Below are 56,149 nucleotides of genomic sequence, written 5' to 3' on the forward strand. Positions count from 1 at the left end.
TTGCTCGACTGGAGCGCCAATGGCGACCCCAAGGGGCTCGACGCACTGGCCGGCACGGTCGATGAGATCGTGCTGCAAATCTATCAGGGCCGCCGGGTCATCCCGGGCTATGCGACTTACCTCTCCCGGCTCGATCGCATGAAGACGCCATTCCGGATCGGCCTGCTGCAAGACGGCGAATGGCATCCGCCCGCCGGGTTGGACTCAAATCCGAACTTCCGGGGCTATGTCGTCTTCCTGCAAAACGGCGCGACCCAATGAGTCGCGCCGGCCGCAGGCGTTTCGAGGATCAGGCGCCGATCAGTTCGCGCCCGATCAGGAAGCGGCGGATTTCGTTGGTGCCGGCGCCGATATCATAGAGCTTGGCGTCGCGCAGGAAGCGTTCGACCGGCCATTCCTTGGTATAGCCCGCGCCGCCCAGTGCCTGAATTGCCTCTAGCGAGGTCTTCACGGCATTTTCGGAAGCGAGCAGGATCGCGCCGGCCGCGTCGAAGCGCGTCGTCTTGCCCGCATCGCAGGCGCGCGCGACGGCATAGACATAGGCGCGCGCCGAATTGAGCGCGACATACATGTCGGCGATCTTGGCCTGCATCAGCTGGAAGCTGCCGATCGGCGTGCCGAACTGCTTGCGCTCGCGCACATAGGGCAGCACCACGTCGAGGCACGCCTGCATGATGCCGATCGGCCCGGCGGCGAGCACCGCCCGCTCATAGTCAAGGCCCGACATCAGCACGCCGACGCCGCCATTGAGCGGGCCCATGATGTTCTCGGCCGGGACTTCGCAGTCCTCGAACACCAGCTCGGCGGTATCGGAACCGCGCATGCCCATCTTGTCGAGCTTCTTCGACACCGAGAAACCGGGCATGCCCTTTTCGATCAGGAAGGCAGTGATGCCGCGCGGGCCGGCCTCGCCATCGGTCTTCGCATAGACCACTAGCGTGTCGGCCTCGGTCGAATTGGTGATCCAGAATTTGGTGCCGTTGAGCAGATAGCGGTCATTGCCCTGCAAGACCGCCTTGAGCTTCATCGAGACGACGTCGGAGCCGGAAGCGGCCTCCGACATGGCCAGGCTGCCGACATGCTCGCCGGAGATCAGCTTGGGGAGATATTTCGCCTTTTGCTCATCATTGCCCCAGCGGCGGATCTGGTTGACGCACAGGTTGGAGTGCGCGCCATAGCTGAGCCCGATCGAGGCGGAAGCGCGGCTGACCTCCTCCATCGCGACGACATGTTCGAGATAGCCAAGGCCAAGGCCGCCCCATTCTTCCTCGACGGTGATGCCGTGCAGGCCGAGCTCGCCCATTTCCGGCCAGAGCGAGCGGTCGAACTTGTTGCTCTCGTCAATCTCGGCGGCGCGTGGCGCGATCCGGTCGGTGGCGAACCGCTCGGTCGTGTCGCGGATCATGTCGGCATTTTCGCCCAGGTTGAAATCCAGGGTCATGCTCATTGTCGCTCTCCAGAATTGGACTGGCCAGAACTTGCTTGGCCAGAACTCGGTTGAGGTTTCGTCCTACGCGCCGATCCGGCGATGCGCCACAGCGTCACTATGCCGATCAGCAGCCATAATATGTTCAACACGGTCGAGGGCAGCGCACCATGCGAGCCGCTGTTGACGATGAAACAGGCCGCACCGACCAGATTCATCCACTGGAATACGGCGGACTGGCCGCTGAACCGGCCCGCCGAGACCATCAAATAGGCGACGAGAATGAGGACGGCACCAGTCCATCCCACAATCTCGATCGCGATGATCAAGCCGCGAGGTTCCGCAGCACATATTGCAGGATGCCGCCGTGCAGGAAATATTCCAGCTCGTTGACGGTATCGATGCGGCAGCGCGTCAGGAAGGTTTCGACCGTGCCGTCGGCGCGGGTCAGGGTGACCTCGACGTCCTGGCGCGGGCGGATCTCGGCGACCTTCATGATGGTGAAGCTTTCCGAGCCGTCGAGCTTCAACGTCTGGCGCGTCACGCCTTCCGCGAACTGCAGCGGCAGCACGCCCATGCCGACCAGGTTGGAGCGATGGATGCGCTCGAAGCTTTCAGTGATGACCGCGCGGACGCCGAGCAGATTGGTGCCCTTGGCCGCCCAGTCGCGCGATGATCCGGTGCCATATTCCTTGCCGGCGATGACCACCAGCGGCACGCCGTCCGCCTTGAAGCGCATCGCGGCGTCATAGATCGGCATGACTTCGCCCTTGTAGGACGACATGCCACCCTCGATGCCGGGGACCATTTCGTTCTTGATGCGGATATTGGCGAAGGTGCCGCGCATCATCACTTCATGGTTGCCACGGCGCGCGCCATAGCTGTTGAAGTCGGCCTTGCTGACCTGATGCTCCTGCAAATAGGTGCCGGCGGGCGAATCCGCCTTGATGCTGCCGGCGGGCGAGATGTGGTCGGTGGTGATCGAATCGCCGAGAATGGCGAGCGGCCGTGCCTCGATGATGTCCTGCACCGGGGCGGGGGTCATCGTCATGCCGTCGAAATAGGGCGGGTTGGCGACATAGGTCGACCCGGCGCGCCACTGATAGGTGTCGGAGCCGGTCACGTCGATCGCCTGCCACTTTGCATCGCCAGTGAAGACATGGGCGTAGCGCGACTGGAACATGCTGCGGTCGATATTGGCGTCCATTACCGCGCGGACTTCGGCGTTCGAGGGCCAGATGTCCTTGAGATAGACGTCTGTGCCGTCGGTCGCCTGGCCGATCGGGGTGGTGGTGAAGTCCTCCGTCACCGTGCCCTTCAGCGCATAGGCGACGACCAAAGGCGGGGAGGCGAGGAAATTGGCGCGCACGTCTGGCGAGACGCGGCCTTCGAAGTTGCGGTTGCCCGACAGGACCGAGGCGGCGACGATGTCATTCTCGTTGATCGCAGCCGAGATCGGCGCGGCAAGCGGGCCGGAATTGCCGATGCAGGTGGTGCAGCCATAGCCGACCAGGTTGAAGCCGACCGCATTGAGATCAGTGGTCAGGCCGGCCTTGTCGAGATAGTCGGTTACGACCTGCGACCCTGGCGCGAGCGAGGTCTTAACCCAGGGCTTGGGCTTCAGGCCGAACGCATTGGCCTTGCGTGCGACCAGGCCGGCGGCGACCAGCACTGACGGGTTCGAGGTGTTGGTGCAGCTGGTGATCGCGGCGATCACCACGTCGCCATCGCCGATATCGTGATCGCGGCCTTCGACCGGAACGCGCTTGGCCGAGCCGTGATTATAGACCTTGGCGAGGTCGGCGTTGAACGTGTCGTCGACCTCGGTGAGGATGACCTTGTCCTGCGGGCGCTTCGGCCCGGCCAGCGACGGCACGACATTGGCCATGTCGAGTTCGAGCGTGTCGGTGAACACGGGGTCGGGCATGTCGGCGAGGCGCCACATGCCCTGGGCGCGGGCATAGGCCTCGGTCAGGGCGATCTGCTCGTCGCTGCGGCCGGTCAGGCGCATATAGTCGAGCGTTGCGTCATCGACCGGGAAGAAGCCGCAGGTCGCGCCATATTCCGGCGCCATATTGGCGATCGTCGCGCGGTCGGCGAGGCTGAGCGCGTTGAGGCCCGGGCCGAAGAATTCGACGAACCGTCCGACCACGCCCTTGGCGCGGAGCATCTGCGTGACGGTCAGCACCAGATCGGTGGCGGTAATGCCCTCGGCCAGTTCACCGATCAGCTTGAAGCCGACCACTTCCGGGATGAGCATCGACACCGGCTGGCCGAGCATCGCGGCTTCGGCCTCGATCCCGCCGACGCCCCAGCCGAGCACGCCCAGGCCATTGACCATGGTGGTGTGGCTGTCGGTGCCGACACAGGTGTCGGGATAAGCGATGTTGGTGCCGTCGATCGCGGTCGAGGACCAGATCGCCTGGGCGATATTCTCGAGATTGACCTGGTGGCAGATGCCGGTACCGGGGGGCACGACCTTGAAATTGTCGAGCGCCTTGGAGCCCCATTTGAGGAATTCATAGCGCTCATTGTTGCGCTGATATTCCAGCTCGACGTTATCCTCGAACGCCTGGGGGGTGCCGAATTCGTCGACCATCACCGAGTGATCGATGACCAGGTGTACCGGGACCAGCGGGTTGATCTTGGCTGCGTCGCCGCCAAGCTTGGTGATCGCGTCGCGCATCGCCGCCAGATCGACCACGCAGGGCACGCCAGTGAAATCCTGCATCAGCACGCGCGCGGGGCGATACTGGATCTCGCGGTCGGAGCGCCGCTCCTGCTGCCAGTCGATGATTGCCTGGACATCGTCGGTGGTGACGGTCTTGCCGTCCTCGAAGCGGAGCATGTTTTCGAGCAGCACCTTCATCGAGAAGGGGAGCCGCGAGATGTCGCCATATTTCTCCGCCGCGGTGGCGAGCGAATAATAGTCGTAGGACGTGCCGTTCACGTCGAGCGTGGTGCGGGCGGAGAGTGTGTCCTGGCCGATGGCGGTCATGTGGCGGAGTATCCTTCCATTAAGTGCGCGTACCGAGCGCGGCGGGGAGGCGGGAAACCCGCGCGGGCGCGCTAGCGGCATGTGCGGATGCCTAGAGTCGGGCGGGCTTTAGCAAGGGGGTGCGGGTTGGGGAAGGGCGCGCGGACGATGACGGCCATGGGCATGGACGCCATGGGCCGCCTGTCGGTAACGGCCGGATATTCTTGAGCGCGGGCAGTTAAGCGTGGGCGGGTACGAGAGGCAGTCCCGACCCGCCGCGTGCTTCAATCTTCGCCGCGTGTTTCAATCTTCATTGTCGCCAAATCTCGGCAGCAGCCGTGAGCGTTCTTCGCCTAGCACCGATTTGACCAGCTGGCCGAGCTCGGTGTTCCCGAGCAACCAGGAAAAATCCTCATTGGCTTCGGAAAAACGAGACGGCAGATTATCCCACGCCTCTTTGATGCGGTGATCGGATAGCGATTTGGCCGGGATGACAAGCACTGAGGATTCGTAGACGTTACGATCACTATTGACGCCGATCATGAATCCCATGAAAAATTGCGGGGCTCGCTGGATTTCTTCGCGCAGTACCAGAAGTTCCAACCCTTCATGCCCTTCTATTTGCATGGCGGCATATACATTGCGAATAGATCGCAAAACAAACCCATGAGATTTGGTAAATGCCTTTGATCGCTGTTGATGGCGGTGGGTTATGGATAGGTATGTAGTGAGGTCTTTTACATGCGATTTAACCGATAGCTCGGATTTCATAAATTCGTGACTGTTTATGGTCGATTTGCGAAGCACATAATGGTTCCCGACGAGCTTGTTCGACAATTCCCTCATGTCGCGGCCGGAGACGTTAAGCCAGCGCTGTGTCCCAATCGCGTAAGGGGCCAGTACCTCGTCGATTGTCGCCATATCCTCGTCGGCGAGGCGCTTCAGGTGTAACGCATCACGATTGGCAAGAAAGACCTTATGCACATCGGGGTGAAAGCGATGATAGTCGCCAACAATATAGTCGTACAGAGCCTCGAGTGTTGTGTTTGTCTTGTTGATCCTGTGAGCATTTGGTGTTTCGAGTCTGCTCACGGAATTGAGGAATTGGCGGATCGTGTCTGATCCTACAGTCATTCTGGTTACGACTTCGATTCGCCGCGAAAGCCAGACAAAAGTATGTTTCGGTCCATTCCCGCGTGGGCTGTCCAACTGGGCGCGAATAATGGCTCCGACAGCGAGTGCGACTTCCGTTACATCGGGAAGGGCGCGCATATTCATTTTGTAGAAGCTGGACATATCGGGTCTCCCGAAAAGCTCGCCGCCCATCGGGCGACGAGCTTCCTTGATCAGGCAATCACCCCGGAAAGGGCGGCTGCCAGGAAAGTAAACGAGAAGAATATGGCGGCTGTTGTCACCAATGTGGATTGAAGAATGCTCCAGCCAGGCTTGCGGTACATGACATCTCTCCTTTCGTTATCGGCACCGAGAGCCTGTTTGGCTTCTTCGGCAGAGCCTAATTGGTCTGCCAATTTCGGAAGAAGCGCAATGGGACAGCCGGGTATAAATCCGGTGCAAAACCGGATAGATTTCGCTGATATCGGACTAAATTACGCGCACATAATATCATTACGACAACGGCAGTTTTGACGCATCAATTGTACAATACGAAGGGAAATTATGGTAAAAACTGCGCAGGCTGAATCGGGGGTGCCTCAAAAACCATAAATTAGACCGGTTGAGAGAGAAAACACCGCAGATACATCCGGAAGTCGACCACGGTGCCCGGCGGTATGAGCCGAAAGAAACAGGGGTCGATCGGCGCAGCGTCTTTTCGGAGGAGGTGATCGGGCGGTCTCGGGGCGTCGAACTCGCGAGCCCGGAGTCAGGCGCACGGCATTTCGATCCTTGCAAGGGAACCCTTGCCCCTGGAAACGGTTCGCCCGATAGACAGCGGCCAATGCAATTTTCCCCATGCAATTTCATCGCGGCTGAGGCCACACGGAGACACGATATGCGGACGATTCTGATCGGTACGGCGGCGCTGGCGATGCTCGGGCTGGCCGGCTGCAACGAGAAAAAGATCGAAACCGGCACGCCGGTCGCGGGCGGTGCGCATGCGGTCGCGACGCTCAGGACCGCGGCGGGCGCCGAGGTCGGCCGGGTCACCGCAAGCGAGGTGGCAGGCGGCCTTCGCTTCACCATCGATGCGAAGGCGATGCCGCCCGGCACGCACGGCGCGCATGTCCATACCACCGGGCTGTGCGAAGGGCCTGACTTCACCAGTGCCGGCGGGCATTGGAACCCGACGGGCATGAAGCATGGGTCGATGAACCCGCAAGGGCCGCATGAGGGCGACCTGCCCAATCTGATCATCGGCACCGATGGCCGCGGCACGTTGGGCATCACGATCCCGGGCGCAACGATGGCCGGGCTGCTTGACGGCGACGGGTCGGCGCTGGTGGTCCATGCCGCCGCCGACGATCTGATGACCGATCCGTCGGGGAACAGCGGTGCGCGGATCGCGTGCGGGGTGTTCGGGGCGTCGTAACGGGTGCCGGCGGGCATGCCGGAATAAAAGTATTGCCGTTATTCGATAAGGATCATATCGTTTTTCGATAACGAATCGAGGAATGATATGGTCAAGTTCGTCCGTGGCCTGATCCCCGTGCTGCTCGTCCTCAATTGGATGTGTGCGGGGGGCTTTGCGCTCATCATCCTGGCCAGCATCGTCGCCGAACCCGCAGTCAGTGCGCATATCGTGCGGCGCTTCGGGGGCGAGCAGCTGGTGCTGGTGCTTTGTTCGATGCGGACGGTCCTGCTGCTCGGGATCGTCGTAGCCTGCGCCGCGCATGTTATCTTCCGCCGCCTCGCCGCGATCGTGGCGACGGTGGCAGCCGGCGATCCATTTGTCGCGGCCAATGCACGGCGCTTGCGTGATATTGCCTGGGCGTTGCTGGCGATCCAGTTTCTCGATCTGATTTACGGCCTGGTCGTCGTGCCGTTGAGCGCGGCGACGCATGAATATTTCGGCTGGAATTTTTCGCTGACCGGCTGGCTCGCGGTGCTGCTGCTGTTCATTCTGTCGCATGTGTTCGCACAAGGGGCGGCGATGCGCGACGACCTGCAGGGTATGGTCTGACGCGATGCCGATCCGCATCGATCTCGACGAGCTGCTGCACGCCCGGCGCATGACCCTGACCGAATTGGCCGACCGCGTCGACATCACGCTCGCCAACCTGTCGATCCTGAAGACCGGCAAGGCCAAGGCGATCCGCTTTTCCACGCTTGAGGCGCTGTGCCGCGAACTCGATTGCCTGCCGGGTGACCTGATCGGATACGATCCGGACCGGCGCGAGGAGTCCGATCATCAGGAAGGAGCCGAATGATGCTGCGCGCGATCCGCTATACCTATGGCCTGACCTGGCGTTTCATGAAGGCCGCACCGTTAATCGTGCTGGCGATCATTGCGGTCGAGGGCGCGCAGCATGTCGCGGAGTGGCTGACGGGAATGTACGCTTCGCCGGAAGCGGCGAAAGCCGCGCAATTTCACCCGGCGCGAATGGCGATCGGTACGGTCAAGACGATCCTGCTTGAATTCGTCATCTACTGGATCGCGCGCTTCGCGCTTGGTGGAGAGGATATCTCCCATGCCTTCGCATCCGACCGTGACGCGCTGCGCCGCTTTTCGATGGTCATTCTGTTCACGCTGGTGATCGGCGTGGCGATGCAGGGCATCCAGGCCCTGCCGATGGACGGGATGAGCCGGGCACTCGTTCTGATCGTCCTGATCAGCTTCATGCTGGGGTCATTGCTGCTACAGGTCGCGCTGACGCCGTGGATCGTCGGTGCCGCCGTCGGCGATCCAAAGGCAACGCCGATCTTCGCGCTGCGCCAGTCGATGGGACAATTGCTCCGGGGCTTTGCCTTCACGCTGGTGATCATGCTGCCGCCGATGATCGTCCATTATGTCCTTGGCGGCCTGGCGATTGTCAGGCCGGGCCGGCTCGGGATGATCTTGCTGGCGGCGGATTCGATCTTCGTCGCGTTCCTCGGGGTGCTGATCGCCGCATCGTCGGTGACCATTGCCTATCGCGTCGCCAGGCGCCGGGGCTATTCGATCGACGGCCTGGGCGGCGCGGCGCAGTCGATCCCGGCGCTTGACGGATCAGGTGCCAGAGCGGGCACCCCCGACCCTCAAAACAGCGGCCAGCGCGCGATCGAGTCATAGCGGGCGCCACCCTGGCCGAGGTGACTTTCGAACAGGATCACATGCTCAAGCCGGAACGGTTCGCTGGTCAGCGCGGCATGCGCTTCAAGCCAATGCCCGATCTCGGGAGCGGTTCCCGCCGCCCCGGTCATGCGGGCCAGCGTGATGTGCGGCAGATAGGCGCGCTCCTCGGCGGTGAAGCCGAAGCGGATCAGCGCCTGATCGATCTTGCGGTGAAGTGCTGCAAGGGGGTCCGCAGGCGTTACGCCGGCCCAAAGCGTGTGAGTGCGGCCCTTGCGATCGAACTGACCGACACCGGCCAGTTGCGCCTCGATCGCCGGGGCGTGGATCCGGCTCAGCGCATCGGCGACATCCTCGGCCGTGCGGCGATCCACTTCGCCGATATAGCGCAGTGTCAGATGGAGTTGCTCATCATCCTGCCAGCGCGCCTCCGGCACGCCGTCCATGATGTCGGCCAGGGTATCGCGGATCGCAAGTGGCGGGCGGAGTGCGACGAACAATCGATGCATCGCGCCGCTTTAGCCTGTGTCGCACGGCCAACGCCAATCGCTTTTACTTGAAAAACGGGGCCGGAACGGCGATATTCCGCCTATCCGGCATAAAGCCGGGCATAGGAGTTTATTCGACATGGCTAATTGGTCTGACCCACGGCCGAACGCCGCGCCCTTTGCGCCGGCGGGCGCGCGTACGGAAGCGTACGACGCGGGTCTCCGCGCCTATATGCTGTCCGTCTATAATTACATGACCTCGGGCATCCTGCTCACGGGCGTCGTCGCGATGCTGTTCGCAGCGACGGGCTATGCCGAGGCGGTGTTCATGAACCCCGGCATCCTGAAATATGTCATCATGTTCGCGCCGCTTGGCTTTGTCTTTGCGATGAGCTTCGGTCAGGGACGGATGTCGTTCGGTACGCTTCAGGCGATGTTCTGGGGCTTCGCGACCACCATGGGGTTGTCGCTTTCGACGATCTTCCTGCAATATACCGGAACGTCGATCGCCGGTGCGTTCTTCGCCACCGCAGCGGGCTTTGCCGCTCTCTCGCTCTACGGCTACACCACCAAGCGCGACCTGTCGGCGATCGCGACCTTCCTGATCATGGGACTTGTCGGGCTGATCGTGGCCAGCATCGTCAGCATATTCCTGGCGCCGGAAGCACAACGCACGATGACGCTCATCATCAGCGCGGTGGGTGTGCTGATCTTCGCGGGCCTCACCGCCTATGATACGCAGCGTACCAAGAGCCTGTACGCCCATGTCGCGGGAACCGCAGATGAAGGCCGTGTGGTCATCATGTCGGCGCTGTCGCTGTATCTCGACTTCATCAACATGTTCCTGTTCATCCTGCGTCTCTTCGGTTCCAGCCGGAACTAGGGCGCGGCCGAACGACAGAATTCGGGCCCGGCGGGGAAACCTGCCGGGCCTTTTTCGTTGCGCGGATGTCGAGCGAAGGCGTTTCGTTCAAGGTCCATCCACCCCATACGGGTGCGATTTTCCGTCACGGCCGGCGGCACGTGGTGGAATGAAAAAGCCCCCAAGAGATTTTAGGGCGCGATGTTGCTATGTGTGCGTCTCTATGAATGAGAGTATTAACTGGGGTAACGCGTGGCTGCCGAAGCTATATCCGATCTGGAAGCCCTCACCCGGAAGTTTCGGCCGGCACTGATTGCGTTTTTTTCCCGGCGAGCAGCAAGTCATGCCGAAGCGGAGGACATGACGCAGGAGGTATTTATCCGGCTTGCGCAATCCAGGGTCGAGACCGTCGATTCGACCGAAGCCTTCATCTTCCGCATTGCGACGAATTTGCTGCGCGACAGTTGGCGACGAGATCGGGTGCGCTCGTCTTATCGAATGTCGGTTACCGGGGAACACGGTGTTAACGTCGATGCGCTCGATCCGCATCGGATCGCGGCGGCACGGGAAACCATCAGAATTCTCTGGGCCGCCATCCAGGCATTGCCGGAGCCGACACAACAGATATTCATCCTTTATCGCGTTGAGAACATTCACAAACAGACCATCGCGGACAATTTCGGATTCAATGTGCGCACCGTTGAAAAACATATCACTCGCGCTCTCGTATTCCTCGCTCGCCGTGTGGGGGATCGGTCATGACCCCGATGGATGATGACGATACGCCGCTGGGATATGAAGAGCAGGCTGCCGAGTGGTGCTACCGGCTCGCCGACCGCCATCTCACCGAAGCGGAGCGGGAAGCCTATGATGTCTGGCTGAGGTCCGACCCGCGTCATCAGCAGGTGCTCGACGAGATGGTGGCGGTGTGGAAGAATATCGACGCCACCGCCGATATGCCGGAATTCCTGGCACTGCGCGCGAAAGCGCTGAATGCCATGGAGACGAACGCCCGCGAGCGCGATGACAGGTGGACGGGCTCGCGCCGCGCCAGCTGGTACCGCGGCCTGGCTGCTGCGGCGGCGGTGATGCTGATGATCGGGGGCAGTGTCTGGCATCTGGCAGGCGGGCCCGATGTCTACACCACCGGTGTCGGCGAGCGGCAGCTTGTGCGCCTTGAGGACGGGTCGAGTGTCTCGCTGGACGCGTCCAGCCAGGTCACGGTTGCCTATACTGACGGCAGACGGGCGATCGTGCTGGAACATGGCCGTGCGAAATTCGACGTGGCAAAGGATCCGCTGCGGCCATTCGCCGTGACGGCGGGCGACAAGACGGTTGTTGCGACCGGCACTGCCTTCAGTGTCGAACTGCTGCACAACCAGATGCGCGTCCTGCTGTATGAAGGGCAGGTCGCTGTGCTCGCGCAGCCGACCGCGAACATGGCATCGGCGCCTGCAGCCGCTATCGGTCATGTCGATCAGCTTCGGTCAGGCGAGGAACTGGTTGCCAGTCTTTCCTCTGGCTTGACCAAGGTTGTGCCCGCGGAAACGGAGCGATCGCTGTCGTGGGAAGCTGGCCGGCTCGACTTTGTGGATGAACCGCTGGTCAGCGCGGTTGAGCGCATCAATCGCTATACCGATACGCCGATCGTCGTCGGGGATGCCGCAGCAGCGCGCTATCGGGTGAATGGCGTATTCGACGCGGGCGACACGCAAAGCTTCGTCAGCGGCTTGACCTCGCTTTTCCCGATTTCTGTCAAACGCGAAGACGGAAAAATAACGCTTATCAGCGCCGCCAGGCCCCTCCCTGAAAAAAAACGGGCGCAAAAATGACAGTCCTGCGTCTCATTTCATAGGAGGGGCGACATCGACCTCTCATCATAGGGGAGGCTACATGACATCTCGGCTGCGCTTGTTTTCCGGAATCGCCAGCATTGCGATCGCTGTGTGTATCGCGCCGTCGCCCGCTTTTGCGCAGCAGCTGTATAATTTCGATATCCCGGCGCAGGATCTTGGTGGCGCGCTGCATGCCTTTGCCCGGACATCGGGGCTTCAGGTGATCTTCGATGGCGATGCGATTCGCGGCAAGCGCAGCGTCGGTTATCGCCAGCGTGCGGCGCCGGAGGCGGCATTGCGGACGCTGCTCCAGAATACCGGCATGAGCTATCGCCGCAACGGCAACATGTTTGTGGTTGCACCGGCGGAAAGCGCCGCCGCAAAGACCGTCACTGCCGCCCAGCCCGCTGCGAGCACGCTGCCTCCCCAGTCGAGCGAGCTGGTGCCGGCCGAGGACAATGGCCCGGACATCATCGTTACCGCGCAGAAGCGCGAGGAGCGCATCCAGGACGTTCCGATCGCGATGACCGCATTGTCAGCGGGCGCGCTGGACGACCGCAAGATCGAGGGCGGGTCGGAGTTGCTGCGGGCTGTTCCCAACGTGAACTTCTCCAAGGGCAATTTCAGCATGTATAATTTCTCGATCCGCGGGATCGGGACCAAGGCCGTATCGGCATCGAGCGACCCGGCGGTCGCAGTGAGTTTCAACAACACGCCGCTGGTGCGCAACCGGTTGTTCGAATCCGAATTCTTCGATCTGCAGCGGGTCGAGGTCCTGCGCGGTCCGCAGGGCACCCTCTATGGCCGCAACGCGACGGCGGGCGTGGTCAATGTGATCCCGGCGCTGCCGGGTCCCGATTTCGCCGGTGAACTGAAGGGCGAGGTCGGCAGTTTCAGCACCACGCGATTGAGCGGCATGCTCAACGTGCCGCTCGGCAATACGCTGGGCATCCGCGTTGCGGGCGCCTGGACCAAGCGCGACGGCTTCGATTACAACACATTCACGCAAAAGCGCGTCAACGGCCGCAATCTCTGGTCGACGCGGGGGACGTTGGAGTGGGAGCCGAGTGACCGGTTCAAGGCCAATGTCATCTGGCAGCATTTCCAGGAAGACGATAATCGCTCGCGCACGGGCAAACAGCTGTGCACCACCGATCCCGGACTGACGAAGGTCGGCAATGTCGCCGTGCCCGCGCTCCTGGCTGGCAGGACCAGCCAGGGCTGCTTGCCAGGCTCGCTCTATGACGACGCGGCGTTTGGCACGCCCAATGGCCGCAGCCTGGTTTATCTCGAGGTTCCTTCGACGATCGGCATCGGCTTTCAACGCAATCCAAATGGATCCAGGGGGCCGCAGGTCTTTGCCGTCACACCTGGCGTCGATCCTTTTGCCGGCGTGACCCAGTCGCGCAATCTGCGTGAGATTTCGACCAGCTACGATCCGGTGTTTCGCGCGAAAAACGATGTGATTCAGCTCAATCTGCAATTCGAGCCGTCGGATGGATTGCAGCTGGTGTCACAGACCGCCTATGCGCGCGATTATTTCTATTCGACGCAAGACTATAATCGTTTCGTCACCAATCCGATATTCAACAATTCGACGGCACCCGGGCTCCTTGATATCTTCGGCAAGCCGATCGACACGGCGAAATATCCCGGACCCACGCCGGGGGGAATCTTCTGCGACTCGCAGCTTGGTTGTTCCGATCGCATGGTGTCCGCGGATCTCAGTCGCTCGCGCAATCGTCAATGGTCGCAAGAGTTTCGCCTGCAATCCAGCTTTAGCGGCCCGATCAATTTCAACCTTGGCGTCAACTATCTCGATTTCAAATCGAAGGACGATTATTACGTCTTCAATAACATGTTCACCCTTATCGGTGACTGGTTTTATAACGCCGGCAATCTCGGCGGAGGTCCGCGTGTCCCTACGCAGCCCGCCTGCGATCTCGGCTATGAGGGGCGCGAATGCCCCTATGTCGATCGCAATCCGATCGATAGCCTGGACAATCAGGGCCATAATTATTTCCTCAGCCAGAATGGCGTTCGGATCAAAAGCCTGGGCCTGTTTGGCGAGCTTTACTGGAAAGTCGCTGACGATCTGAAACTGACGCTCGGTGCCCGCTATACGCGTGACAGAAAGATATCGACCCAGATTCCCAGCCAGTTGCTCTTGGCCGGGGGGACTGAACTGCCGCCGATTGCGGTGGGCGACACCAGCGGCGGTCGAGTCAATAGCGGCTATCCGGCGCTGCCCGATATCAAACAGACATGGAACGAGTTCACCGGGCGCGCGGTGCTCGACTGGAAACCGAATCTCGGTTTTACGGATGATACGCTGATCTACCTGTCGGCCTCGCGCGGCTACAAGGGTGGCGGCACCAACCCGCCGCGGGTCGATTTCAACCCGGCGATCGTCCAGTACCAGTTCCTGCCGCAGACCTTCCGGCCGGAATTTGTCAACGCCTTCGAAATCGGCATCAAGAACAGCTTCAATGGCGGGCGCCTCACATTCAATGCCAACGCGTTCTTCTACGATTACAAGGACTACCAGATCTCGCAGATCGTCGACCGCATTGCGTACAATGAAAATTTCGGTGCGACGAGCATGGGCCTGGAATTCGAAGCGGCCTGGCGCCCTTCGCGCGCCTTCCGGATCGATGGCAATCTCGGTTTCCTCAAGACGCGGCTGAAAGACGGTTCGCGATCGATTGACGTGATGAACCGGACACAGGGCGATCCGGACTGGGTGCTGCTGCGGCCCTGGCTTCAGGTTCCGTCCAACTGCATCGCGCCGCGCGTGTTGGTGGAAAAGGTCCTGGCATTTCGAGGGACGCCCAATGGAGCGGCGTTAGCCGGGCTTTGTCCCGGTGCGACCAGGGTTGGCAACTTCAATCCGGCAGTACCGGACAAGTTCAAATATTATAACAGATATGGCTTCACCTATGATTTTTTCGCACCGTATAATCCGGACACGGTCGGATTGAATATCGCTCAAGGCGGTAGCGGTGCCCCTAATGGCGGGCGCGGCTTCTTTGCCGACCTGTCCGGAAATGAACTGCCCAATGCGCCGAGGATGACAGCCAACATCGGTGCGCAATATACTTTCTTCCTCGACAATGATGATTGGGAACTGACGTTTCGCGGTGACTATTACCGTCAATCGAGCAGCTTCGCGCGCATATACAATACTGAATTTGATCGGCTGCGCGCCTGGGACAACGCCAATATAGCAATCACCTTCGCCCGCGCCGAACGTGACCTGGTTTTCCAGTTCTACATCAAGAACCTCTTCAACAGTTCGCCAATTACAGACACGTTCGTCAATAGTGACGACACCGGCTTGACGACCAACATATTCACGGTCGACCCCCGCATCATAGGCTTCAATGTCACAACAAAATTCTAGATTGCTAATATATGGATGAAAGGAGGTTGTCGCAGTAATTCGAATCACTTGACTCATAATACTCTGAGTATAAGATTTAATCGCGCAATATTGTTGGTTGCGTTAAAATACATAATAGCCATAGGAGATGATCATGAACAAGCTTTCAAAACTCATTATGTATTCGTCGCTTCTTGCCGGTTCTCAGTTTGTAAGCACTGCTGCGATGGCGCAGACGGCTCCAAACGGAGTTTTGACCGGAGCGGTTATCGCCACAAAGGGAATTACTGTTAATTGCGTTCTCACGCTCACCTTGGATTCTTCGCTCAATACGGGTGATATTGATATGGATCCGGGTGATGCGAACTGCGCTGCCCTGGTGTTTAACAACGAACCTTATACGACTACTTACACCCCCAACACGTCTACCGATCCTGTTACGGGCCTGCCTATCGGCACCCTGACGTTTCTTGGCGTTGACGTGACCACAATCACTCTTGGCGATTGCGCCGGGAGCATTAGCGGTCAATGGAATGGGTCGACCCTGAACGTAAGCGCCACCCTTCCTCCCAAGACGGGTGGGCCGGCTTGCACGGTTAATGGCTCCGCATCCTGAAGTAGAGGCGGCGCCTCGAACGTCTCACGCGTGAGACCAAGGCGTTGGGCGGGCGCACGGTATCGTGCGCCCGCTTCACCCTTGGCGAGGATAGCGGGCGCGCGGATCGAGCGGCGCTCATTCCATCGTTGAAAGACATTGTGTGCTTTGCGCGACTTATCACGAACGCCTTTGATGTGGCGCGGGTATCGGCCATTGCAAAAGCAGGACGTTATCGCGTGGAAGGTGAGTATAGATTGCGGAAAGCGCGCGCCCTGCGATGATCCTGGCCCGTCTCGCCGCGTTGCTTTCCATTGCCTTGCCTCTGGCGCCGTGGTCCGGCGCCGATGCGCAGACAGGTAAAGGGGGCGCCGGTGCGGCGGCAAGCTCGCAAGAGCCTGTCCCGCCCGGTGATCTTGTGCGGGAAGACGATATCATCGTCACCGCCAATCGCTATGGCGAGGCCAAGGTGGCCGCCGAAACCGAGTTCAGCGAAGAGGAGATCGCCGCCCAGGGTGTCGACAGCATCCAGGACCTGATCACCCGCCTGACGCCATTCATCGGTAACGGCGCGGAAGAGCCGATCCTTCTCATCAACGGCCGGCCGGCCGAAGGCGACCGGTCGGTCCTGTCTTATCCAGCTGAAGCGCTGAATCGTCTCGACGTGCTGAAGCCGGAGGCGGCGGCGCAATATGGCTACCGGTCCGGCAAGCGCGTCGTGAATCTGGTCCTGAAAAAAACCTTCACCAGCCTGAACGCCGATACCGGCGCGTCATGGGCGACCGCCGGGGGCCAATATGGTGGCAGCTTGTCCATTGGGCGGGTGGCGATCAACGGGCCGACGCGCTGGAACGTGCAGGCACGCATCGGACACCAGAGCGCGCTGTTCAAAAACGCCCGGAACATTCCGCCGCGCGCCGGCTCCTTCGACAGTGTCGGCTTTATCGCCGGGGTGGATGGTGCGGAAATCGATCCAGCACTCAGTCTCGCCGCCAGTGAAATCGTGACCGCCGCCGCGATCCCGCCCGGGGCGGTGACGGGCGCGCCGACGCTGGAGGATTTCGCGGCCACCGCGAACCGCGTGCACGCGGTCGATCCCAACGATTTCGAAACCTTGCAACCGTCCAGGCGCAATATGTCCTTCACCGCGGGGGTCACCCGTCCGCTGGGGGCGTTTTCGGCTTCGCTGAACGTCAATGCCAGCAGCAACGGCAGCAGCGGGCTGCGCGGGCTGCCGATGGCCGCGATCGTCATCCCCGCTGGCAGCCCCTGGTCGCCCTTTGGCAATGACGTCGCCCTGTCCCGTCCGTTCGCGGGCGCCCGGGCGCTTCGCAGCGACAATGACTCGAAATCGCTGGGCGCGGGGTTCACGCTGTCGGGGAGGATTGGCGACTGGCAGACCAGTTTCGCCGCCAATTACACGCGCAACTGGACAGACAATCTACTCGAAGGCGGCATAGATACAGGCCGGATGCAGGCACTGATCGATGCCGGCGATCCGGCGTTCAATCCCTATGGCCCGTTGGACGATCGTCTGTTGCAGGCCAGCCGCAATCGTTCGCGCGGCGAAAATATCAATGCCCGCGCCAATGTCAGCAAGATTATCGTCGATTTGCCGACGGGGCCGTTAACCTCGAATTTTTCCGTGGAGGCAAGCAGCATTCGATCCGAAAATCGGCGGAGCGACAACCTCAGCGATCTGATCGTGGTGGACAAGTGGAGCCGTGGGCAGATGAATGGACAGATGTCGTTCAGCGTGCCGCTGTCGCGAAGGGAGAAGGGAGAGACCCGTCCTTTGGGCGACCTTTCGGTTGACGTGTCGCTGAGCGGTCAGGCGATGTCGGGCAGCGGGCTGCAGAAGCGGTTTGGCGGCGGCGTGACCTGGTCGCCCTTTTCGATTCTGCAGCTTCGCGGGTCCCTCGAATATGCCGAGACAGCACCCTCGCCCGACCAGCTCGACGGGCCTCTTGTCACCACCATCAATCGGATCTTCGATTTTGCGCGCCAGGAAATGGCGGACATCGTCTGGATTACCGGAGGAAATTCGAACCTTGGGCGTGGCAGCCAGCGGATCCTTTCCTTGACCGGGAGGGTACAGCCTTTCGACAATCAGATACTGTCATTGAACATCGGCTATCGCGGACAGACCGCAAAAGGCGGCGTGGCGTCTTTCCCGGAATTGACGCCGGTTATCGAGGCGGTGTTTCCAGAGCGCGTGACGCGGGACGCTGAGGGGCGGCTTATTGCGATCGATGCTCGCCCCATCAACATCGCTCATGACACCGACGCCGAACTGACGTCCGGCATCGCGCTACGCTGGCCGGGGCAAGGCGGTGCGGGACGCAGCGCACGACCGCTCAAGCCAGGCGCCGGCCCCTTGCAATTTGCCGATCTGTGGCAATTTAGCCTCTCGCTCAATCATCGTTGGCGTCTGACGAGCGAATTGCTGACACGGGCCGGTGTTCCGGTGATCGATCGGCTTGGCGGTGACGGCGGCCAATCCCGCCATTTGCTTTCGTTGCAGATTACCGCCGGCAAGCGGGGAGTAGGAGCCAGTTTGAGCGGGAACTGGAGCAGCGCCACGCGCGTGCGAAACAATATGTCCGCCACCGCTGAAGGGGGTTTTCACGTCAAGCCCCCGGCGATCCTCAATTTCTCGTTTTTCGTCGAACCGGAGCGTATCTTTCCCGGCGCCGGCAAATCCTCATGGATGAAGAATGTGAAGCTTTCGCTCGACGTGCAAAACCTCTTTAACGGATATCGCCGGGTAACACTTGACGATGGCAGCGCTCCGGCCGGCTATAGCCGCGACGAGATCGACCCATTAGGCCGCACGATGCGGTTGACCGTGCGGAAAAGATTCTAGTCCATCCGCTCCGCTCCTGCTGAGCATGAATTGCCCGCCGATGTCATATCGGCAATGCTCAATCCCCTGGTGTTTAGATAAGTCTATGATATATAATTATATTATATGAACTTCCCGCTAAGGCGATGGCCCGAGATATGACACAACCGGTGTCCCATATCTCTCGCCGCCGGTCCCCGATCCTGCCGCCCCAGCCATGTCGTGAGCAGCGATTCAACCATCACCCTGGATCGGGCACATCATCAAAGCGGCCGTTTCTCGGAGGTTTTTCTGGAATGAGCGGTCGATTGCCCTACACCGCATCTGCCGCGCCGTTCGGCAGCGATCGCGATTTCTCAGGAACACCAATGCGCCTCTCGATCGACGTCATGCTGGATTATTTCGTCGATGACACCGCGGAGGTGCTGCTGCAGATCGAGGTGGCGGCGATGGGTGATCAGCGGCTCGAACAGCAGGATTTGCGGATCTATTGCGATAACCCGCTGCGCGCGATGGCGGGCGAGGAGGGGATCGGGCAGCGCACCTGGGCGCGCGCGTCGGGCTCGTTCCAGGCCGAATATCGCGCGATCGTGGCGATCGACCGCGCCTTTGTCGATCTGTCGGCCCTGCCGGCGACCGCCATGGGAGATCTGCCGGCGGAGGCGATCCCTTATCTCCTGCCCAGTCGTTATTGTGAATCCGATCATTTCGAGGGCTTTGTGCAGAGCGAATTCGCCGGGCTGGAGGGCGGGGCGCTGGCCATAGCGATCGGCGAGTGGGTGCGCGGCAATCTGACCTATGCGTCGGGGTCGAGCAGCGGCGTGACGACCGCGATGATGACCTTTGCCGACCGGCGCGGCGTGTGCCGTGACTATGCGCATCTGCTGGTCACGCTGGCCCGCGCCGGTGGCATTCCGGCGCGTTGCGTGTCGGCTTACGCACCCGGTGTCGATCCGCCTGACTTCCATGCGGTGGCCGAGTTGTGGTTGGCGGGCGGCTGGCACCTGATCGATGCGACCGGCATGGCGAAATGCGGCGAGATCGCGCGCGTGGCGGTGGGGCGCGACGCGACCGACATCGCCTTCATGACGGTGTTCGGTACCGCGACGATGTACAGGCAGGTCGTGAAAGTCACTCGGCTGGACGACACGTCACGGAACGGGGACGCCGACTGATCGTTCTACTCCCGGAACAGCCGAGAGAGGATTGGCCATGACCGAGGACAGCAAGACGATCGACCCGAAGGCGCTCGACAGCCTGTCGGTCGCCCCGCCTGACCCCAAATCGGAGTCGGACCCGCGCGAGAATGATCAGATTCATCACCCGCGCCAGAATGCCGGGCAGGACGAATCGATCATGAAACGGCTGGAAAAAGACCCGGAGAATGAGGACGCGCGACTCGACGCTGCGCTGGATGAATCGATGGATGCCTCCGACCCGCCGGCCTCGACTCAGCCGGTGCATAATGTCGCGCCGGCGGAGTCGTCCGGGTTCGATGCCGAGGCGGAAGAGAAGATCCAGGCGGACCGGAAATAATCTCCGCTGCACTGCCCAGGTTGGGGATAACCGGAAAAATGTTGCGTAACTGTCGCACTCGACAAGGTTTTTGATCGTCAGAGGCCGTTCGTCGCAACCTTTGTTGCGTTGCAACAAGAACTATGATTCCATGCTTAACGCCGGACGACAGGGCGTTAAGCATGGCGTTAACCATCTTGGCGCATAGTTCATCCGGTCCAACAATGCGGGCGGGGTGACGACATGGCTTCCAGGATGAAACCAGCCAACGGCGCAATGACATTGGCTGAGATGAAGGAATTTGCCGGGTTCAGCTCGGCGACGCAGCGCTATGTGCGCCGCGCGCTCGATATCGGGCTCGATCGCGACGATGCGATGGCGCGCTGGTCGCGCGATGTGGTCGAGGCGGCGAGCATCCGGGCGCAGGCGCGGCTCTACGAACGGCTTCCCGACATTCGCGCGATGGTGCCCGACGATAGCGGGCTCGACGCGGTCGAGCCGTTCCTCGCGCCGCTGATGACTGTCACAGCGTTCGACCTGGGGCAGGGGCGGCTGACGACCTTTTCGGCTTATCGTTTCCTGTATGAACGGTTGATCGGCGCCGATGTGCGGCCCTGGTTGCCGGCGGCATTCTGCTCGGCGGCGGCATTGCCCCACCTTCATCCCGACCTGCGGCGCAAATTGCTGCAGTCGATCAGCGAGGCCGCCGCAACCGCGTCGGGCTGGTCGAACCGGGCCCCGGCCTTCTTCCCCAATTGGGTCGAGAAGGTCGACATGGCAGCGTTGCCGCACTGATCATTCGGCGCTTGCCTGGGGTGAGCAAGCGTCAGGTGGCCGATAGTCCGGTTATCGGCACGTGCGCCAGCTCAGCGCGCCGCGCTGCGCCTCGTCGAAATGCAGATGATCGTGATGTGCCGCATTATAGTCCGGCGACAGCGTGGTGGAGAACAGCCGGCACGCGCCGTTGCGGACGCTGCGCAGGAATGTACCCCTGTCACCATTATCCGCCCAGTCGTGCAGCACGGTGATTTTCGTCCCGTCCTCCAGCGTGAAGCCGGCAATATCGATCGCGTTGGCGGTGGCGTGCTCGCTTAGCGGCCCGGTCGCGCGGCCATAGATGTTGCGGCAATTATAGCTGCCGAGATGGTGGATGCTCGCCACGCGCTGTCCGAAATAGCGTCGCGCGGCGGGCTGCACGACGGTCCATTCCCACACCGAGAGCGCGGCGGCGACCGGGCAGGAGGTGCCGGTGGTCGTCGGCCAATAATCGGTACGGCGTGAACCGCCGGGGGCGAAGCGGACGCCGTCGGTATAGCCGCATCGTCCCGCGCTGACCGATGGCATCTGCGTATAGCTGACCCCCGCCTTGTCGAGCAGTGCGCGGCATTTGGGGAAGTCCTGCCGTAGTCCGGCGAGCTTGCCTCCGGTGAACATGCCGACCGGCTGACCCAGATCGAGCGGCGTCCAGGGCAAATCCTGCGGCCGGCCGCGTAGCGCGGCGAACAGGGCAAGAAAGATCGCCAGCGCGATCGCCGCGGCGACACCCACGGCCGCAATACGGCGAAGGCCGGTCATCGGCGCGCCAGCTCAGTCATGTCGTCTTAGCCACGCATTGCGCTCGCGATCGCTTCCGACACGACCGGATAGCCGATGTCCGAAGGGATGCAGAGAAACTCCGCGCCATCGCGTTCTTCGACCCACGGTGTGACGGTCGCGACCGGATGTCGGATCGTATCGTCGACCGCATCGGCAAAGCTGCGATACTGCGCGAGCCGTTCGAGGTTGCGTCGCGTCGGAAAGATGATCCGCACCTCTCCCGCATCGGCATCGTCGAGCACCTGCTGTGCCGTCGCCCAGAGCAGCCGGACATTCTCGGTCGCATCGACCTGTGGCAGCGGCGCGTCGGCGGGCAGGCGCGCGAGATAGAAGCGCGTGTCGAAGATTCGCATATGCGCATGCCGCGGCAGCCAGCGCGCAAACGGGACGAGCGCAGATGGATCGAGCGACAGGCCGGCGTCGGCCAGCGCTTCGCCGAACGACCTGCCGCCGTGCAGCGCGGCGCGCAGTGCCGCGAGCGTTTCGGGGGTCGGCGTGGGGATCAGGCCGATCGGCATGGCGACCTCCTCGATCGTCTCGCGGATCGCCCCGACGCGCGCGGCCATATCGTCGGAATCGCCGCCAAGGATCGTTGCCAGCGAATGATCGCCCGGATCGATCCGGCCGCCCGGAAAGACCAGGGCGCCTGCCGCAAACACCATCGCCTTGGCGCGTTCGACCATCAGCAATTCGGGCGGGCTGTCCGGCCTGTCGCGGAACAGCACCAGCGTGGCGGCGGGGATCGCGTCGGGAAATTCTTCGGGAAACTCATCGGTCATGGGGGTCACCCTAATATCGCGCCGATCGCGGTGATAGTTCCTTGGCAGGCGCATCGGAATGCCGCTAGTCTTTCGTCCATGACCCATATCGCTCTTCGCGCGCTGCTTGGCGTTGCTCTTATCGCCCCCAGCTCAGTCCTTGTCCCTGCCACTGCTGATGCCAAGCTGTCCGCGACTGAAGCGCGCATGGCGAAGACGGTTGATGCCGAATATGAACGCTCGGTCGCTTTGCTGCAGAAGCTGGTCGATCAGAATAGCGGCACGATGAACTTTGCCGGAGTCGACCTGATCGGCAAGATGATGCGCGCCGAACTCGAACCGCTTGGCTTCACGGTTGAATGGAAACCGCAGGCAGCGGCCAACCGCGCCGGGCATCTGATCGCCACCAAGAAGGGCAAAGCGGGCGCGAAGAAGCTGCTGCTGATCGGTCATCTCGACACGGTGTTCGAAAAGGATTCGCCGTTCCAGAAATTCACCCGCAAGGGCCAGGAAGCCGAAGGCCCCGGCGCCGGCGACGACAAGGGCGGGATGGTCGTTATGCTTGCCGCGCTGCGCGCGATGCAGGCGGCCGGGACGCTCAAGGATGCTGAAATCGAGATTATGCTGTCGGGCGATGAGGAAGATGCCGGCGACCCGATCGAGGTTGCCCGTGCCGACCTGATCGCAGCGGGCAAGCGCGCCGATGTCGCGCTCGATTTTGAAGGGCTGTCGATCGAGGACGGCAAGGACATGGGGTCGATCGCGCGGCGCTCTTCCAATAGCTGGACGATCACCACCACCGGCAAGACCGGCCATTCCTCGCTGATCTTCTCGAACGAATATGGCGACGGCGCGATCAATGAAATGACGCGCATCCTGGCTGCATTCCGCAAGGAATTGCCCGAGCCCAATCTGACTTTCAACACCGGCATCATCGCCGGCGGATCGAGTGCCGCGCTTGATGCCGATGCGGTGCGCGCGACGGCGGCGGGCAAGGGCAACATCATTCCCCAGACCGCTGTCGCACGCGGTGATTTCCGCACCCTGTCGCCAGAACAAACCGACCGCGTTCGCGCCAAGATGCAGGCGATCGTCGCGGCGCATGCGCCGGGCACCGATGCGAAGATCAGCTTCGATCCGGGCAGTTATCCGGCGATGGCGCCGACGCCGGGCAACAAGGCGCTGCTCGATGCGCTGAACGTCGTGAACAAGGACATGGGGCTCGCGCCGATGGCCGCGCTCGATCCGCTGAAACGCGGCGCCGGCGACATCTCGTTCGTGGCGAGCGACGTCGATGGGCTGGTCGGCCTCGGCACCAGCAGCCGCGGCGACCATGCGCCGGGCGAGACGGTCGATCTCGACAGCATCCGGCGCCAGGCCAAGCGTGCCGCGATCCTGATGACCCGGCTCTCGGCGGCGAAATGACGCCTGAAATGAGCGCCGATTTGCCGCAGCATCATGCGGCAACCCAGAGCGAGAAGCTCGTCATCGCCGCATCGTCGCTCGGCACGGTGTTCGAATGGTACGATTTCTACCTCTACGGCCTGCTCGCGACCATCATTACCAGCCAGTTCTTCTCCGGCGTGAACGAGACGACCGGGTTCATCTTCGCACTGGCGGCATTCGCGGCCGGCTTTGCGGTCCGGCCATTCGGGGCATTGCTGTTCGGGCGGATCGGCGATCTGGTCGGGCGCAAGAATACCTTTCTCGTCACCATGGGCATCATGGGCCTGTCGACCTTCCTGGTCGGCTGGCTGCCGAGCTATGCCACGATCGGTATTGCGGCACCGATCATTCTGGTGCTGCTGCGGCTGTTGCAGGGTCTGGCGCTGGGCGGCGAATATGGCGGTGCGGCGACCTATGTCGCCGAACATGCGCCCAACCATCGCCGTGGGCTCTACACCAGCTTTATCCAGACGACTGCGACGCTCGGCCTGTTTGCCGCGCTGCTGGTGGTGATCGGGGTGCGCACCGCGATGGGTGAAGCGGCCTTCGCCGACTGGGGCTGGCGTGTGCCGTTCATTGTCTCGATCGTGCTGCTCGGCGTGTCGCTCTGGATCCGCATGCAGCTCGAAGAGAGCCCGGTGTTCCTCAAGATGAAAGCGGAAGGGAAGGGCTCCAAGGCGCCACTGACGGACGCGTTCGCGAAATGGGGTAATTTGCGCATCGTCATCATCGCGCTGGTCGGTGCGGTCGCGGGGCAGGCAGTGGTCTGGTATACCGGGCAATTCTACGCGCTGTTCTTCCTTGAAAAAATGCTCAAGGTCGACGGCGCGACTGTCAATATCCTGATCGCCATCGCACTCGCGCTGGGTACGCCCTTCTTCCTGATCTTCGGCTGGCTGTCGGATCGGATCGGGCGCAAGCCGATCATTCTTGCCGGTTGTGCGATTGCCGCGCTGACCTATTTTCCGCTGTTCCATGCGCTGACCAATGCCGCCAATCCGGCCCTGGCGGCGGCGCAGGCGACCGCACCGGTGACGGTCACATCCTATAACGATGCCTGCTCGTTTCAGTTCGATCCGATCGGCAAGAACCGCTTCGACGCATCGAGCTGCGATGTCGCCAAATCCTACCTCGCCAAGGCCGGCATTCCCTATGCCGCGATCAAGGGCGCCGACGCCGAGCTGCCAGGCGCGCCGACACTCGACCGCCAGACCGTGGTCGCAATCGGCGGTGCGACATTGGCGATGCCTGACCCCACGGCACTTGCCCCCGAGCCGCGCAAAACCGCGATCACTAAATTTCAGGGCGAGCTGCAGGAGAAGCTGACGGCCGCCGGCTATCCCGCCAAGGCCGATCCGGCGCGGATCGACAAGCCGCTGGTCGTCGCGATCCTGTTCATACTCGTGCTGCTGGTGACCGCCGTCTATGGTCCGATCGCCGCGTTGTTGGTCGAGCTGTTCCCGACCAATATCCGCTACACTTCGATGTCGCTGCCCTATCATATCGGCAATGGCTGGTTCGGCGGTTTCCTGCCGACCACGGCGTTCGCGATGGTCGCGGCGACGGGGGATATCTATTACGGCTTGTGGTATCCGATCGTGGTGGCAGCGTTGACCGTCGTGCTGGGACTATTCCTGCTGCCCGAGACTTTCCGCCACACCATCGATTAAAGGCTGCCCGGTCGCGATCCGCTTCGGTGTCGCTAGAACTAGTGACACGGCGATCTGCGGCATCTGATATGGGCCTGCGGACGTCGCAACCGCTGGGGGCATCGGGCAGAGCATGGATATCGCACTCATCGTCGTGCCTCCGATCGCGCTCGGTCTGGCCGGATTTTTCATCATGCGCCGCCGGATGCCGCGTAAAAAGCCATCGCGCTTCCTGTCATACACGTTCGAAAATAGCGGCGCCGCGAACGAGCCACGGCAGGCGGTCGAAGGTGCTGCTTTCCGGAAGTAGACGCGGTAACCCTGACGATCCTGGGCGACACGCTGGTCGCCTGACGGCGGGAGAAAATGATGCGACACATAGTCCGAACCGCGATCCTGGCGCTTGGTCTCGGGATCGCCGCCGTTGGCCAGACTCAGACCACGCCGACGCTGCCGGTCGGGCTGGTTGATGATCCGTGCATCGGCGCACCGCAGATCACCCCGGGACTGGAACGCTATCGGCAATCGCAGTTCGACCGCTCGCCTGGTGCGAAGATCATCCCGCCACCGGCTGCCGAGCTTGCGGCGTACAGGGCTGCCCAGGCCGAACAGGTCAAGCGCGACTGGGCTGCCCTGTGCCGCTACCGCGCCGATAATGCGCGCCTTGCCGGCCGTCCGGCTGCGGAGCACCGTATCGTCTTCATCGGAGATTCGATCACCGAAAACTGGTCGGTCGCGCATCCCGGTTTCTTCGCGAACGGCGTGATCAATCGCGGCATCAGCGGCCAGACTACACCGCAGATGCTGGTGCGGTTCGAGGCCGATGTTATCGCGTTGCAGCCAAAGGCGGTGCATATCATGGCGGGCACCAACGACCTTGCCGGCAATACCGGCCCGACGACGATGCTGGATATTCGCAACAACATCATCGCAATGGTCGCGCTCGCCAGGGCGAACGGCATCCGCGTCTTCCTCGCCTCGACGCCGCCGGCCGGGGCATTCTCCTGGCGACCGGGGCTCAAGCCGGCGGCGCAGATCATCCAGCTGAACGACTGGCTGCGCAGCTATGCGAAGCGGGTCGGCGCGACCTATCTCGACTATCATGCCGCGCTCGCCACCAGCGAGGGGGCGCTCAGGCGCGAACTGTCGCCCGATGGTGTGCATCCCAATAATGACGGTTATGCCGCGATGGAGCCAATCGCACGCCGCGCCATTTCTTCACTGCGCTAAGGTGAAGAATCGGCGGCGATTTCGATCCCTATCCCTGTTTCGCCGGACGGCAGAAGGGCACCAGCACCAGCGCCGCGATGAACAGCCAGGCCATGATGCGGAACACATCGTTGAACGCGAGCGTCAACGCTTCGCCGCCGACGACATGGCCAAGCGTGGCCTTGGCCATCAGGATCGCGCGGTCGGGATCCGGCGTGGTCTGGCTGAAGCGCGCGGCCAGCCGGGCGACCATCACTGCCGCGCTCTCGCCGATCGAGCCAAGCGTCTCCGACATGCGCAGCGCGTGCAGCCGCGCGCCGTCCTGCAGCCAGGTATTGACCAGCGCGATGCCTATGGCCCCGCCCAGATTGCGCATCAGGTTGAACAGGCCCGAGGCATAGCGCAGCTCCGGCCCGGCAAAGCCGGTCAGCGCCAGGTTCACGCTCGGCACGATGCACAGCATGATCGCGAAGCTGCGCACCGCCTGCGGCCAGAACAAGGCGGCGAAGCCCCATTCGGGCGTCATATAGGAGAATAGCCACAGCCCGAGGGCGAACAGGCTAAGGCCGAAGGTGATGACGATGCGCGGATCGACGCGCTGCGACAGGCCGGCGGCGATCGGCACGCCAAGCATCTGCACCACGCCGGCGATGAACACGGTTGTGCCGATCTCCGACGCGTTATACCCGCGCACCTGGCCGAGGAAGAGCGGCACGAGATAGGTCGCGGAATACAGGCCAAAGCCGATCACCAGGTTGAACACACAGGCGAAGATGAAGGTCGGGCGGCGGAACGGCGACAGGTTGACGATCGGGCTGGGCGAGCGGATCGACCGTTCGAGGAACAGCAGGAAAGCGACGAACGCGAACCATGCGCCGGTGGCGATCGCGCTGTCCTCGAACCAGTCGTTGCGCGGCCCTTCCTCCAGCACATATTCGAGCCCGCCAAGGAACACCGCCATCGCCGCGAGATGGACCCAGTCGATCCGTTTGAGCATCGAGGGATTGGCGCGATCGACCTTGATGAACGCGATCGCGAGCAGGCACACCAATGTGCCTGGAACGATGTTGATATAGAACACCCAGCGCCAGCCGAACGCATCGGTGATCCACCCGCCCAGCGTCGGCCCGAGCGTCGGCGCCAGCACCGAGACCATGCCGAGGATCGCCGGGATCATCGCGCGCTGCTTGCCCTCGAACATCGCAAAGCCGGTGGCGAACACCGTCGGCACCATCGCCCCGCCGACGAAGCCCTGCAGCGCGCGGAACGCGATCATCGATTCGATGCTCCAGGCCAGGCCACAGAGCGCGCTCGCCAGCGTGAACAGGCCGGCCGACAAGGCGAACAGCCAGCGCGTCGACATCGACTGGGCGAGGAAAGCGGCGAACGGAATCATCACCAGCTCCGCCATCAGATAGGCGGTCTGCACCCAGCTGATTTCGTCGGCGCTGGCGGACAGGCCGGCGCGCACTTCGTTCAGCGACGAGGCGACGATCTGGATATCGATCAGCGCCATGAACTGGCCGAACGCCATCACGCCGAAGATCAGGAACTTGATCCGGTCGGGCAGCGCCATCGGGTTGATCGCGGGCGGGGCGGGGGAGGCGGCGGCGTTGGACATGGGCTCTCTTGCGGGACCCCTTGCACGCCGGGGCATCATTATATTATATGCATCATATAAACGGAGACGACAAGATGCGCTACGACAGCGATCACAAGAGCGAGACGCGCAAACGCGTGCTGACCGAAGCCGCGCGCGACATCCGTGCCAAGGGGCCGGGCGGCATTGCAGTAGCCGGAATCATGGCGCGCGCCGGGCTGACCCATGGCGGTTTCTATGCCCATTTCAAATCGAAGGACGATCTGATCGCCGAAGCGATCGGCACCATGTTCGACGATGCGCGCGACCGTTTCGACAAGGCCACGGCGGAGACCGATCCGGCGGCGGCGCTGCGCGCCTATCTCGATTTCTACCTCTCGCCGCGTCATCGCGACACGCGCGAGCGCGGCTGTCCGTTGCCGGCATTGTCGTCCGATCTGGCACGGCTCGATCCGATCCCGCGCGCCCGTTTCGGGGAGGGGGTTGCTGCACTGACCGAGCGGCTGGCGGACGCGCTCGACCGGCACGGTATCGCCGATGCGACGGTCGCGGCATCCTCCATGCTGTCGGAAATGGTCGGCGCGGTGTCGCTGGCGCGCGCGGTGGACGATGCCGCGCAGTCCGACGCGATCCTCGACAATGCTGCAATCATGCTGCGCCAGCGCTTCAAGCTGGAGGTCGCGGCATGAGCGGGCTCAGCGGACCGGAGCAATTGCGCGCGATGATCGCCAGCGACGCGCAGCCGCCGATCGGCCGAACACTCGACTTCTCGCTGGTCGAGGTCGGCGATGGTCGCGCCGTGTTCGAGGGCAATCCCGACAGCCGGACCTATAACCCGCTCGGCACGGTGCATGGTGGCTATGCCGCGACCCTGCTCGATTCCGCCTGCGGCATCGCGACCCATTCGAAGCTCGCGCCAGGGCAGAGCTACACCACGCTCGAACTCAAAATATCGTACCACCGCGCGATGACCGCCGACACCGGGCCAGTCCGCGCCGAGGGGACGATCACTGCGTTCGGCCGCCGCGTCGCCTTTGCCGAGGCGAAGCTGACCGACGCCAATGGCCGGCTGCTTGCCTCCGCCAGCTCGACCTTGCTGGTGATCACGCCATGAACGCCATCACCATGCCGCTCGATGTGCCCGTCAAGGCAAGGCGCAAGTTGCCTCGCGCGCTGGTTGCCGGTGCGGGTGCTGTCCTGCTCGCCGGCGCCGGCGCGACCTGGATCGCCATGCCGGGCGCCAGCGAAAGCACTGACAATGCCTATTTGCGTGCCGATACGACCATCGTCTCGGCGCGGGTCGGCGGCACGGTTACCGAGATGCTGGTGCGCGACAATCAGCAGGTCCGCGCCGGCGACCCGCTGATCCGGATCGACCCGCAGGAATATGACGCGAAGCTGGCGGTGGCCCAGGCTTCGGTCGGCGACGCCGATGCCGGGGTCGCCAGCGCAAAGGCTGCGCTCGTTACCTTTGTCGCGGATCGGCAGGTCGCCGAGGCGGATGTCGATGTGGCGCAAAGCACGATCGTCTCGGCCGATGCCGAACGCCGCCGCGCGGAAGCCGATACGGCGCGCTATCAGGCTCTGTCGGAACGCGGCTTCGTGACTCAGCGTGACGCCGAACGCATCGCCGCGGCGGCGGTCGATGCTCGCGCGCAGTTGCGCCGCAGCGTCGCGAGCCTTGCGGTCAGCCGTGACAGGGCGACCGCGACCGGCGTCAGACGCGCCGCGCTCGAGGCCGATCTGGCCAAGGCGCAGGCAGTGGCGGCACGCGCTCGCGCGAGCCTGAGGCTGGCGCAGCAGGATCGCGGCTATGCCTTTGTGCGCGCGACGGTATCGGGCATGATCGGTAATCGCCAGGCGCAGACCGGCGATCTCGTCCAGCCGGGCACGCGCCTGCTGAGCATCGTGCCGCAGGCCGGGCTCTATGTCGTGGCGAACTTCAAGGAGACTCAGACCGGCCGGATGCTGATTGGTCAGCGCGCGCGGGTGAAGGTCGATGCGCTGGGCGGCGAGCCGCTGACCGGGCGGATCGACAGCTTCGCGCCGGCTTCGGGCTCGGAATTCGCACTGCTGCCGTTCGAGCCTGGTTCGGGCAATTTCACCAAGATCGTGCAGCGCGTGCCGGTGCGCATCGCGCTCGATCCCGGGCAGCCGATGCTGGCGCGGCTGCGTCCGGGCCTGTCGGTGACCGCGAGTGTGCGCGTCAAACCTTGAAGCGAGACGTGACCGCCGTTCGCCCTGAGCCTGTCGAAGGGCATGCACAGCGCTTGGGCTTCGACAGGCTCAGCCTGAACGGAGGGAGGGGCAATCCAAATTACCTTGTCACACTTTAACCGTCTCGCGGTGGAGCAATGCCGCCATCGCGATGCCGCTCAGGATCAGCGCCATGCCGACAAGGTGATAAGGATGAAGCGCCTCGCCAAGCACCGCTGCCGCCAGCCCGGCGCCGAATAGCGGCATCAGGCTGATCGTCTGACCGGCGCGCGCCGCGCCGATCGCGTCGACCGCTGAGTTGAACAGGAAATAGGCCACCACTGAGGGCAGGATTGCGACATAGGCGAACGCGCCGATCACCGCCGGCCGCCAGACGATGCCGGCGATCGCGTGCCACTCCGAAAGAGCGAGCGGCAGCATGGTCAGCGCCGCGATGGTGAAGGTGACGAACAGGAAGCTCAGCTGGTGAATGGCGGGCCGGATGCGCAACAGGCTGGTATAGATTGCCCAGCCGAGCACGCCGCACAGGATCAGCAGATCGCCAAAGCCAAGCTGCAGCCCCATCAGCACCTGCAGGTCGGCCCGGACCACAACCAGCGCCACGCCGAGCGTCGACAGGATGACGCCGCCGACCTGCCACTTTCCGGCGCGCTCGCGAAAGAAGATCGCATTGCATATCAGCACCAGCGCGGGGATCGCGGCCTGCAGCAACAGCCCATTGGTTGCGGTGGTGTGATGCAGGCCCCAATAGAGAAAGCCGTTGAACCCGGCGACGCCGACCAGCCCGAGCAGCAGCACCGGTCGCCATCCCGCGATCAGCGCCGCACGGTCGCGGCGGAGCGAGGTCCATGCGAGCGGCAACAGAATGATCAACGCCCCGGTCCAACGCACGAATGCGAGAGTGAAGGGCGGGATATCGTCCCTCACAGCCCGCGCGACGATCGAATTGCCCGCCCAGAACAGCATCACGATGGCGAGCATGAGATAGGCTCGGGTGACATTGGGGGCTGGGCGGGTCATCGTGCCTCCCTAGGCGTCGTGACAAATGGTATCCAGAGTTTGATTGAAGCGAGCGCGACGAAGCCGAGGCAGGATTCCCTTTGTCCACGATGCCGAACATCGCTCGCGAGCAATGCTACGGCCGTCATTGCATCAGGCAATGCCCTAACTGGGCAAACGCTACTCGAGTGCACATCACGGACGGCACTCCCTTTCCTCGTCTTGCAGCGAGGAAGGGAGTGCCGCCAACGCGATCAGGCAACTAAAGCGGGTGGAAATGTTTATCACCCGAGCAGAGCTGGAAATCAGCCACGGTCACCATTTTCCGCGCTTCCTGGCGATGCCGGAGGTGGCGGCGCATCGGCCGCCGCGCCATCCGGTGCAGGGGCCGGATCGGTTACTGGCGTAAGATGGTTCATGCCGAGATAGACCTGAACAGCGGGGTCGCGCATCAACATCTGGCCGATCTTGTCGGCAACGCTCAGCGGGACTTTGAAATATGGCTCGCTCATTTTTGCACCGCGAGCCACGCCGCGAAGGCAGGGTCCTTCTGATAATTTTCCCATGAGGCCTCGGACATCTGTCCGGCATCATGCATGTGTTTCAGGTTCGCATATCCTTTTTCTCGGATCGTCGTCTGGACGGTCTCGTGAAGCTCAATATCGCTGCTCAAGGGTGCCTTATTCACCAGCATAAAAACTCTCCTTAGGACGGGGTAGGATAATCAAAATAGGGTATGAGTTGCCGGGTGCCCCCGACATCGATTTTCAAATAGCCCTTGACGTGGCCCGGAAGCGCCTGACCGCCACCATCCCAAGCGTAGCCCTCGATTTGAGAGAACCCGAAGCGGAACACCGCATCGGTGAATTTCGCCGCAACAAAGTCCAGGCCGGTCACGAAGTGTCCATCCATGCGGTGCGCGCTCGCCGGCTGAATATTTTCCGTTGAGCCGCCCTGTGTGTAGTAGGCGTATCCGGTAGGCATGATGGTGTCGTAGCGGACGAACTGGCCGGTCCACCATCTGTGACCCCAATTGGAGTGGGAGAGGACGATGCCGAAAGTGCCCGGCCATTTATCATCGGGAGCCGGGCCATCAGAGGATGCAGCTACATCAGGAACAACCTGCAATCCGACCGTATATTGCTCACCTCCCAGCGCCAATTGCAGGCCGAAGTCCGCCCAGCGGTTGCCGCAGTTGATCTCCATCCCGCAAGGGATGCCACCGGTGAAGGTTTGACCTAGAGGGTCGCCCGCATAATCCTTGCCACTGGACGGGGAATTGGCCGCAATCCACGCACCGAGATATCCCGAACCTCTGGAGTTGAGGTGCTGCGCCGCCGTCCAGACGGTGAAGGCACTATCCAGCTCCGTTGTGCGATTGACGTTTGCCGAGGTGATGCCCGAGATCAGGATTTGGCCGTATGAGCCGTATCCGCCGGTTCGATTGTAGGTCCAGTGAGCGAGGCCATTGCCTACCGAACCCACCACAGGGCCGGACTGGGTGGGCTGCTGATTAGGGACGTTGATATTCTGGATGGCCTGCGTCGATGTTGGCGTCACCGGCAGGATGTCGTTGAATGAAGCAACGACCTTATTGAGCGCGCCATAGTTGGTCTGGATGCTGGACGCGGCTTGCCGCACCCACGCTCCTACGCTTATAGCCGTGCTGTTGGCCTTGATGATATTGATGTCATCCGCCGCATAAGGCGCGTTGGCGGTCTCCCCGTAGAACGCGCCAAACGCGATTGAAGGGTCTTGAAGAGCCTGAGTGAGGTTGCTGATTGGGGCAGCCTTGAAGGCAGCCAAGGTCGGGTAGGCTGAGCACGTCATTTTATCCTCCGTTTTACATTTACGCAGGGCAGGATGCGACTGGCCGCCTAATTGCCATCTTATCCACAGCCTCTGGAACAAAAAGAGAACATGCGAAGTCCAACATTGCAAATGGCGATCTCACCTTTCCTGGAGGCTTCAGTTTCAAATCGGTATATCAGCGGGGCAACGCGCCTGGCCGCATGGTGTGGCGGACAAAAATTGACCTGGGCCTCGCAGGTTGCTTCAAGGCTGTTTTTCGGCGGCGGCATTGGGCGAGCGGATCGGGCTAGTCCACAACACCTGACGATGAGACGACGTGCGGGCCAGTGCGCTGACCTTGAAGAAGAAGGGAATTCCATGACCCTTTTTCCGGAGATCGTGCGTATAACGTAACGATGTTCGCGCGCCGCCTCCGCAATTTCTTCACTGAGGAGCAATGGGTTTTCGCGGCGCACGAACGCGCGATGATGCCGGGATCGCCGGCATCGCCCGCTCATCCGACCGCGCGGCGCTTCGCTTATGGCGCGATCGCTATTCTGGTCGGGTTGACCGGCGGGCTCGGCAATGCGCTGATCTCGGTCAACACTACCACGCTGCAGGGCTCGCTCGGGCTCGACCCGGCGGAGATCGCCTGGCTGCCGACGGTCTATGTGATGACAAATACGTCGATCAATCTGCTGCTGATCAAGTTCCGCCAGCAATATGGCCTGCGCCCGTTCACGATGATCTTTCTCGGGCTCTACGTCCTGCTGACCTTCGCGCATCTGTTCGTGCATGATTTCTGGTCGGCGATCGCGGTCCGCGCGGCAAGCGGCATGGCCGCGGCTGCGCTGTCGACCCTGGCGCTTTATTACATCATGCAGGCACTGCCGGCGAAATGGCGGCTCAAGGGCGTGGTGCTTGGCATTGGCATCCCGCAATGCGCCTTGCCGCTGGCCCGGCTCTTCTCGCCCGACCTGCTAGCCATGTCGCAGTGGCGCGCGCTGTACCTGTTCGAGCTTGGCCTTGCGCTGGTCTCGTTCGCGGCGGTCGCGTGGCTCCGGCTGCCGCCGACCGAGCGCAAGCCGGCGTTCGAGCCGCTCGATTTCGTCACCTTCATCCTGCTCGGCGGCAGCGTCGCCTTGCTGGCCGCGGTGCTCGGCGAAGGGCGCATCGTGTGGTGGACCGAGGCGCGCTGGATCGGCTGGGCGCTGATCGCCGCGATCCCGATGTTCGCCGCTGCACTGGCGATCGAGCATCGCCGCGCCAATCCGCTGCTCAACACGCGCTGGCTGGGCAGCGCCGATATCGTGCGCTTCACCATCGTCACGATCATGGCGCGCATCGTCCTGTCGGAACAGACTTTCGCGGCGGTCGGGCTGCTCAATACGCTGGGCCAGAATAACGATCAGCTCGGGCCGCTATTCGCGATCATCTTCCTCGCCTCGGTCGCGGGCGTGGTGGCGAGCGCGGTGACCCTGAATGTCGAACGGCTGACTCATCCGATCATGCTGGCGATCGGGCTGGTTGCGGTCGCCGCCTTTGCCGATTCCTTCTCGACCAGCCTGACCCGCGCGCCGCAATTCTATCTCACTCAGGCGGTGATTGCCTTTGCCGCGACTTTCTTCCTCGGGCCGGCTTTGTTGTTCGGTATGACCCGCGCGCTGCAGCAGGGGGCGGGGCATATCATCAGTTTTATCGCGCTGTTCGGTATCGTCAATTCGATCGGCGGGCTGGGGGGCGCGGCGTTGCTCGGCACTTATCAGACGATCGCGGAAAAGGCCCACAGCGCGGCGATCGTCCAGTCGATCAGCCCGACCGACCCGCAGGTCACCGCGCGGCTGGCGGCAGGCGGAGCCGGGGTTGCGCGCGTGATCGGCGATCCCACGCTGCGCGCGGCGGAGGGCGGCGCATTGCTGTCCCAGACCGCGACGCGCGAGGCCAATGTGCTTGCCTATAACGACACGTTCCGGTTGATCGCGGTGCTGGCCGCGCTCACCACATTGTACCTCGCTTTCCTGCTTGCGCGTCGTACCTGGCGCGCCCGCCGGGCGGCGATGATGGAGGCTGCGACATGACCGACACCCGAACGCCACCATCAGGTCCTCCCCCGGGTTCGCCGACAGCGCCGGCAACCCCGGTCGCCGTTGCGCCGGTGACCGAGGAGCGCGCCGCCGAGGCGCCGGCCGCACCCGTCGGGTCGGGCTGGAAGCCGCCGCGCGATTCACGCACCGTGCTGATCGTCATTGCGGTGATTGCGGTCGCCGGCATTCTCGCGGTGCTCGCTGCCTGGCGGTTGCCACCCTTTGCGAGCAATTTCCAGTCGACCGACAATGCTTATGTCCGTGGCCGCACCACCGTGATCAGCCCGCAGGTCAGTGGTTATGTAACTCAGGTGTACGTGCGCGATTTCGATGTCGTGAAGGTGGGGCAGCCGCTGATCCAGATCGACGACCGGATCTATCGCCAGCGCGTCGAACAGGCCGGCGCGCAAGTCGCCGGGCAGGAAGCGACACTGGCCAATAGCGAACAGGCGGCACGCTCGCGCGCGGCGAGCCTGCAGGCGCAAGATGCGGCGGTCGCCAATGCGCAGGCGCAATTGCTCCGTGCTCAGGCCGACATGAACCGCGTCAACGATCTGGTCACTGACGGATCGGTGTCGCTGCGTGAGCGCGACCAGACGCTGGCGGCACTACGCCAGGCCCAGGCCGGCGTGCTTCAGGCGCGCGCCGCGCGCGAGATCGCCCGGCAGGACATTCGCACCGTTGAAGTGGGCAAGGGCGGGCAGCAGGCCGGGGTCAGCGGCGCGGAGGCCGCGCGGCGGCTGGCGCAGATCGATCTCGACAATACGGTGATCCGCGCGCCCGAAACCGGGCGGCTGAGCGAAGTCGGCGTGCGGCTCGGACAATATGTCACCAGCGGATCGCAGCTGATGTTCCTGGTCCCGCCGGAAACCTGGGTGATCGCCAATTTCAAGGAAGCGCAGACTGCGCGCATCCGCGTGGGCCAGCCGGCGAGCTTCACAGTCGACGGCCTTGCCAATGCACGGCTGACCGGGCGCGTCGAGCGGCTGTCGCCCGCCGCCGGTTCCGAATTCGCGGTGCTCAAATCGGACAATGCGACGGGCAATTTCACCAAGGTGCCGCAACGCATCGCCGTGCGCATCCGCGTCGATCCGGGGCAGTCGCTCGCGGCGCAGCTCCGTCCCGGCATGTCGGTCCAGGCGCGTGTCGACACCGCCGGCGCGCCGAAGATCCGATGAACGTTCGGCTGCTCCCGCTGCTGCTTGCCGCCTCGGCCGCGGCCTGCACTGGTCCACGCCCCGAGGCGCCGGCGGCGACCGCCGTGGTCGCGCCGCCAGCCTGGCGTACCGCGCTCGGCCCCGGCGAGCCGGTACGCGCGGACTGGTGGGCGGCGTTCGGCGATCCGGTCCTGACCGGGCTGGTCGAGCGCGCCTTGACCCATAATCCCGATCTCGGCGCTGCCGCCGCGCGCGTCGAGGAGGCGCGGGCGCAGGAGCGGCTGTCGCGCGCGCAATTGCTGCCGCAGGTCAATGTCGCTGCACCCGCGTCCGAGGCGCGCGCGCTCAACCCGTTCGGTATCGCGACCACGAATACCGGCGCGCAGCCGGCAATCTCGGCCAGTTATGACCTCGACCTGTTCGGCCGGTTGCGTCAGGCCAATGCTGCGACCCGCGCGCAATTGCTCGCCAGCGAAGGTGCGCGCGATACGGTGCGTCTTGGTATCGCGAGCAGTGTGGCGACCGGGTACATTACCCTCCGTGCGCTGGACGCCCGGCTCGCGGTCGCGCGCGACACGCTGGCATCGCGCGGCGAGGCGTTGCGCATCGCGCGCCGCCGTGCCGAGACCGGCTATACCTCGAACCTCGAGCTGCATCAGGCGGAAGGAGAGTATCGCTCGACCGAGCAGCTCGTGCCGCAAGCCGAACTCGCGATCAGCCGGCAGGAAAATGCACTGCGCCTGCTGCTCGGCGAAACGCCCGGTGCGGTGACGCGCGGCACGACGCTCGCCGCGCTGTCCGCCCCGCCAATCCCTGATGGGTTACCCGCCGATTTGTTGCGCCGCCGGCCCGACCTGTTCCGGGCCGAGCAGAGCCTGGTCGCGGCGGACCGCTCGCTCGACAGCCTGCGCGCCGCGATGCTGCCCAATCTCAGCCTGACCGGATCCGTTGGCCTGGTCCTCTCCACTGCCTTGTCCAATCCGGTCGGCGTCTTCTCGATCGGCGGTAGCGTCTTGTCGCCGATTTTCGACGGCGGCCGACTGCGCGCTCAGGCCGATGCCGGCGCGGCGCGGCGCGACCAGGCTGCCTTTGCCTATCGCAAGGCAGCGCTCACCGCGTTCCGCGAAGTCGATGACAGTCTGGCCGGGGTGCAGCGATCGGGTGAGCAGGCTGTCGCCATTGCCGGGCAGCGCGATGCGCTGGCAGCAGCGTTGCGCAATGCCAGCAACCGCTACCGGGCGGGCTATTCCTCCTATCTCGACCAGCTCGATACGCAGCGCGGCCTGCTCACCGCCGAACTGGCGCTGGTCCAGGCGCGCGCCGACCGGCTGACTGCTTATGTCGCGCTGTATCAGGCGTTCGGCGGCGGATGGTCGCAGCAGGATGTGGAACAGGTATCCCGCTGACATTTGATTAGGCAATTCTCATAACTATCTGATATATAAAGTATTATATGATATTTTACGCGAGGGTGCGACGCGAAGGATATGCGACTACCGGTGTCCCATATCTCGGCCCCTGGCCTTGGTGGACCCCTGTCTGCGCGCTATCCGGGCGCTCCCGATCCGAACAGCAAGTCGAGCATATGCGCTTTCCAGATCCGGATTGAACGCTCCATCACCGCCTTGTCCGGGTTGCGGATATATTCCACCGTCAGCCCGCGCGTGACGGCATTGTTGAGGAGCTGCAGGCTCTGGTGGACCTCGTCATTGCCGATGCCGGCCGCACGGAGGATGTTGTAGCCCCATAGGCGCACCCGGCGGTCGAAGCGGCGCGTGCTGGGCGCGACTTCCCGCTCCAGATCGGGGTCGTTGCGACGCGCCAGATGGATTTCGAGCAACGCCGCCATTTCCGGCCGGCCGACCATCTGGAAATTGGCGTCGAACAGATTTTCCATCGACTCCCTGGGGTTGCGTCCGCGACGAATGGCGTCGGTATAGACCCCGATCCGATAGGCCGAAAATTCCGCCGCGACCGCCGCCATGATCTTGGCCTTGGTTGGAAACTGATGCTGGATCGCGCCCAGGCTCATGCCCGTCGTATCGCGGATCGCGTGCATGGTGGCGCCCGAATAGCCCTGTACGCACAGGATATCGCGCGCCGCCGCAATCACCTTGGCACGGGTGGCCGCGCTGCGGTCGGCTTGTGTGCGGCGAGGTTTTGCGGCGGTCGTCATATTGGGATCATGCCTGATAGCGTTCGATTGGCTCATATGCGAGATGCCCATGGATGTGCCTGGGGGTTTCGCATCTCAGAACGCGACCGTGGCGCTGACGCCGATCGTGCGCGGGCGGATAACCCCCGTCCCGATCGCCCCATTGGGATTTCGGGAAAAGCCATTGGCCGTCAGCGCCTGAGTGGCGGTGATGCCGGCGGCGTCGGTCAGATTTTTCACATAGGCATTAAGCAAGTATCGCCCGAACGACAGGCCGGCGCGCAGGTCGACCACTTCATTGGCCGGCACGCGCGGAAAATGGCCGTACAGCGCGAGATAGGCCGGATCATAGCTGCCGGACTGGCGTGACAGCGACCGGATCGAGCCGCCGATCGAGGCGGTGACGTCGCCGCCGAGCGTCCATTCATAATCGGCATTGACCCCGACCGAATATTTGGGCGTGAACGGCAGGTGATCACCCTTGATCGCGCCGACAACCAGCGGGTCGGTATCGCCGCTGAGTTTCGCATCGTTGATCGCGAAGTTGACCGACGTCACCAGCCCGTCGGTCGGCCGCAGCGTTGCCGCGATTTCGGCGCCGTCGACCTTCGCGCCTTTGCCATTGGCATTGACGCCGAAGCCATTGACCATGGCGAACAGCTGAACATTGTTCCAGTCGATATGATAGACCGACGCTTCGATCGAGAGGCGCTTGTCGGCGCTGTCTGCTTTGAAGCCGATTTCATAGCTGGTGACGGTATCCGGCTCGAACGTCACCGGCGTGCCCGCCGGTGCGCCCGGTGGAATGACATTCGGGCCACCCGGCCGATATCCCTTCGAGACCCGTGCATAGAGCGACGCGCGGGCGCCGAACTTGATCTTCGGCGCAATCGAGTAAGTAAAGACATTGTCGGACGATTTCAGGCCGCTGAGCGTTGGGCTGCCCGCCAGGAAAAAGCCCGACGTGGTCTGGTCGGCGTTCTGGCTATTATGGCTGTACCGCCCGCCGAGATCGATATCGAACCAGCGTGCCAGGTGCAGCGTCGCATTGGCGAAGCCGGCGAATTCCTCATAGCGCGAGCTCAGGTCATATTTCGCCAATTCGAGCGGATAGGCGATCGGCGTGAGCGTGCCCGGTTCGACCAGCTTTAGATGCTGGAAGATCTGTGCCTTTTCATGGGTATAGTAACCGCCGACCAGCCATTCGAGCACCTTGCCGCCATCCGAGGCGAGGCGAAGTTCCTGCGTCCATTTCCGGTTCTCGGTCAGCTGATCGAAAAACGCATTGTTCTGCGGGATCCGCGGTGCGCCGAGGGATTGGAGCAGGTCCGAGAAGGGGCCGGCAAGCGGCGCGCTGAGATTGGCGGTATAGTCGATGCGCAGCGACTGGCTCTGCTGCCCATAGCTGGTCGATGAGGTCAGGGTTGCGCCGCCAAAATCATAGTCGATCGTTGCGTTGTACAGCCGGTACTTCACGTCGCTATATGAGGACACATATTCCGACTGTGTGAGGCCGCCATAGAGCGGCTTCAAGGTTGCGGGATCCGCCTCGACAAAGCTCGGCGCGCCATCGACGAAGAGGTTCTGCAGCTGCGCGCTCAGCCGCACGGTCAATCCGGAATCCGGCGTCCACAGCAGCGAAGCGCGACCACCATAGCTCTGGAAATCATTGAAATTGCTGTCGATCCGCGAGCCGGCGGTGCCGATCGAGTCGATATAACCGCCTTGCTTGCGGTACGAACCCGACGCGCGGAACGCGAGCGTATCGCCAAGCGGAATGTTGATCATCCCGGCGCCGCGATAGGAGGCATCGCCGCCCTCGGTGAATTCGACCCCGCCCAGCGCCTTGCCCTCGATGCGCTTGGCGGTGGGTTCGTTGGTGACGAATTTCAGCAGCCCGCCAAGCGAGCTTGCACCATAGAGCGTGCCTTGCGGACCGCGCAGCACCTCGATCCGGGCGATATCGAAGGTATCGAAATCGCCGGCCAGTTCGGCGCCATTGGCCAGTGCGGTGCTCGACCCGAACGGCGTCTCATCGACATAGACGGCGACAGTGGACGCGACACCGCCGGTATTGATACCGCGCAGCACCAGCCGCCCCTGGCCAGGTGTCCCTTGGACCAGCTGCAGGCTCGGCACATTCTTCAGATAGTCACTGAAGTTGGTCGCGCTCTGCTGCTCGAGCAGTGCGCCAGACACAACCGAAACCGATTGCGGCACATCGATCAGCGTTTGCGATCGTTTTTGCGCGGTGACGACGATATCGTCGGTCGTCTCCTGCTGCTCCTGCGGCGTGTCCTGCGCCCGTGCGGCACATGGCGCGGCCATCACGATCGCCAGCGCCGTTCCGGCCAATGTTGCTGTCAGAATTCGCATAATTTCCTCCCCCTTATTTTTCGTGCCCCAGCGCGAAGCGCAGGCCGTGAAGAATGGCGCCTGGCGCGACCGAGACATGGTCATCCTCGGCAAAGGCGATGTGGCGCAGGTCGGCGACTCCGGCCGCGCTCAGCGCATCGGCGAACTCCTTCGCCGCATCGACCATGCGCGAGGCGCGGATCTGCGCCTGCGCTTCCTCAAGTGTCATGCCGAGTTCGGGCGGTACGCTTTTCGGCGGATCCTGCTCCCTGGCCCCGACATCGACGAACACGCGCGGCGGGACGGGCAGGGCGCGGAGGCGCTTCTGGAATGCCGGCATCCTCCCGAAGATCGAGAAGCTGTCCCACCACAAAGACGGGCTGCTGGTGAGGAAAGCGGAAAAGGTCTCAGGCCGGGTCAGCAGAGCATGGGCGCTAAAGAGTCCGCCCAGCGAATGACCGAACAAGACCCGCTCGCCGCCCACCGTCAGGGGATAGCGGGTGGCAATCTCGGGCCGCAGCGTGTCGACCAGGAAAGCAAGAAACGCATCCGCGCCGCCATTATGGTCGCCGCCGATCATCGTCCCGAGCGCGCCCAGCTCCTCAAGCGCCGTTACGCTTATCGGCGGCGAGAGGTCTGCGGTGCGCAGTTTCAGGAAGTCGAGATAGGCCGCGTCATACCCGATGCCGACGACATAGCAGGCCGGAAAGCCGGCGACGCTCGACAGCACCCGGGCGATTTCCGCGGCAATACCGAAAAGGAAATCGCCATCGACCACGTACAGGACGGGTACCCCGGCATTTGGTGGTTCCACCGCCGGTGCCGCAACGCTGATCTTCAGCTGGCCCTCGCCGCCGGGATGGGCGAGCGTGAATTGCTCCAGGGACGCACGAACGGAAAACTGCATCGATCCTCTCCACCGCGTTGGAAGCGTGGGCGGCCACCCGTCATCGCCTCTCTTCTCCTTATGTGGCAGGCATTCCCCTACTTGACAATAAAGTCAACTTGTTTGTTTATGAGGGGCATATAAGCCTGAGGCACATTGGCGATAAGGGCAGGGAGAGAATGGCGATGGTGAGCCTAACATTGGCCGATCAGGAGGGGCCTTCGCTGCCTGAGGGAGAGTGGACTGACTCTGTGTCGCCCGGGGCCGGGGCATGGGCGTGGTATGGCCTTGTCGTCCTGCTGATGACGACGCTCTTGGCCTATGTCGTGCGGCAGATGCTCAGCCTGATTGCGCCGTCGCTGCAGACATCGCTTGGTTTCACCGACTTCCAGCTCGGCATGCTGCAGGGCCTCGGCATGGCGATCTTCGCCTGTGTCGCGAGCTATCCGATGGGATGGCTGGCGGACCGGTTCGGGCGCCGGCTCATCCTTGCGATCGGGGTTGCCTGCTGGTCGCTGGCGACCGGCTTCTGCGCGTTCCAGAACAGTTTTGGCGGCCTGTTCCTCGGTACGATCGGGATCGCCATTGGCGAAGCGGGGCTGGCGCCGATCATCTTCGCGATCATTCCCGATCTGTTTCCGGAGCGGCAGCGCAACACCGCCAACTTCATCTTCTACGGTGGATCCTTGCTTGGCGCCGGTCTCGGCATGGCCGCCGGCGGCGCCATCCTGCAATGGCTGGCGCATTCGCAGAACGCTTTGCCGGCCTGGCTCGTCGGGGTCGATACCTGGCGTATCGCGATGATGGCGGTGGCGCTGCTCGGGCCCATATTCTTTCTGCTCGTCGCGACCATGCCGCGCGGCCGGACGCTCGATTCCGGGCCGCTGAAGCACATCGGCGACGATGCGACGATGATCGACTTCCTGCCCTATGCAAAGGCGCATTGGCGGACGTTGGTCTGTCTGTTCGGGTCGATCTTTGCGACGGCGGTGGCCATGACATCCTGCCTGATCTGGTTCCCGCTCGCGTTGCCGCGCGCGTTCGGCATTGACCCGACGACCGTCGGCGTCGGCCTTGGCACGGTGATCACGATCGCAACGCTGATCGGCATATTCCTGCCGCCCATCGCGCTCAAGATCGGGCGCGGCGTCGCCAATCTGGAACCGATCAGGCTCGCCCGGATCTTCATCCTGATGGCGCCGCTTCCGGCACTGTTCCTGCCCTTCGCCGCCTCGCCGTTTCAGGCTTACGTCATTGCCGCGATCCTGGGCGCGACCGGGGTCGCCGCATCCTCGCTGATGCCGGGCTTGCTGCAGGATCTCGCGCCGCCGCACCTGAGATCGCGGGTGCTGGCGATCCTGGGAATCACCAACGGCCTGGCGCTGGCCGTGTCGCCGATCGCGATCGGGGCAATGTCGAGCCTGATCACGGGATCGCATGGTATGTTGCAGGCGATCGCGATCGTCTGCGTGCCGGCCCTGATCGGCTCGGCCATACTGATCTCGCTCGCCCCGCGGCACTATGCCGCGACGATCCGGTCCATCCGGTCCCAGCTTTCAGGAGAAAAAGCATGACGACGACCCTATCGACCGGCACTCGCCCGACCGACATGATCGGCATGCGCGACGCAATCGCGGCGGGACGCACTACATCCGCGGCACTGGTGGAATGCGCCATCGAGCGCGCCGAAGCGGTCAATCCGCAGCTCAACTTCATCGCCTGGCCCTGTTTCGAGCGCGCGCGCGGACAAGCGCGGGAATCGCGCACCGGGCCGCTCGCCGGCATCCCGACGCTGATCAAGGACATGATCACTGAAAAGGGGCTACCCGCAACCTGGGGTGCCGCCGCGCTGAGCCATTACATCGCGCCCGCCGATGGACCCTATACCCGTGCGATCGCCGATGCAGGCCTGATCTCGATCGCCCGATCGGCGATGCCCGAACTGGGGCTGAATGTAGTGACCGAATCCCCACTGGTCGGCGCGACGCGCAATCCCTGGAGCTTGGACCATACGCCGGGCGGATCCTCGGGCGGCGGATCGGCGGCGGTGGCGGCGGGCGTGGTGCCGGTCGCGCATGGCAGCGACGGGCTCGGTTCGATCCGCCACGGCGCCGCGCCTTGCGGCTTGGTCGGGCTTAAGCCGTCGCGCGGCCGCAATATCGGCGACGAGGCGCTGCGCGCGATTTCCGACCTGAGCGTGAATGGCTGCGTGAGCCGAACCGTGCGCGATACCGCCGCCTGGCTGGAAGCGACTCAGACGCGCGCGCCGGGGGCTGCCTTCACACCCGTGCCGCTGGTCACCGCGCCGATCGACCGCACGCTTCGTATCCATGCCTATAGCCGGGTCATGCGCACCGGCGCAGCACCGGACGCCAGCGTCGGCCGCGTCTTTTCTGACACGATCGATCTGCTCGGACGGGTGGGCCACAAAGTCGCCGATGGCCGCCTGCCGTTCGACGGGCCCGAGACGATCGCGACGCTGAACGATATCACCGAGGGCATGTTTCCGCGCCGACTCGAGGTCCTTGTCGATGCAATCGGAATCGCGATCGCCCCCGAGGACCTCGAATATCGCTCGGCGACGCTGGTGGCGGCGGGAAACGGGATCGACGATGACCGGTTTGCTGCCGCCTGGCTGCGGATGGAAAGGGTGGTCGCGGCCTATCTCGACCGGCTGGGCGACATCGACATCTGGATGACCCCGACGTTCGGCACGGAGGTCGTCCGGATCGGGGTGTTCGGCCCCGATGTGGCGTGGCTCGACCAGCGCGATCATCTCGTTGACTATGCCGGCTATTGCTGGATCGACAATTTCGCCGGGACGCCGTCAATCAGCCTGCCGATGGGCTTCAGCGACAATGGGTTGCCGATCGGCATACAGTTCGCAACGCGGCCCGGTGGCGAGGCGTTGTTGCTTGCACTTGCCTATCAGCTCGAGGCGGCAATCGAATGGTGGTGGCACAAACCGCCGATCTGGGTGGGGGACGACTGAGTTCGCTCACTTGCGCTTGCTGCCCGTGCTCCGAGTCATCGGGTCGGGCTTTTTGGGCGGTTTCCAGCCGGGTGGCGGGGTCATGCGCTGCTGGCTGGTGCCGAGTCCCATCGCGCCTGGCTGCTGGCGTGCAATGCCCGATGTGTCGATATCGGCAATCTCCTCCGGCGAGGCGCCGCCCCGCAACAGGCTGAGTTGGTCACGCAGCCGGCGGGCTTCCTCGAAATCGAGCGCTGCGGCGGCGGTTTCCATGCGCCGCCGCAGGTCTTCGATCTCATCCGCCATCAGGCAAGCGTACGCACGCCCGGCTCGCGCGCCCAATAGCGCTTGGCGGCAGCGGTAGTAAAATTCTTGTCGAGCGGCACCACGCCATCGTCGGGCGCAACGCCGGCCTTGTCGAGCAGCGGCTGGGCCTCGGCTGTGTGACCGATCGCCTTGAGATGACCGAACGCATCCATCACGAATTGCACTGCCGCCGCTTCCTTGAGCAGCGCCGCGCAACCTTTGTCGGAGAGCGCGACGACGATCGCATCGGCAAGGACCGAGGGATAGCCGGCGAGCTGCGCATCGGCCTTGAGCAATGATCCATCGGACAGTTTCGCACCACCGACACGCGGCGCGACGATCACCGCACGGGCCCCGGCATCGGTGATTGCCCTGGTCATGTTCGCGACGACCTTGGCGTCCGACCCATCGGCAATCAGCACCGCAATCGAATGTCCGAGGATATCCTGCGGTGCGCGGGGCCCTTCGACGATGCGCAGGGCAGGGGACGGATCGAGATCCTGGGCCGGCTTGGCGGCCTTGGACGCCTTGGGCAGCGCCATGTTGAGCCCGGTGGCGACACGCTTCGCCAGGTCAGGATCGACATTGACCAGGTTGGATAGCATCCGCGTGCGGACATGCTCCAGCCCGACCTTGGATAATTCGAACACCAGCGCCGAGGCGAGATGCGCCTGTTCTGGTGTTGCAAGCGAACGGAAGAACAGTCGCGCCTGGCTGTAATGATCGGCGAAGCTGTCGGGCCGGATACGCAGCTTGTCGCCTTGCTCATCCTCGGCGGCGCGGCCGGTAAAGGTCGTGAACCCGCTCATCGGGCATTCGCGCGGGCCGCCTTCTTCACCTGCTTCGGACAGGCTGTTCGGCTCATAATTGGCGCGGCCCTTGGGCACGGCCATCTGCATCTGGCCGTCGCGCTGGAAATTCATCACCGGGCATTTTGGCGCATTGATCGGCAGCTGATGGAAGTTGGCCGTACCGAGCCGCGACTTCTGTGTGTCGAGATAGGAGAAAAGCCGACCCTGCAGCAGCGGATCGTTGGTGAAATCCACACCGGGAACGATGTTCGCCGGGCAATAGGCGACCTGCTCGGACTCGGCGAAGAAATTGTCGGGATAGCGATCAAGCACCATGCGCCCGATCAGCCGCACCGGCAGCACTTCCTCCGGGATGATCTTGGTCGGATCAAGCACGTCGAACGGCAGGCTGTCGGCGAATGCCTGGTCGAACGCCTGGATGCCCAGCTCCCATTCGGGGAAGTCGCCGCGATCGATCGCCTCGAACAGATCGCGACGGTGGAAATCGGGATCGGCGCCGGCGATCTTCACCGCTTCGTCCCAGCAAGTCGACTGCACGCCCTGTTTGGGCTTCCAATGGAATTTGACGAAGGTCGATTTGCCCTTCGCATTGACCAGCCGGAAGGTGTGGATGCCGAAGCCCTCCATCGTGCGCAGCGAGCGCGGGATGGTGCGGTCGGACATTGCCCACATGATCATGTGAGTAGATTCCGGCATCAGGCTGATGAAATCCCAGAAGGTGTCGTGCGCCGAGGCCGCCTGGGGATAGCCGGTCTGCGCCTCCATCTTCACTGAATGGATCAGGTCGGGGAATTTGATCGCGTCCTGGATGAAGAACACCGGGATATTGTTGCCGACCAGATCCCAATTGCCCTCCTGAGTATAGAATTTGACCGCAAAGCCGCGCACGTCGCGGGGCGTATCGACTGATCCGGCGCCGCCGGCCACGGTGGAGAAGCGCGTGAACAGCGGCGTTTTCTCGCCGGCACGCTGGAACAGATCGGCCTTGGTGATATCGGCCAGGCTTTCATACAGTTCGAAATAGCCATGCGCGGCCGAGCCACGGGCATGGACGATGCGTTCCGGGATGCGCTCATGGTCGAAATGGAAGATCTTTTCGCGCAGCACGAAATCTTCAAGCAGCACCGGCCCGCGCGCGCCGGCCTTGAGCTGGTTCTGATTGTCTGAGACACGGATGCCCTGATTGGTGGTCAGGCCGGTCGCTGCCTCATTACCCGCCTGCTGGTGAGTCTCGCCGCCATTGCCTGGTTTGATCGTGTCGGGCTTCACGTCGTTCTTGGTGGCCATGGTGCGTTTCCTTTGGATGTGCCCGTTCAACCGCCGGGCACATCCTTAAGGTCCGCATTTTTCGGCAGACTTGCTTTCGATCAGGACGAATTCTTCCGCTTGAGCCGTCGCGCATTGGCGGTCGCCTGTTTGTGGATTGGCGCAAGGCCGAGCGCGCCGAGCTTCGCGCTGCGCTCGGCGGTGCTGAGCGCATAGCTTGTGGCACGCGAGCCAGCGGTGCTCATCTCCGCCAAAGTCGGTGCACGGCCGCGCAATGCGATGCCCCAGAAGGCTTGGACTTCGGTCAACAAAGCGGATTGCATCGACCACCATTCATTGGCCATCGCCAGGCCCGACTTCGAAAAGGCGTCGACCTTTTCCGGGATCATACGCGAGAATTCGGCATAATCCCCGGCCAGCGGATTGCGCATCGCCGTGTCGATCATGTCAGTGCGGCGCTCGACCACGCTGTTCGATGCCGCAAGTGTTTCCATCGCGCGCAGCCCCGTGCGCGACATATCTGTCCAGATCGAGGCGAGGCGGAGCCAGGATGAAAAGGGATCGGACATATCGGGACTCTCCGTCACCCGGGATCGGGCGCATGGTGAACGCGGCTAAGCGGCGAATGGGCACGGGCGGCAGGCTATATTTATGCAGAAAAGACTGCATCAGGTGCGGCAGGTCTGGTGGAGCTGAGGGGAATCGAACCCCTGACCTCTGCAGTGCGATTGCAGCGCTCTCCCATCTGAGCTACAGCCCCGCTCCACCCCGGCATAGCCGGAGTGTCGCCTCTAACGAGGCTTTTTCCGGGATGCAACCGGGTCCCCCACCGCCATGAGAGACGACATTGCGTCGAGCCGCGCGAGGCAGGCGACGACGTGTGAAGCGGATCGGCCAAGTGTCGGAACAAAAGGCTCTTTCAGCCCTTCTTCTGGAGTCGGTCGGGTGCGCGATACGACGCACCCACGACCCGCAGGACCCTTAACTGAAAGGACCTTATCATGGGTTATGAACGCAATCCCCGCATCGCCGGGCAGCAGGGCGAATATTATGGCGCCCGCGACCCGCAGGACACCGATCGTGGTTATGGCTTCGACCGCGGGGGGCCTTATCCCAGCGCACGCGACTATGCGGCGGCCGGCGAATATGGGCAGGGGTGGGACGATGAGCGCGCCCGCTACGGCCAGCGCGACTATGGCCATGCCAATTATGCGGAACGCGAGCAGCGGCTCGCCGGACAGTCGGGCTATGGCCAGCCGCGCGGCTATCGACGCGACCGTGGATACCAGGACCGGGGATATCAGGACCGGGGCTATCCGGATCGCAACTATCAGGGCAGCTATGCCTCGGACGGCCATCGTTTCGCCGAAGCCGACCAGCAACGCGCTGAGGGCCAGCGCGACCGCGGTTATGGCCGTCAGCCGCAGGGCTATGACTATGAGGAGCGCGGTTTCCTGAACCGGGCAGGGGACGAGGTCCGCTCCTGGTTCGGCGATGAGGAAGCGGAGCGCCGCCGTGAGCTCGACTCACGCCATGACGAGCGCCAGGGTGGCTGGACCAGCCCCTATGCCCGTGACGCGGATTATCACAGCTGGCGCCGTGGTCAGATCGAGGCACTTGACCGCGACTATCACGAATATCGCCAGGAAAATCGGTCGAAATTCGAGAATGAATTCGGCACCTGGCGCAATGAGCGCCAGACCCAGCGCTCCTCGCTGTCCAGTGTGGCCGAGCATATGGAGGTGGTCGGATCGGACGGCGAGCATATCGGCACCGTCGACAAGGTGCGCGGCGATCGGATCGTGCTGACCAAGAGCGATCCGGACGCCGGCGGGCGGCATCACTCGATCCCGTCACGCTGGATCGACAGCGTCGACGATAAGGTCAAGGTCCGCAAGACCGCGGAGGAGGCCAAGTCGCACTGGCGTGACGAAGAGCGCAACCAGGCATTTTTCGGCGAAGATCGCGACGGAACCGACGATGCCAAGGGACCGCACATCCTTAACCGAAGCTTTTCCGGCACTTATTGATCGCTGATTGCCCTTCTCCCGCGGGGGAAGGGCAGTTGCGCCGGAGCGCAAGTTGTGGGCGATTTCCCTTTCTTGCTCTCGCCTGTGTTCCGCGCTCCTCCCCTCTCCCGGATCCGGGAGAGGGGATTTTCTTGCCCAGTTCAGTCCCGGCGCATCACCAGCAACGGGTAGGGACGGCCTTCGCCATCGAGCGGCTTGCGGTCGATCGTGCGAAAGCCCCAATGCTCGTAAACCGCGCGCGCAGCGCCGTTCTGCTCATTCACCTCGACGGTCAGCGGGACGCCCTGCGGCAGGGCGGCATCGACCAGGGCGCGGCCAATGCCCTGGCCATGGCAGGCCGGATCGACGAACAGCGCGTTAATCGCCGTGCCGTCCTCGACATCGATAAAGCCGAGCGGCCGGTCGCCCCCATCGACCGCCACGGTGAAGGAGGCGGCCGGGAAATAGTCGGTCCGGACCATCTCGGTGATCCCGGCAAGGTCGTCGGGCGTCAGGAAATCATGCGTCGCGTGAACCGCCGCCTGCCACAGCTCGAACAATCTCGGCCGATCGGCATCGGCCACACGTCTGATCCTCATAGTCCCTCATTGAATGTGTCGCACTGGCGCGGGTCGCCGCTGTCGATCCCGCGCTTCAGCCATGCCTGGCGCTGCGCCGAGCTGCCATGCGTGAAGCTGTCGGGCACGACGCGGCCCTGTGCCTCGCGCTGCAGCGTGTCGTCGCCGATCGCCTGGGCGGCGGTCAACCCTTCCTCCAGGTCGCCCGGCTCCATCCGGTCGCGATTTTGCGCGGCCCACACCCCGGCATAGCAATCCGCCTGCAGCTCGAGCTTGACCGACAGCTTATTGCCCTCGGTGCGGCTGCTGCGCTGCATCGCCGACTGCACCTTGTCGGACGTGCCGAGCAGATTCTGGATATGATGGCCGAATTCATGCGCGATGACATAATCCTGCGCGAAATCACCGCGCGCACCGAAACGCTGTTCCAGTTCGGCGAAGAAGCTGGTGTCGAGATAGATGCCCTGGTCGCTCGGGCAGTAGAACGGGCCCATCGCCGATTGCGCCGCGCCGCAGCCCGACTGGCCCTGGCCACCGAAGAACACCAGCTTGGGCGCGCGGAAATTGCTGCCGAGCAATTGCTGCCAGGTCTTGTCGGCTGAACTGAACGCGTTGCACGCCGCGCGCGCCGAGGCGTCGGTGGTGCAGGCCGACGCGGCGGTGCCGTCGCTGACGCGTGGCTGTTGCTGGCCGACCGGCGCGCTCGGTGCGGAAAGCTGCGAGATGCCGCCAAGGCCGCCGCCGAAGAAGAACATCACCGCCAGCAACACCGCAACGCCGGCACAGCCGAAGCGGCTGAACACCAGCGGGAGCAGGCCAAGCAACAGGCCGCCACCGCCGCCGCCGCCGCCAAGGTTGAAACCGCCGCCGCCCTGGCCGCGCTGATCCTCGACATTGATGTTGGGATCGAAATCATCGAGCCGCATGGCGAAAGTCCCGTTCGTTGCCGTTGCAGGATGAATGCGCGGCGGGCGGGGTGGTTGCAAGTCCCGGATGGCGCCGCGCTGGGACGATTGCACGAAACGTGACGGCGATTTCATCAAACTGTCGTTGAACCGTCAGGCTGCGCGGCCCATGTGCACTGACGATGGCTGATACCGAACCCGCTCCGAAGCCACGCCGCCAGGCGCGCGCGCTGCCCTTGCCCGACACCGTGGCGCTCGTGCTGCAAGGCGGTGGCGCGCTGGGCAGCTATCAGGCCGGCGTGATCGAAGGACTGGCCGAGAGCGGCATCGGCATCGACTGGGTCGCCGGCATCTCGATCGGCGCGGTCAATGCGGCGATCGTCGCGGGCAATCCACCGGAACGCCGGGTCGAGCGACTGACCAAATTCTGGGACACGGTCACCGGCTATCTGCCGAGCTTCCCGATTTTCCCCAACGATCATGTCCGTGAGTTCGTCCATGAATGGTCGGCAGGATTCGTGGCGATGACCGGAGTGCCGGGCTTTTTCACCCCGCGCATGATCTCGCCGGCGTTCGCCACGCCGGGGACACCGGAGGCAATGAGCTTCTACGATTCCGCACCGCTGAAGGATACGCTGAACGAACTGATCGACTGGGATCTGCTCAACCACGGCCCGGTGCGGCTCTCGGTCGGCGCGGTCGACGTCGAGAGCGGCAATTTCCAGTATTTCGACACGACCGAGCGGACCATCGATGCGCGCCACATCATGGCGTCGGGCGCGCTACCGCCCGGATTGCCGCCAATCGAGATTGACGGGCGGTTATGGTGGGATGGCGGCCTGGTGTCGAACACGCCGCTGTCGCATGTGCTCGACAATCAGACCGACGAGTTGCTGGTGTTCCAGATCGACCTGTTCTCGGCCACGACCGAGAAGATGAAGACGATCATGGATGTGATGGCGCGCGAAAAGGAAATCCGCTTTTCGAGCCGCACACGTGAAGTCTCGAGCCAGCTGATGCGCCTCAGGCAGGATCGCGAGGCGATCCGCAAGGTGCTGGCGAAGCTGCCGAGGGAAATGCACAACGACCCCGACGTCGTCGCGCTGACCGCGCGAGCGGCGGAGGACCCGGTCAATCTGGTGCATCTGATCTACCGCGCCAATGCGTGGGAGGGCGGCAGCCGCGACTTCGAATTTTCGGCGCGGACGATGCGCGAACATTGGGAAGCCGGTCAGCTGGCGGTGGCCGAGACGATGGCCAATTCGCAGCTGGTCGCCGCCAATATCCTGACCGGCAAGAGCGCCGCGTTCGATCTCACCACACGTTAAAGTTTCCAGCAAAGGAGTTTGTCGATGTTCCTCAAAGGCAAGAGCGCGATCGTCACCGGGTCCACGTCGGGCATTGGCCTCGCTTATGCCAAGGCGTTCGCCGCCGAGGGCGCGAGCGTGGTGATCAACGGGTTCGGCGATGCCGCGCAGATCGAGACGGAACGCGCCGCGCTTGAAGCGACGAGCGGCGCCAAGGCGCTGTACGACACCGCCGACATGACCAAGCCGGATGAGATCGCGGCAATGGTCGCGCGCTGCCATGCCGAGCTGGGCGGGCCCGACATCATCGTCAACAATGCCGGCATCCAGCATGTCGCGCCGATCGAGGATTTTCCGGCCGACAAGTTCGAGGCGATCATCAAGATCAATCTGACCTCCGCCTGGTACCTGATCCAGGCCGCGGTACCGTTGATGAAGGCGGCCAAATGGGGCCGGATCATCTCGACCGCCTCGGCGCATTCGCTCGTCGCGAGCCCCAACAAGAGCGCCTATGTCATGGCCAAGCACGGCATTGCCGGCCTGACCAAGACGATCGCGCTGGAAACGGCGACGCACGGCATCACGGTCAATTGCATTTCGCCCGGCTATGTCTGGACGCCTCTGGTCGAAGGGCAGATTCCCGACACGATGAAGTCGCGCGGGCTGACGCGTGAGCAGGTGATCAACGATGTGCTGCTCGACGCGCAGCCGACCAAGGAGTTCGTCACGCCCGAACAGGTGGCGTCGCTGGCGCTTTATCTGTGCGGCGATGCGGCGAAATCGATCACGGGTGCGAACCTGTCGGTCGATGGCGGCTGGACCGCCGCCTGACCGGCTGACATCTCTTAGACGGCGCCAGCCCGCTCCCCACCCGACCTCCCAGCCAGCCTATTCTGTGGGAGGTCGGGTGGGGGAGCGGGCTCGCACCGTCTAAACCGCTCAAAAGCCGGAAACGCCTTGGCAACCATGGCGAGACGTGGTTCGTTGACTGACACAGAGTCAAAAAAACGGGTCGCGCATTGATGAAAAGATTCGGGTTCGCCCTGGCCGCTTGCGCGGCGCTGACGGCATGTGGTGGCAAGGGCGACCGTCCCGCCACCGCATCTGTCCCTGCCGCGCTGGACTGGCGACAGGTGGCGACCAAGGGCGACCGGATCCGCCTGCGCAACTGGCGTGACGCCTGGGTGACCGCGCTGGCCAAGGCGCAGGCGTCGGGCAATGGCCCGGCGATCGCGGCGCAGGGCGTGTTGTTCGAACCCGACCGGGCCTTGAGCAACGCGCTGCCGCCACCCGGGGATTATCGATGCCGGATGTTCAAGCTCGGCGCCAACGGCACGGCGGCGCATGATTTCACAGCCTATCCCTGGTTCGGATGCCGCGTCGTCGCCGAGGGAGAGGTGTTGAGTTTCTACAAATCCAACGGAGCGCAACGGCCTGTCGGGCTGGCGTTTCCCGATGGCGATATGCGCGGCGTGTTCCTCGGTACGATGGTGTTTGGCGACGAGACGACGGCGCTCGATTACGGCCGCGACGCTGATCGTGACATGGCGGGGATCATCGACCGGGTGGACGACAAGAGGTGGCGGATCGCGCTGCCCTATCCGAAGTTCGAATCCATCCTCGATGTCGTCGAGATCGTGCCTGCGAGCTAGGTCTCGTCGACTTGGGTGGAATCGCCTTCACCCGTTCGTCCCCGGACTTGATCCGGGCTTGTCGAAGCACCGTCCTTCTTCCTCCTCCGTCGGAAAGAGAAGAACGGCTCCCTTCGACTGCCTGCAAGGCAGGCGCTCAGGGCAGGCTTCGACAAGCTCAGGGCGAACGCAAGGGATGGATCAGCTGAATTCGCAACCGCTCCAAAGCGCCGGGTTCTGCGTCGGGCGCACGGATCTTTCCGGCAATGCGCGAGGCCGTCGCGCAGCAGCAATTCTGTTTTCGACACTGAGAAAGAGCGCGCCGGTATCGGTCCGGCAAGCGACGATATGCCCGATCCCGCGTCATGCTTGAATCGCCGGCAGCTCATCGAGCGGGCGGGCGGTGGGAGATATGGGACACCGGTAGTGTCATATCTCGGGCCCCCCGGTTCGCGGCGTCGCGAAAACAGGCGGCAGAGATATGGGACACCGGTAGTGTCGTATCTCAGGCCCCGGTCAGCGGCACCGCGAAGACAGGCGGCAGAGATATGGGACACCGCCGTTCGGATGAGTGGGATGGAATATTATACTTATTTATCAAATAGTTAATATATGATCAGTGTGCCGGAGCGCCGCCAGGTGCCGCGTGCGAACCCGTGCAATCGCCGCGCGTCAGCGATCGCCGATCGGGGCTCCTTCAGTCGCCTCGACATTGAGGCGCGGCGCGTCTTCGGCTTTTTCCGGGCGGATATAGATTGACGACAGCATCGGTTCGGCCGCCTTCAATTCGGCCTCGATCTGCTCGATCAGCGTCTCGGCCTCGCCCATCGGCAGGGTGTCGCGGAAATCGGCGCTGATCGCGACGAAGATCCTTTGCGGCGCGGTGTGGATCGTGCGGACGTGATTGACCGTGGTGATGTCGGGATAGCGATCGACGATCATGCGGACCTTGGCGACGACCGCGGCATCGGCGCCTTCGCCGATCAGCAGGCCCTTGGCTTCACGGGCGAGGAAGATCGCGACCAGCGCCAGCACCAGGCCGATCGCGATCGAGGCGATACCGTCGAGGCGCGGATCGGCGAAATAATGGCTTGCCCAGATGCCGGTCGCGGCAATGATCAGGCCGGCGAGCGCCGCGCTGTCCTCGAACAGGATGATGAACCCCGCCGGGTCCTTCGACTCCCGGATCGATTGCCACCAGCCGACCGACCCGCGCGTGACGTTGAATTCGCGCATGGCGATGAACCAGGATGACCCCTCCAGCACGAAAGCCACGCCGAGCACGACGTAATTGAGCGTCGGGTTGGTCAATTCCTCCGGGTGGATGAAATGTTCATAGCCCTCATAGACCGAGATGCCCGCGCCGGCCGCGAAGATCAGGATCGCGACGACGAAGGCCCAGAAATAGAGTTCCCGGCCATAGCCGAACGGGTGCTCCTCATCGGGTGGCTGTTTGCCGCGCTTCTGGCCATAGAGCAGCAGGATCTGGTTGAGGCTGTCGATGACCGAATGGAATCCCTCGGTCAGCATTGACGACGATCCGGAAATGCCGGCGGCGATGAACTTGGCCACGGCAATGCCGAGGTTCGCGGCCAGCGCGGCCAGCACGACCAGATTGGATTCGCCTTGTTTGGATGCCGACATCGTGCGTTGTCCTGCCTTTCGGCAGCCTTATGCGTCCAATGTCCTGGGCGCCAACGGAAATGCCCGCCGCGATTGCGCGCGGCGGGCATCCTTTCCTCCCCAGGAAACTCTCAAGGCCTTTGCAGTGCAGTGACGGACTTTACAAATCCGCCTGTCCACCACTGCGAAGTTGAGGTGCAAGTCGCCCAGTTTCCGCGGCTGTTCCAGCCCCCATGATTATGCCGCTTGGTCATGTTGTCACGATAGATCGACAATTTCTTTGTATGTTTGTAAAGATATGACATTGGATGCGCTGCCCTGGGGCATTTGCGCGGTGAAGAGGTGTCATGGCCGATCGTAAACTCTTTGCCGGACACGCCATCCGCCGGTTGCGGCGCCAAGCCGGCCTCACTCAGGCAGCGATGTCGGAGGCGTTGGCGATTTCGCCCAGCTATCTCAACCTGGTCGAAAAGAATCAGCGGCCCTTGTCGGCGTCGCTGCTGGTCAAGCTGGCGGAGACATTCGACTTCGATCCGCGCGCGCTGGCCGCGGGCGAGCCGGGTGGAGGGGAATCGGCGATCCGCCGGCGCCTCGCCGATCCGATCTTCGCCGACCTGGAGATCGATCGTAACGAAATCGAGGAGTGGCTCGCCGGGGCTCCGGGCGGCGCGGAAGCATTTGCCCGC

51 protein-coding genes, 1 tRNA gene and 1 pseudogene (1 of these 53 cut by a window edge) are annotated in these 56,149 nt (G+C 63.0%); 31 read left to right on the forward strand and 22 right to left on the reverse strand.

The features are described from left to right. A pseudogene (locus tag ACRECS_RS12725) lies at window positions 1-261 on the forward strand (DUF3142 domain-containing protein); the annotation flags it as partial. A gap of 28 nt (window positions 262-289) precedes the next feature. Here ACRECS_RS12725 and ACRECS_RS12730 read toward each other — a convergent pair. The 4 genes from ACRECS_RS12730 to ACRECS_RS12745 form a co-directional block, all read right to left on the reverse strand. Further along, window positions 290-1,447, reverse strand: coding sequence for an isovaleryl-CoA dehydrogenase (locus tag ACRECS_RS12730; RefSeq protein WP_431583338.1), 1,158 nt, complete (start codon window positions 1,445-1,447; stop codon window positions 290-292). Beyond that, window positions 1,444-1,755: a CBU_0592 family membrane protein gene (locus tag ACRECS_RS12735; protein ID WP_431583339.1), complete on the reverse strand. Its 312-nt coding sequence runs from the start codon at window positions 1,753-1,755 to the stop codon at window positions 1,444-1,446. The genes ACRECS_RS12730 and ACRECS_RS12735 overlap by 4 nt, the downstream gene beginning before the upstream one ends. After that, on the reverse strand, window positions 1,752-4,424 hold the full coding sequence (gene acnA, locus ACRECS_RS12740; RefSeq protein ID WP_431583340.1) for an aconitate hydratase AcnA: 2,673 nt from the start codon (window positions 4,422-4,424) through the stop codon (window positions 1,752-1,754). Before acnA ends, ACRECS_RS12735 begins: the two co-directional genes overlap by 4 nt. Window positions 4,425-4,706: 282 nt before the next feature. After that, window positions 4,707-5,699 (reverse strand): hypothetical protein, encoded by a 993-nt coding sequence (locus ACRECS_RS12745; RefSeq protein ID WP_431583341.1) that lies wholly within the window; start codon window positions 5,697-5,699, stop codon window positions 4,707-4,709. A gap of 715 nt (window positions 5,700-6,414) precedes the next feature. On the opposite strand from ACRECS_RS12745, the gene ACRECS_RS12750 reads away from it, so the two are divergent. From ACRECS_RS12750 to ACRECS_RS12765, 4 genes are all read left to right on the forward strand, one after another. Next, window positions 6,415-6,951 (forward strand): superoxide dismutase family protein, encoded by a 537-nt coding sequence (locus ACRECS_RS12750; protein ID WP_431583342.1) that lies wholly within the window; start codon window positions 6,415-6,417, stop codon window positions 6,949-6,951. Between the two features lie 87 nt (window positions 6,952-7,038). Next, a complete protein-coding gene (locus tag ACRECS_RS12755; protein ID WP_431583343.1) occupies window positions 7,039-7,542 on the forward strand; it encodes a DUF2975 domain-containing protein in 504 nt (167 codons plus the stop codon). Window positions 7,543-7,546: 4 nt separating this feature from the next. Then, entirely contained in the window at window positions 7,547-7,789 is a 243-nt protein-coding gene (locus ACRECS_RS12760; protein WP_431583344.1) for a helix-turn-helix domain-containing protein, read from the forward strand. After that, the gene (locus tag ACRECS_RS12765) at window positions 7,789-8,631 is read left to right on the forward strand and encodes a hypothetical protein (protein ID WP_431583345.1); all 843 of its coding nucleotides are present in this window, start codon (window positions 7,789-7,791) and stop codon (window positions 8,629-8,631) included. Before ACRECS_RS12760 ends, ACRECS_RS12765 begins: the two co-directional genes overlap by 1 nt. Here the strand turns inward: ACRECS_RS12765 and thpR are convergent. Next, window positions 8,598-9,140 (reverse strand): RNA 2',3'-cyclic phosphodiesterase, encoded by a 543-nt coding sequence (gene thpR / locus ACRECS_RS12770; protein WP_431583346.1) that lies wholly within the window; start codon window positions 9,138-9,140, stop codon window positions 8,598-8,600. The two genes, ACRECS_RS12765 and thpR, sit on opposite strands and share 34 nt — an antisense overlap. 118 nt (window positions 9,141-9,258) lie before the next feature. On the opposite strand from thpR, the gene ACRECS_RS12775 reads away from it, so the two are divergent. The 9 genes from ACRECS_RS12775 (at window position 9,259) to ACRECS_RS12815 (ending at window position 20,948) form a co-directional block, all read left to right on the forward strand. After that, window positions 9,259-10,002, forward strand: coding sequence for a Bax inhibitor-1/YccA family protein (locus ACRECS_RS12775; RefSeq protein ID WP_431583347.1), 744 nt, complete (start codon window positions 9,259-9,261; stop codon window positions 10,000-10,002). Between the two features lie 231 nt (window positions 10,003-10,233). After that, entirely contained in the window at window positions 10,234-10,743 is a 510-nt protein-coding gene (locus ACRECS_RS12780) for an RNA polymerase sigma factor (RefSeq protein WP_431583348.1), read from the forward strand. Continuing rightward, window positions 10,740-11,813 carry a FecR family protein gene (locus ACRECS_RS12785; protein WP_431583349.1) on the forward strand — a complete coding sequence of 358 codons (1,074 nt, stop codon included), beginning with the start codon at window positions 10,740-10,742 and terminating at the stop codon, window positions 11,811-11,813. The genes ACRECS_RS12780 and ACRECS_RS12785 overlap by 4 nt, the downstream gene beginning before the upstream one ends. 61 nt (window positions 11,814-11,874) lie before the next feature. Beyond that, window positions 11,875-15,219, forward strand: coding sequence for a TonB-dependent receptor domain-containing protein (locus tag ACRECS_RS12790; protein ID WP_431583350.1), 3,345 nt, complete (start codon window positions 11,875-11,877; stop codon window positions 15,217-15,219). A 133-nt stretch (window positions 15,220-15,352) separates the two neighbouring features. Continuing rightward, on the forward strand, window positions 15,353-15,814 hold the full coding sequence (locus ACRECS_RS12795; RefSeq protein ID WP_431583351.1) for a hypothetical protein: 462 nt from the start codon (window positions 15,353-15,355) through the stop codon (window positions 15,812-15,814). A gap of 259 nt (window positions 15,815-16,073) precedes the next feature. Continuing rightward, a complete protein-coding gene (locus ACRECS_RS12800; protein ID WP_431583352.1) occupies window positions 16,074-18,659 on the forward strand; it encodes a hypothetical protein in 2,586 nt (861 codons plus the stop codon). 347 nt (window positions 18,660-19,006) lie between these two features. Continuing rightward, window positions 19,007-19,813: a transglutaminase-like domain-containing protein gene (locus ACRECS_RS12805; RefSeq protein WP_431583353.1), complete on the forward strand. Its 807-nt coding sequence runs from the start codon at window positions 19,007-19,009 to the stop codon at window positions 19,811-19,813. A gap of 37 nt (window positions 19,814-19,850) precedes the next feature. Then, the gene (locus ACRECS_RS12810) at window positions 19,851-20,174 is read left to right on the forward strand and encodes a hypothetical protein (RefSeq protein ID WP_431583354.1); all 324 of its coding nucleotides are present in this window, start codon (window positions 19,851-19,853) and stop codon (window positions 20,172-20,174) included. A gap of 222 nt (window positions 20,175-20,396) precedes the next feature. Next, on the forward strand, window positions 20,397-20,948 hold the full coding sequence (locus ACRECS_RS12815; RefSeq protein WP_431583355.1) for a hypothetical protein: 552 nt from the start codon (window positions 20,397-20,399) through the stop codon (window positions 20,946-20,948). Window positions 20,949-20,999: 51 nt separating this feature from the next. On the opposite strand, the gene ACRECS_RS12820 is transcribed toward ACRECS_RS12815, so the two are convergent. Both ACRECS_RS12820 and ACRECS_RS12825 read right to left on the reverse strand, forming a co-directional pair. Beyond that, window positions 21,000-21,728 carry an extensin family protein gene (locus ACRECS_RS12820; RefSeq protein ID WP_431583356.1) on the reverse strand — a complete coding sequence of 243 codons (729 nt, stop codon included), beginning with the start codon at window positions 21,726-21,728 and terminating at the stop codon, window positions 21,000-21,002. A gap of 26 nt (window positions 21,729-21,754) precedes the next feature. Then, window positions 21,755-22,528, reverse strand: a complete 774-nt coding sequence (locus ACRECS_RS12825) for an NUDIX hydrolase (RefSeq protein WP_431583357.1) — start codon at window positions 22,526-22,528, stop codon at window positions 21,755-21,757. Between the two features lie 78 nt (window positions 22,529-22,606). On the opposite strand from ACRECS_RS12825, the gene ACRECS_RS12830 reads away from it, so the two are divergent. The 4 genes from ACRECS_RS12830 (at window position 22,607) to ACRECS_RS12845 (ending at window position 26,832) form a co-directional block, all read left to right on the forward strand. After that, complete coding sequence (locus tag ACRECS_RS12830; RefSeq protein WP_431583358.1) at window positions 22,607-23,932, forward strand: M20/M25/M40 family metallo-hydrolase; 1,326 nt, start codon at window positions 22,607-22,609, stop codon at window positions 23,930-23,932. A gap of 8 nt (window positions 23,933-23,940) precedes the next feature. After that, entirely contained in the window at window positions 23,941-25,623 is a 1,683-nt protein-coding gene (locus tag ACRECS_RS12835) for an MFS transporter (protein ID WP_431583359.1), read from the forward strand. A gap of 112 nt (window positions 25,624-25,735) precedes the next feature. Continuing rightward, complete coding sequence (locus ACRECS_RS12840) at window positions 25,736-25,912, forward strand: hypothetical protein (protein WP_431583360.1); 177 nt, start codon at window positions 25,736-25,738, stop codon at window positions 25,910-25,912. Between the two features lie 59 nt (window positions 25,913-25,971). Further along, window positions 25,972-26,832, forward strand: coding sequence for an SGNH/GDSL hydrolase family protein (locus ACRECS_RS12845; RefSeq protein ID WP_431583361.1), 861 nt, complete (start codon window positions 25,972-25,974; stop codon window positions 26,830-26,832). Between the two features lie 28 nt (window positions 26,833-26,860). Here ACRECS_RS12845 and ACRECS_RS12850 read toward each other — a convergent pair whose 3' ends face one another. Beyond that, the gene (locus ACRECS_RS12850; RefSeq protein WP_431583362.1) at window positions 26,861-28,432 is read right to left on the reverse strand and encodes a DHA2 family efflux MFS transporter permease subunit; all 1,572 of its coding nucleotides are present in this window, start codon (window positions 28,430-28,432) and stop codon (window positions 26,861-26,863) included. Window positions 28,433-28,506: 74 nt separating this feature from the next. Between ACRECS_RS12850 and ACRECS_RS12855 the strand changes: the two genes are divergently transcribed. From ACRECS_RS12855 to ACRECS_RS12865, 3 genes are read left to right on the forward strand one after another with little or no spacing between them, the layout of a single operon-like run. Then, entirely contained in the window at window positions 28,507-29,100 is a 594-nt protein-coding gene (locus ACRECS_RS12855; RefSeq protein ID WP_431583363.1) for a TetR/AcrR family transcriptional regulator, read from the forward strand. After that, on the forward strand, window positions 29,097-29,525 hold the full coding sequence (locus ACRECS_RS12860) for a PaaI family thioesterase (protein WP_431583364.1): 429 nt from the start codon (window positions 29,097-29,099) through the stop codon (window positions 29,523-29,525). Before ACRECS_RS12855 ends, ACRECS_RS12860 begins: the two co-directional genes overlap by 4 nt. Next, complete coding sequence (locus ACRECS_RS12865) at window positions 29,522-30,628, forward strand: HlyD family secretion protein (RefSeq protein WP_431583365.1); 1,107 nt, start codon at window positions 29,522-29,524, stop codon at window positions 30,626-30,628. The genes ACRECS_RS12860 and ACRECS_RS12865 overlap by 4 nt, the downstream gene beginning before the upstream one ends. Before the next feature lie 108 nt (window positions 30,629-30,736). Here ACRECS_RS12865 and ACRECS_RS12870 read toward each other — a convergent pair whose 3' ends face one another. The 4 genes from ACRECS_RS12870 to ACRECS_RS12885 form a co-directional block, all read right to left on the reverse strand. Beyond that, window positions 30,737-31,648 (reverse strand): DMT family transporter, encoded by a 912-nt coding sequence (locus ACRECS_RS12870; protein WP_431583366.1) that lies wholly within the window; start codon window positions 31,646-31,648, stop codon window positions 30,737-30,739. A gap of 284 nt (window positions 31,649-31,932) precedes the next feature. Next, the gene (locus ACRECS_RS12875) at window positions 31,933-32,139 is read right to left on the reverse strand and encodes a hypothetical protein (protein WP_431583367.1); all 207 of its coding nucleotides are present in this window, start codon (window positions 32,137-32,139) and stop codon (window positions 31,933-31,935) included. Then, window positions 32,136-32,321 carry a hypothetical protein gene (locus ACRECS_RS12880; protein ID WP_431583368.1) on the reverse strand — a complete coding sequence of 62 codons (186 nt, stop codon included), beginning with the start codon at window positions 32,319-32,321 and terminating at the stop codon, window positions 32,136-32,138. The genes ACRECS_RS12875 and ACRECS_RS12880 overlap by 4 nt, the downstream gene beginning before the upstream one ends. A gap of 11 nt (window positions 32,322-32,332) precedes the next feature. Beyond that, on the reverse strand, window positions 32,333-33,457 hold the full coding sequence (locus ACRECS_RS12885; protein WP_431583369.1) for a hypothetical protein: 1,125 nt from the start codon (window positions 33,455-33,457) through the stop codon (window positions 32,333-32,335). Window positions 33,458-33,834: 377 nt separating this feature from the next. Between ACRECS_RS12885 and ACRECS_RS12890 the strand changes: the two genes are divergently transcribed. From ACRECS_RS12890 to ACRECS_RS12900, 3 genes are read left to right on the forward strand one after another with little or no spacing between them, the layout of a single operon-like run. Beyond that, window positions 33,835-35,496, forward strand: a complete 1,662-nt coding sequence (locus ACRECS_RS12890) for an MFS transporter (protein ID WP_431583370.1) — start codon at window positions 33,835-33,837, stop codon at window positions 35,494-35,496. Further along, entirely contained in the window at window positions 35,493-36,680 is a 1,188-nt protein-coding gene (locus tag ACRECS_RS12895) for an HlyD family secretion protein (RefSeq protein ID WP_431583371.1), read from the forward strand. Before ACRECS_RS12890 ends, ACRECS_RS12895 begins: the two co-directional genes overlap by 4 nt. Then, entirely contained in the window at window positions 36,677-38,065 is a 1,389-nt protein-coding gene (locus ACRECS_RS12900; protein ID WP_431583372.1) for an efflux transporter outer membrane subunit, read from the forward strand. The genes ACRECS_RS12895 and ACRECS_RS12900 overlap by 4 nt, the downstream gene beginning before the upstream one ends. Window positions 38,066-38,205: 140 nt before the next feature. Here the strand turns inward: ACRECS_RS12900 and ACRECS_RS12905 are convergent, their stop codons facing one another. From ACRECS_RS12905 to ACRECS_RS12915, 3 genes are all read right to left on the reverse strand, one after another. Next, on the reverse strand, window positions 38,206-38,835 hold the full coding sequence (locus ACRECS_RS12905) for a TetR/AcrR family transcriptional regulator (protein ID WP_431583373.1): 630 nt from the start codon (window positions 38,833-38,835) through the stop codon (window positions 38,206-38,208). 75 nt (window positions 38,836-38,910) lie between these two features. Next, the gene (locus ACRECS_RS12910; RefSeq protein ID WP_431583374.1) at window positions 38,911-41,190 is read right to left on the reverse strand and encodes a TonB-dependent receptor; all 2,280 of its coding nucleotides are present in this window, start codon (window positions 41,188-41,190) and stop codon (window positions 38,911-38,913) included. 13 nt (window positions 41,191-41,203) lie between these two features. After that, window positions 41,204-42,076, reverse strand: a complete 873-nt coding sequence (locus tag ACRECS_RS12915) for an alpha/beta hydrolase (protein ID WP_431583375.1) — start codon at window positions 42,074-42,076, stop codon at window positions 41,204-41,206. A gap of 281 nt (window positions 42,077-42,357) precedes the next feature. On the opposite strand from ACRECS_RS12915, the gene ACRECS_RS12920 reads away from it, so the two are divergent. Next, entirely contained in the window at window positions 42,358-43,629 is a 1,272-nt protein-coding gene (locus tag ACRECS_RS12920) for an MFS transporter (protein WP_431583376.1), read from the forward strand. Beyond that, window positions 43,626-45,047 (forward strand): amidase family protein, encoded by a 1,422-nt coding sequence (locus ACRECS_RS12925; protein ID WP_431583377.1) that lies wholly within the window; start codon window positions 43,626-43,628, stop codon window positions 45,045-45,047. Before ACRECS_RS12920 ends, ACRECS_RS12925 begins: the two co-directional genes overlap by 4 nt. A 6-nt stretch (window positions 45,048-45,053) precedes the next feature. On the opposite strand, the gene ACRECS_RS12930 is transcribed toward ACRECS_RS12925, so the two are convergent. From ACRECS_RS12930 to ACRECS_RS12945, 4 genes are all read right to left on the reverse strand, one after another. Further along, entirely contained in the window at window positions 45,054-45,332 is a 279-nt protein-coding gene (locus ACRECS_RS12930; protein WP_431583378.1) for a UvrB/UvrC motif-containing protein, read from the reverse strand. Continuing rightward, window positions 45,332-47,431, reverse strand: a complete 2,100-nt coding sequence (locus ACRECS_RS12935) for a catalase (RefSeq protein WP_431583379.1) — start codon at window positions 47,429-47,431, stop codon at window positions 45,332-45,334. The genes ACRECS_RS12930 and ACRECS_RS12935 overlap by 1 nt, the downstream gene beginning before the upstream one ends. A gap of 80 nt (window positions 47,432-47,511) precedes the next feature. Beyond that, on the reverse strand, window positions 47,512-47,979 hold the full coding sequence (locus ACRECS_RS12940) for a hypothetical protein (RefSeq protein WP_431583380.1): 468 nt from the start codon (window positions 47,977-47,979) through the stop codon (window positions 47,512-47,514). Window positions 47,980-48,094: 115 nt separating this feature from the next. Continuing rightward, window positions 48,095-48,170 (reverse strand) — tRNA-Ala (locus ACRECS_RS12945). Window positions 48,171-48,411: 241 nt separating this feature from the next. Between ACRECS_RS12945 and ACRECS_RS12950 the strand changes: the two genes are divergently transcribed. After that, on the forward strand, window positions 48,412-49,440 hold the full coding sequence (locus tag ACRECS_RS12950) for a DUF2171 domain-containing protein (RefSeq protein WP_431583381.1): 1,029 nt from the start codon (window positions 48,412-48,414) through the stop codon (window positions 49,438-49,440). 140 nt (window positions 49,441-49,580) lie between these two features. Here ACRECS_RS12950 and ACRECS_RS12955 read toward each other — a convergent pair whose 3' ends face one another. After that, window positions 49,581-50,018, reverse strand: a complete 438-nt coding sequence (locus ACRECS_RS12955; protein ID WP_431583382.1) for an acetyltransferase — start codon at window positions 50,016-50,018, stop codon at window positions 49,581-49,583. Continuing rightward, on the reverse strand, window positions 50,015-50,923 hold the full coding sequence (gene ypfJ, locus ACRECS_RS12960) for a KPN_02809 family neutral zinc metallopeptidase (RefSeq protein ID WP_431583383.1): 909 nt from the start codon (window positions 50,921-50,923) through the stop codon (window positions 50,015-50,017). Before ypfJ ends, ACRECS_RS12955 begins: the two co-directional genes overlap by 4 nt. Before the next feature lie 161 nt (window positions 50,924-51,084). On the opposite strand from ypfJ, the gene ACRECS_RS12965 reads away from it, so the two are divergent. The 3 genes from ACRECS_RS12965 (at window position 51,085) to ACRECS_RS12975 (ending at window position 53,861) form a co-directional block, all read left to right on the forward strand. Beyond that, window positions 51,085-52,230, forward strand: a complete 1,146-nt coding sequence (locus ACRECS_RS12965) for a patatin-like phospholipase family protein (RefSeq protein ID WP_431583384.1) — start codon at window positions 51,085-51,087, stop codon at window positions 52,228-52,230. A gap of 24 nt (window positions 52,231-52,254) precedes the next feature. Next, window positions 52,255-53,040, forward strand: a complete 786-nt coding sequence (locus ACRECS_RS12970) for a 3-hydroxybutyrate dehydrogenase (protein ID WP_431583385.1) — start codon at window positions 52,255-52,257, stop codon at window positions 53,038-53,040. A gap of 191 nt (window positions 53,041-53,231) precedes the next feature. Further along, window positions 53,232-53,861 (forward strand): DUF4893 domain-containing protein, encoded by a 630-nt coding sequence (locus tag ACRECS_RS12975; protein ID WP_431583386.1) that lies wholly within the window; start codon window positions 53,232-53,234, stop codon window positions 53,859-53,861. Between the two features lie 651 nt (window positions 53,862-54,512). Here the strand turns inward: ACRECS_RS12975 and ACRECS_RS12980 are convergent. Then, window positions 54,513-55,484: a cation diffusion facilitator family transporter gene (locus ACRECS_RS12980; protein WP_431583387.1), complete on the reverse strand. Its 972-nt coding sequence runs from the start codon at window positions 55,482-55,484 to the stop codon at window positions 54,513-54,515. Window positions 55,485-55,810: 326 nt separating this feature from the next. Between ACRECS_RS12980 and ACRECS_RS12985 the strand changes: the two genes are divergently transcribed. Further along, window positions 55,811-56,149: the 5' end (the start) of a helix-turn-helix domain-containing protein gene (locus tag ACRECS_RS12985; RefSeq protein ID WP_431583388.1), read on the forward strand. The gene runs 1,053 nt beyond the window's last position; 339 of the gene's 1,392 nt are visible here — the first part of the coding sequence; it begins with the start codon at window positions 55,811-55,813; its stop codon lies off the right edge, out of view.

This window comes from Sphingomonas sp. (assembly GCF_050725575.1).
GTDB lineage: Bacteria > Pseudomonadota > Alphaproteobacteria > Sphingomonadales > Sphingomonadaceae > Sphingomonas.

What these genes read in the sequence shown, in the direction of transcription:
- ACRECS_RS12730 (WP_431583338.1), bottom strand. Translation starts at nt 1,447, where the DNA reads ATGAGCATGACCCTGGATTTCAACCTGGGCGAAAATGCCGACATGATC.
- acnA (WP_431583340.1), bottom strand. Translation starts at nt 4,424, where the DNA reads ATGACCGCCATCGGCCAGGACACACTCTCCGCCCGCACCACGCTCGAC.
- ACRECS_RS12745 (WP_431583341.1), bottom strand. Translation starts at nt 5,699, where the DNA reads ATGTCCAGCTTCTACAAAATGAATATGCGCGCCCTTCCCGATGTAACG.
- ACRECS_RS12750 (WP_431583342.1), top strand. Translation starts at nt 6,415, where the DNA reads ATGCGGACGATTCTGATCGGTACGGCGGCGCTGGCGATGCTCGGGCTG.
- ACRECS_RS12755 (WP_431583343.1), top strand. Translation starts at nt 7,039, where the DNA reads ATGGTCAAGTTCGTCCGTGGCCTGATCCCCGTGCTGCTCGTCCTCAAT.
- ACRECS_RS12760 (WP_431583344.1), top strand. Translation starts at nt 7,547, where the DNA reads ATGCCGATCCGCATCGATCTCGACGAGCTGCTGCACGCCCGGCGCATG.
- ACRECS_RS12765 (WP_431583345.1), top strand. Translation starts at nt 7,789, where the DNA reads ATGCTGCGCGCGATCCGCTATACCTATGGCCTGACCTGGCGTTTCATG.
- thpR (WP_431583346.1), bottom strand. Translation starts at nt 9,140, where the DNA reads ATGCATCGATTGTTCGTCGCACTCCGCCCGCCACTTGCGATCCGCGAT.
- ACRECS_RS12775 (WP_431583347.1), top strand. Translation starts at nt 9,259, where the DNA reads ATGGCTAATTGGTCTGACCCACGGCCGAACGCCGCGCCCTTTGCGCCG.
- ACRECS_RS12785 (WP_431583349.1), top strand. Translation starts at nt 10,740, where the DNA reads ATGACCCCGATGGATGATGACGATACGCCGCTGGGATATGAAGAGCAG.
- ACRECS_RS12790 (WP_431583350.1), top strand. Translation starts at nt 11,875, where the DNA reads ATGACATCTCGGCTGCGCTTGTTTTCCGGAATCGCCAGCATTGCGATC.
- ACRECS_RS12795 (WP_431583351.1), top strand. Translation starts at nt 15,353, where the DNA reads ATGAACAAGCTTTCAAAACTCATTATGTATTCGTCGCTTCTTGCCGGT.
- ACRECS_RS12800 (WP_431583352.1), top strand. Translation starts at nt 16,074, where the DNA reads ATGATCCTGGCCCGTCTCGCCGCGTTGCTTTCCATTGCCTTGCCTCTG.
- ACRECS_RS12805 (WP_431583353.1), top strand. Translation starts at nt 19,007, where the DNA reads ATGCGCCTCTCGATCGACGTCATGCTGGATTATTTCGTCGATGACACC.
- ACRECS_RS12810 (WP_431583354.1), top strand. Translation starts at nt 19,851, where the DNA reads ATGACCGAGGACAGCAAGACGATCGACCCGAAGGCGCTCGACAGCCTG.
- ACRECS_RS12815 (WP_431583355.1), top strand. Translation starts at nt 20,397, where the DNA reads ATGGCTTCCAGGATGAAACCAGCCAACGGCGCAATGACATTGGCTGAG.
- ACRECS_RS12820 (WP_431583356.1), bottom strand. Translation starts at nt 21,728, where the DNA reads ATGACCGGCCTTCGCCGTATTGCGGCCGTGGGTGTCGCCGCGGCGATC.
- ACRECS_RS12825 (WP_431583357.1), bottom strand. Translation starts at nt 22,528, where the DNA reads ATGACCGATGAGTTTCCCGAAGAATTTCCCGACGCGATCCCCGCCGCC.
- ACRECS_RS12830 (WP_431583358.1), top strand. Translation starts at nt 22,607, where the DNA reads ATGACCCATATCGCTCTTCGCGCGCTGCTTGGCGTTGCTCTTATCGCC.
- ACRECS_RS12835 (WP_431583359.1), top strand. Translation starts at nt 23,941, where the DNA reads ATGAGCGCCGATTTGCCGCAGCATCATGCGGCAACCCAGAGCGAGAAG.
- ACRECS_RS12840 (WP_431583360.1), top strand. Translation starts at nt 25,736, where the DNA reads ATGGATATCGCACTCATCGTCGTGCCTCCGATCGCGCTCGGTCTGGCC.
- ACRECS_RS12845 (WP_431583361.1), top strand. Translation starts at nt 25,972, where the DNA reads ATGCGACACATAGTCCGAACCGCGATCCTGGCGCTTGGTCTCGGGATC.
- ACRECS_RS12850 (WP_431583362.1), bottom strand. Translation starts at nt 28,432, where the DNA reads ATGTCCAACGCCGCCGCCTCCCCCGCCCCGCCCGCGATCAACCCGATG.
- ACRECS_RS12855 (WP_431583363.1), top strand. Translation starts at nt 28,507, where the DNA reads ATGCGCTACGACAGCGATCACAAGAGCGAGACGCGCAAACGCGTGCTG.
- ACRECS_RS12860 (WP_431583364.1), top strand. Translation starts at nt 29,097, where the DNA reads ATGAGCGGGCTCAGCGGACCGGAGCAATTGCGCGCGATGATCGCCAGC.
- ACRECS_RS12865 (WP_431583365.1), top strand. Translation starts at nt 29,522, where the DNA reads ATGAACGCCATCACCATGCCGCTCGATGTGCCCGTCAAGGCAAGGCGC.
- ACRECS_RS12870 (WP_431583366.1), bottom strand. Translation starts at nt 31,648, where the DNA reads ATGACCCGCCCAGCCCCCAATGTCACCCGAGCCTATCTCATGCTCGCC.
- ACRECS_RS12875 (WP_431583367.1), bottom strand. Translation starts at nt 32,139, where the DNA reads ATGAGCGAGCCATATTTCAAAGTCCCGCTGAGCGTTGCCGACAAGATC.
- ACRECS_RS12880 (WP_431583368.1), bottom strand. Translation starts at nt 32,321, where the DNA reads ATGCTGGTGAATAAGGCACCCTTGAGCAGCGATATTGAGCTTCACGAG.
- ACRECS_RS12885 (WP_431583369.1), bottom strand. Translation starts at nt 33,457, where the DNA reads ATGACGTGCTCAGCCTACCCGACCTTGGCTGCCTTCAAGGCTGCCCCA.
- ACRECS_RS12890 (WP_431583370.1), top strand. Translation starts at nt 33,835, where the DNA reads ATGTTCGCGCGCCGCCTCCGCAATTTCTTCACTGAGGAGCAATGGGTT.
- ACRECS_RS12895 (WP_431583371.1), top strand. Translation starts at nt 35,493, where the DNA reads ATGACCGACACCCGAACGCCACCATCAGGTCCTCCCCCGGGTTCGCCG.
- ACRECS_RS12900 (WP_431583372.1), top strand. Translation starts at nt 36,677, where the DNA reads ATGAACGTTCGGCTGCTCCCGCTGCTGCTTGCCGCCTCGGCCGCGGCC.
- ACRECS_RS12905 (WP_431583373.1), bottom strand. Translation starts at nt 38,835, where the DNA reads ATGACGACCGCCGCAAAACCTCGCCGCACACAAGCCGACCGCAGCGCG.
- ACRECS_RS12910 (WP_431583374.1), bottom strand. Translation starts at nt 41,190, where the DNA reads ATGCGAATTCTGACAGCAACATTGGCCGGAACGGCGCTGGCGATCGTG.
- ACRECS_RS12915 (WP_431583375.1), bottom strand. Translation starts at nt 42,076, where the DNA reads ATGCAGTTTTCCGTTCGTGCGTCCCTGGAGCAATTCACGCTCGCCCAT.
- ACRECS_RS12920 (WP_431583376.1), top strand. Translation starts at nt 42,358, where the DNA reads ATGACGACGCTCTTGGCCTATGTCGTGCGGCAGATGCTCAGCCTGATT.
- ACRECS_RS12925 (WP_431583377.1), top strand. Translation starts at nt 43,626, where the DNA reads ATGACGACGACCCTATCGACCGGCACTCGCCCGACCGACATGATCGGC.
- ACRECS_RS12930 (WP_431583378.1), bottom strand. Translation starts at nt 45,332, where the DNA reads ATGGCGGATGAGATCGAAGACCTGCGGCGGCGCATGGAAACCGCCGCC.
- ACRECS_RS12935 (WP_431583379.1), bottom strand. Translation starts at nt 47,431, where the DNA reads ATGGCCACCAAGAACGACGTGAAGCCCGACACGATCAAACCAGGCAAT.
- ACRECS_RS12940 (WP_431583380.1), bottom strand. Translation starts at nt 47,979, where the DNA reads ATGTCCGATCCCTTTTCATCCTGGCTCCGCCTCGCCTCGATCTGGACA.
- ACRECS_RS12950 (WP_431583381.1), top strand. Translation starts at nt 48,412, where the DNA reads ATGGGTTATGAACGCAATCCCCGCATCGCCGGGCAGCAGGGCGAATAT.
- ACRECS_RS12955 (WP_431583382.1), bottom strand. Translation starts at nt 50,018, where the DNA reads ATGAGGATCAGACGTGTGGCCGATGCCGATCGGCCGAGATTGTTCGAG.
- ypfJ (WP_431583383.1), bottom strand. Translation starts at nt 50,923, where the DNA reads ATGCGGCTCGATGATTTCGATCCCAACATCAATGTCGAGGATCAGCGC.
- ACRECS_RS12965 (WP_431583384.1), top strand. Translation starts at nt 51,085, where the DNA reads ATGGCTGATACCGAACCCGCTCCGAAGCCACGCCGCCAGGCGCGCGCG.
- ACRECS_RS12970 (WP_431583385.1), top strand. Translation starts at nt 52,255, where the DNA reads ATGTTCCTCAAAGGCAAGAGCGCGATCGTCACCGGGTCCACGTCGGGC.
- ACRECS_RS12975 (WP_431583386.1), top strand. Translation starts at nt 53,232, where the DNA reads ATGAAAAGATTCGGGTTCGCCCTGGCCGCTTGCGCGGCGCTGACGGCA.
- ACRECS_RS12980 (WP_431583387.1), bottom strand. Translation starts at nt 55,484, where the DNA reads ATGTCGGCATCCAAACAAGGCGAATCCAATCTGGTCGTGCTGGCCGCG.